The organism is Microbacterium sp. SLBN-111 (assembly GCF_049739645.1).
GTDB lineage: Bacteria > Actinomycetota > Actinomycetes > Actinomycetales > Microbacteriaceae > Microbacterium.
Genome location: NZ_JBMGQH010000001.1, coordinates 626,635 through 680,320, shown reverse-complemented (window position 1 = coordinate 680,320; position 53,686 = coordinate 626,635). Strand labels below are relative to the sequence as shown.

70 protein-coding genes (1 of these 70 cut by a window edge) are annotated in these 53,686 nt (G+C 69.1%); 52 read left to right on the top strand and 18 right to left on the bottom strand.

Annotation, left to right across the window (positions count from 1 at the left end; all coding sequences use genetic code 11):
* The first annotated feature begins 327 nt into the window (after positions 1-327).
* The 36 genes from RKD05_RS03295 (at position 328) to RKD05_RS03120 (ending at position 22,176) form a co-directional block, all read left to right on the top strand.
* Positions 328-1,479 (top strand): hypothetical protein, encoded by a 1,152-nt coding sequence (locus RKD05_RS03295; protein ID WP_424707989.1) that lies wholly within the window; start codon positions 328-330, stop codon positions 1,477-1,479.
* A 326-nt stretch (positions 1,480-1,805) separates the two neighbouring features.
* The gene (locus RKD05_RS03290) at positions 1,806-2,585 is read left to right on the top strand and encodes a helix-turn-helix domain-containing protein (protein ID WP_424707988.1); all 780 of its coding nucleotides are present in this window, start codon (positions 1,806-1,808) and stop codon (positions 2,583-2,585) included.
* 166 nt (positions 2,586-2,751) lie between these two features.
* Entirely contained in the window at positions 2,752-3,375 is a 624-nt protein-coding gene (locus RKD05_RS03285; RefSeq protein WP_424707987.1) for a hypothetical protein, read from the top strand.
* Between the two features lie 112 nt (positions 3,376-3,487).
* The gene (locus tag RKD05_RS03280) at positions 3,488-3,703 is read left to right on the top strand and encodes a hypothetical protein (RefSeq protein WP_022878262.1); all 216 of its coding nucleotides are present in this window, start codon (positions 3,488-3,490) and stop codon (positions 3,701-3,703) included.
* Between the two features lie 441 nt (positions 3,704-4,144).
* Complete coding sequence (gene rpsJ, locus RKD05_RS03275; protein ID WP_013584016.1) at positions 4,145-4,453, top strand: 30S ribosomal protein S10; 309 nt, start codon at positions 4,145-4,147, stop codon at positions 4,451-4,453.
* A gap of 8 nt (positions 4,454-4,461) precedes the next feature.
* Positions 4,462-5,121 (top strand): 50S ribosomal protein L3, encoded by a 660-nt coding sequence (gene rplC, locus RKD05_RS03270; RefSeq protein ID WP_022878261.1) that lies wholly within the window; start codon positions 4,462-4,464, stop codon positions 5,119-5,121.
* A 4-nt stretch (positions 5,122-5,125) separates the two neighbouring features.
* Positions 5,126-5,788 (top strand): 50S ribosomal protein L4, encoded by a 663-nt coding sequence (gene rplD / locus RKD05_RS03265; protein ID WP_022878260.1) that lies wholly within the window; start codon positions 5,126-5,128, stop codon positions 5,786-5,788.
* Positions 5,785-6,084, top strand: coding sequence for a 50S ribosomal protein L23 (rplW, locus tag RKD05_RS03260; RefSeq protein WP_022878259.1), 300 nt, complete (start codon positions 5,785-5,787; stop codon positions 6,082-6,084). Before rplD ends, rplW begins: the two co-directional genes overlap by 4 nt.
* A 24-nt stretch (positions 6,085-6,108) precedes the next feature.
* Positions 6,109-6,948: a 50S ribosomal protein L2 gene (gene rplB, locus RKD05_RS03255; protein WP_022878258.1), complete on the top strand. Its 840-nt coding sequence runs from the start codon at positions 6,109-6,111 to the stop codon at positions 6,946-6,948.
* A 12-nt stretch (positions 6,949-6,960) separates the two neighbouring features.
* Positions 6,961-7,242, top strand: coding sequence for a 30S ribosomal protein S19 (rpsS, locus tag RKD05_RS03250; RefSeq protein ID WP_022878257.1), 282 nt, complete (start codon positions 6,961-6,963; stop codon positions 7,240-7,242).
* 25 nt (positions 7,243-7,267) lie between these two features.
* Positions 7,268-7,666: a 50S ribosomal protein L22 gene (gene rplV / locus RKD05_RS03245; protein WP_063256604.1), complete on the top strand. Its 399-nt coding sequence runs from the start codon at positions 7,268-7,270 to the stop codon at positions 7,664-7,666.
* Positions 7,666-8,424: a 30S ribosomal protein S3 gene (gene rpsC / locus RKD05_RS03240; protein WP_058230882.1), complete on the top strand. Its 759-nt coding sequence runs from the start codon at positions 7,666-7,668 to the stop codon at positions 8,422-8,424. Before rplV ends, rpsC begins: the two co-directional genes overlap by 1 nt.
* Positions 8,424-8,843: a 50S ribosomal protein L16 gene (gene rplP, locus RKD05_RS03235; protein ID WP_022877836.1), complete on the top strand. Its 420-nt coding sequence runs from the start codon at positions 8,424-8,426 to the stop codon at positions 8,841-8,843. Before rpsC ends, rplP begins: the two co-directional genes overlap by 1 nt.
* A complete protein-coding gene (gene rpmC / locus RKD05_RS03230; protein ID WP_013584007.1) occupies positions 8,843-9,154 on the top strand; it encodes a 50S ribosomal protein L29 in 312 nt (103 codons plus the stop codon). The genes rplP and rpmC overlap by 1 nt, the downstream gene beginning before the upstream one ends.
* On the top strand, positions 9,154-9,486 hold the full coding sequence (gene rpsQ / locus RKD05_RS03225; RefSeq protein WP_022877835.1) for a 30S ribosomal protein S17: 333 nt from the start codon (positions 9,154-9,156) through the stop codon (positions 9,484-9,486). Before rpmC ends, rpsQ begins: the two co-directional genes overlap by 1 nt.
* 34 nt (positions 9,487-9,520) lie before the next feature.
* Entirely contained in the window at positions 9,521-9,889 is a 369-nt protein-coding gene (gene rplN / locus RKD05_RS03220; RefSeq protein ID WP_013584005.1) for a 50S ribosomal protein L14, read from the top strand.
* Positions 9,890-9,891: 2 nt separating this feature from the next.
* On the top strand, positions 9,892-10,251 hold the full coding sequence (rplX, locus tag RKD05_RS03215; protein ID WP_063256603.1) for a 50S ribosomal protein L24: 360 nt from the start codon (positions 9,892-9,894) through the stop codon (positions 10,249-10,251).
* A 2-nt stretch (positions 10,252-10,253) separates the two neighbouring features.
* On the top strand, positions 10,254-10,844 hold the full coding sequence (gene rplE, locus RKD05_RS03210; RefSeq protein WP_022877833.1) for a 50S ribosomal protein L5: 591 nt from the start codon (positions 10,254-10,256) through the stop codon (positions 10,842-10,844).
* Positions 10,845-10,944: 100 nt separating this feature from the next.
* Positions 10,945-11,343, top strand: a complete 399-nt coding sequence (gene rpsH, locus RKD05_RS03205; RefSeq protein ID WP_022877832.1) for a 30S ribosomal protein S8 — start codon at positions 10,945-10,947, stop codon at positions 11,341-11,343.
* Between the two features lie 6 nt (positions 11,344-11,349).
* Positions 11,350-11,886, top strand: a complete 537-nt coding sequence (rplF, locus tag RKD05_RS03200; protein ID WP_022877831.1) for a 50S ribosomal protein L6 — start codon at positions 11,350-11,352, stop codon at positions 11,884-11,886.
* A 2-nt stretch (positions 11,887-11,888) separates the two neighbouring features.
* A complete protein-coding gene (gene rplR, locus RKD05_RS03195; protein ID WP_022877830.1) occupies positions 11,889-12,248 on the top strand; it encodes a 50S ribosomal protein L18 in 360 nt (119 codons plus the stop codon).
* Complete coding sequence (rpsE, locus tag RKD05_RS03190; protein ID WP_022877829.1) at positions 12,245-12,925, top strand: 30S ribosomal protein S5; 681 nt, start codon at positions 12,245-12,247, stop codon at positions 12,923-12,925. The genes rplR and rpsE overlap by 4 nt, the downstream gene beginning before the upstream one ends.
* Complete coding sequence (gene rpmD, locus RKD05_RS03185) at positions 12,925-13,110, top strand: 50S ribosomal protein L30 (protein ID WP_013583998.1); 186 nt, start codon at positions 12,925-12,927, stop codon at positions 13,108-13,110. The genes rpsE and rpmD overlap by 1 nt, the downstream gene beginning before the upstream one ends.
* Entirely contained in the window at positions 13,110-13,646 is a 537-nt protein-coding gene (rplO, locus tag RKD05_RS03180) for a 50S ribosomal protein L15 (protein WP_022877828.1), read from the top strand. The genes rpmD and rplO overlap by 1 nt, the downstream gene beginning before the upstream one ends.
* A gap of 109 nt (positions 13,647-13,755) precedes the next feature.
* Positions 13,756-15,078, top strand: coding sequence for a preprotein translocase subunit SecY (secY, locus tag RKD05_RS03175; RefSeq protein WP_063256600.1), 1,323 nt, complete (start codon positions 13,756-13,758; stop codon positions 15,076-15,078).
* Complete coding sequence (locus RKD05_RS03170) at positions 15,075-15,665, top strand: adenylate kinase (protein ID WP_424707986.1); 591 nt, start codon at positions 15,075-15,077, stop codon at positions 15,663-15,665. Before secY ends, RKD05_RS03170 begins: the two co-directional genes overlap by 4 nt.
* 1 nt (position 15,666) lies before the next feature.
* Positions 15,667-16,509 (top strand): type I methionyl aminopeptidase, encoded by an 843-nt coding sequence (gene map / locus RKD05_RS03165; protein ID WP_424707984.1) that lies wholly within the window; start codon positions 15,667-15,669, stop codon positions 16,507-16,509.
* Positions 16,506-17,207: a DsbA family protein gene (locus tag RKD05_RS03160; RefSeq protein WP_424707983.1), complete on the top strand. Its 702-nt coding sequence runs from the start codon at positions 16,506-16,508 to the stop codon at positions 17,205-17,207. The genes map and RKD05_RS03160 overlap by 4 nt, the downstream gene beginning before the upstream one ends.
* A gap of 138 nt (positions 17,208-17,345) precedes the next feature.
* Positions 17,346-17,567: a translation initiation factor IF-1 gene (gene infA / locus RKD05_RS03155; RefSeq protein WP_013583992.1), complete on the top strand. Its 222-nt coding sequence runs from the start codon at positions 17,346-17,348 to the stop codon at positions 17,565-17,567.
* 63 nt (positions 17,568-17,630) lie between these two features.
* Entirely contained in the window at positions 17,631-17,747 is a 117-nt protein-coding gene (gene rpmJ, locus RKD05_RS03150; RefSeq protein ID WP_005050492.1) for a 50S ribosomal protein L36, read from the top strand.
* 155 nt (positions 17,748-17,902) lie between these two features.
* A complete protein-coding gene (gene rpsM / locus RKD05_RS03145) occupies positions 17,903-18,277 on the top strand; it encodes a 30S ribosomal protein S13 (protein ID WP_063256596.1) in 375 nt (124 codons plus the stop codon).
* 34 nt (positions 18,278-18,311) lie between these two features.
* Complete coding sequence (gene rpsK, locus RKD05_RS03140) at positions 18,312-18,710, top strand: 30S ribosomal protein S11 (protein ID WP_013583990.1); 399 nt, start codon at positions 18,312-18,314, stop codon at positions 18,708-18,710.
* A gap of 173 nt (positions 18,711-18,883) precedes the next feature.
* Entirely contained in the window at positions 18,884-19,873 is a 990-nt protein-coding gene (locus RKD05_RS03135) for a DNA-directed RNA polymerase subunit alpha (RefSeq protein WP_022879045.1), read from the top strand.
* A 42-nt stretch (positions 19,874-19,915) separates the two neighbouring features.
* Positions 19,916-20,491, top strand: a complete 576-nt coding sequence (gene rplQ, locus RKD05_RS03130; protein ID WP_424707981.1) for a 50S ribosomal protein L17 — start codon at positions 19,916-19,918, stop codon at positions 20,489-20,491.
* Positions 20,492-20,573: 82 nt separating this feature from the next.
* Positions 20,574-21,431: a tRNA pseudouridine(38-40) synthase TruA gene (truA, locus tag RKD05_RS03125; RefSeq protein ID WP_424707979.1), complete on the top strand. Its 858-nt coding sequence runs from the start codon at positions 20,574-20,576 to the stop codon at positions 21,429-21,431.
* 55 nt (positions 21,432-21,486) lie between these two features.
* Complete coding sequence (locus RKD05_RS03120; RefSeq protein WP_424707978.1) at positions 21,487-22,176, top strand: endonuclease/exonuclease/phosphatase family protein; 690 nt, start codon at positions 21,487-21,489, stop codon at positions 22,174-22,176.
* A 63-nt stretch (positions 22,177-22,239) separates the two neighbouring features.
* On the opposite strand, the gene RKD05_RS03115 is transcribed toward RKD05_RS03120, so the two are convergent.
* The 3 genes from RKD05_RS03115 to RKD05_RS03105 all read right to left on the bottom strand — a co-directional run bounded on the left by RKD05_RS03115 (position 22,240) and on the right by RKD05_RS03105 (position 25,102).
* The gene (locus RKD05_RS03115) at positions 22,240-22,794 is read right to left on the bottom strand and encodes a hypothetical protein (RefSeq protein ID WP_424707977.1); all 555 of its coding nucleotides are present in this window, start codon (positions 22,792-22,794) and stop codon (positions 22,240-22,242) included.
* A 195-nt stretch (positions 22,795-22,989) separates the two neighbouring features.
* Entirely contained in the window at positions 22,990-23,244 is a 255-nt protein-coding gene (locus tag RKD05_RS03110; RefSeq protein WP_424707976.1) for a hypothetical protein, read from the bottom strand.
* An 88-nt stretch (positions 23,245-23,332) separates the two neighbouring features.
* The gene (locus tag RKD05_RS03105) at positions 23,333-25,102 is read right to left on the bottom strand and encodes a DUF4012 domain-containing protein (RefSeq protein WP_424707975.1); all 1,770 of its coding nucleotides are present in this window, start codon (positions 25,100-25,102) and stop codon (positions 23,333-23,335) included.
* Between the two features lie 85 nt (positions 25,103-25,187).
* Here RKD05_RS03105 and RKD05_RS03100 point away from each other — a divergent pair, with 85 nt between their 5' ends.
* Positions 25,188-25,817, top strand: a complete 630-nt coding sequence (locus RKD05_RS03100) for a hypothetical protein (protein ID WP_424707974.1) — start codon at positions 25,188-25,190, stop codon at positions 25,815-25,817.
* Here the strand turns inward: RKD05_RS03100 and RKD05_RS03095 are convergent, their stop codons facing one another.
* Together RKD05_RS03095 and RKD05_RS03090 are read right to left on the bottom strand one after the other, a co-directional pair.
* Positions 25,818-26,936 carry a hypothetical protein gene (locus RKD05_RS03095; RefSeq protein WP_424707973.1) on the bottom strand — a complete coding sequence of 373 codons (1,119 nt, stop codon included), beginning with the start codon at positions 26,934-26,936 and terminating at the stop codon, positions 25,818-25,820. It lies immediately after the preceding gene.
* A complete protein-coding gene (locus tag RKD05_RS03090; protein ID WP_424707972.1) occupies positions 26,933-28,600 on the bottom strand; it encodes a sensor histidine kinase in 1,668 nt (555 codons plus the stop codon). The genes RKD05_RS03095 and RKD05_RS03090 overlap by 4 nt, the downstream gene beginning before the upstream one ends.
* Positions 28,601-28,778: 178 nt before the next feature.
* On the opposite strand from RKD05_RS03090, the gene RKD05_RS03085 reads away from it, so the two are divergent.
* Positions 28,779-29,582: a fructose 1,6-bisphosphatase gene (locus RKD05_RS03085; protein WP_424707970.1), complete on the top strand. Its 804-nt coding sequence runs from the start codon at positions 28,779-28,781 to the stop codon at positions 29,580-29,582.
* A gap of 18 nt (positions 29,583-29,600) precedes the next feature.
* Here RKD05_RS03085 and RKD05_RS03080 read toward each other — a convergent pair whose 3' ends face one another.
* Positions 29,601-30,680, bottom strand: a complete 1,080-nt coding sequence (locus tag RKD05_RS03080; RefSeq protein ID WP_424707969.1) for a hypothetical protein — start codon at positions 30,678-30,680, stop codon at positions 29,601-29,603.
* Between the two features lie 146 nt (positions 30,681-30,826).
* Between RKD05_RS03080 and RKD05_RS03075 the strand changes: the two genes are divergently transcribed.
* On the top strand, positions 30,827-32,302 hold the full coding sequence (locus tag RKD05_RS03075) for a glycosyltransferase family 2 protein (RefSeq protein ID WP_424707968.1): 1,476 nt from the start codon (positions 30,827-30,829) through the stop codon (positions 32,300-32,302).
* Positions 32,303-32,399: 97 nt separating this feature from the next.
* Here the strand turns inward: RKD05_RS03075 and RKD05_RS03070 are convergent, their stop codons facing one another.
* The gene (locus RKD05_RS03070; protein ID WP_424707967.1) at positions 32,400-33,398 is read right to left on the bottom strand and encodes a response regulator; all 999 of its coding nucleotides are present in this window, start codon (positions 33,396-33,398) and stop codon (positions 32,400-32,402) included.
* Positions 33,399-33,535: 137 nt separating this feature from the next.
* On the bottom strand, positions 33,536-34,558 hold the full coding sequence (locus RKD05_RS03065; protein WP_424707966.1) for a glycoside hydrolase family 6 protein: 1,023 nt from the start codon (positions 34,556-34,558) through the stop codon (positions 33,536-33,538).
* Between the two features lie 139 nt (positions 34,559-34,697).
* Between RKD05_RS03065 and RKD05_RS03060 the strand changes: the two genes are divergently transcribed.
* Entirely contained in the window at positions 34,698-35,018 is a 321-nt protein-coding gene (locus RKD05_RS03060) for a hypothetical protein (protein ID WP_022880497.1), read from the top strand.
* A gap of 6 nt (positions 35,019-35,024) precedes the next feature.
* Here the strand turns inward: RKD05_RS03060 and RKD05_RS03055 are convergent, their stop codons facing one another.
* Positions 35,025-35,480: a MarR family winged helix-turn-helix transcriptional regulator gene (locus RKD05_RS03055; RefSeq protein ID WP_424707965.1), complete on the bottom strand. Its 456-nt coding sequence runs from the start codon at positions 35,478-35,480 to the stop codon at positions 35,025-35,027.
* A 201-nt stretch (positions 35,481-35,681) separates the two neighbouring features.
* Between RKD05_RS03055 and RKD05_RS03050 the strand changes: the two genes are divergently transcribed.
* Positions 35,682-36,011: a hypothetical protein gene (locus RKD05_RS03050; protein WP_424707964.1), complete on the top strand. Its 330-nt coding sequence runs from the start codon at positions 35,682-35,684 to the stop codon at positions 36,009-36,011.
* A gap of 37 nt (positions 36,012-36,048) precedes the next feature.
* Here the strand turns inward: RKD05_RS03050 and RKD05_RS03045 are convergent, their stop codons facing one another.
* Complete coding sequence (locus tag RKD05_RS03045) at positions 36,049-36,342, bottom strand: hypothetical protein (RefSeq protein WP_424707962.1); 294 nt, start codon at positions 36,340-36,342, stop codon at positions 36,049-36,051.
* A gap of 170 nt (positions 36,343-36,512) precedes the next feature.
* Here RKD05_RS03045 and RKD05_RS03040 point away from each other — a divergent pair, with 170 nt between their 5' ends.
* The 4 genes from RKD05_RS03040 (at position 36,513) to RKD05_RS03025 (ending at position 38,578) form a co-directional block, all read left to right on the top strand.
* Positions 36,513-36,890: a DoxX family protein gene (locus RKD05_RS03040; RefSeq protein ID WP_424707961.1), complete on the top strand. Its 378-nt coding sequence runs from the start codon at positions 36,513-36,515 to the stop codon at positions 36,888-36,890.
* Positions 36,891-36,897: 7 nt separating this feature from the next.
* A complete protein-coding gene (locus RKD05_RS03035; protein ID WP_424707959.1) occupies positions 36,898-37,431 on the top strand; it encodes a 2'-5' RNA ligase family protein in 534 nt (177 codons plus the stop codon).
* Positions 37,425-37,802, top strand: a complete 378-nt coding sequence (locus RKD05_RS03030) for a PPOX class F420-dependent oxidoreductase (protein ID WP_424707957.1) — start codon at positions 37,425-37,427, stop codon at positions 37,800-37,802. The genes RKD05_RS03035 and RKD05_RS03030 overlap by 7 nt, the downstream gene beginning before the upstream one ends.
* Before the next feature lie 284 nt (positions 37,803-38,086).
* Entirely contained in the window at positions 38,087-38,578 is a 492-nt protein-coding gene (locus RKD05_RS03025) for an FBP domain-containing protein (protein WP_424707955.1), read from the top strand.
* Between the two features lie 62 nt (positions 38,579-38,640).
* Here the strand turns inward: RKD05_RS03025 and RKD05_RS03020 are convergent, their stop codons facing one another.
* A complete protein-coding gene (locus RKD05_RS03020; protein ID WP_424707954.1) occupies positions 38,641-39,459 on the bottom strand; it encodes an endo alpha-1,4 polygalactosaminidase in 819 nt (272 codons plus the stop codon).
* Positions 39,460-39,498: 39 nt separating this feature from the next.
* Here RKD05_RS03020 and RKD05_RS03015 point away from each other — a divergent pair, with 39 nt between their 5' ends.
* From RKD05_RS03015 to RKD05_RS03000, 4 genes are all read left to right on the top strand, one after another.
* The gene (locus RKD05_RS03015; protein ID WP_424707953.1) at positions 39,499-40,488 is read left to right on the top strand and encodes a hypothetical protein; all 990 of its coding nucleotides are present in this window, start codon (positions 39,499-39,501) and stop codon (positions 40,486-40,488) included.
* 74 nt (positions 40,489-40,562) lie between these two features.
* Positions 40,563-41,849, top strand: a complete 1,287-nt coding sequence (locus RKD05_RS03010; protein WP_424707952.1) for a glycosyltransferase — start codon at positions 40,563-40,565, stop codon at positions 41,847-41,849.
* Positions 41,842-43,968, top strand: coding sequence for a right-handed parallel beta-helix repeat-containing protein (locus tag RKD05_RS03005; protein ID WP_424707951.1), 2,127 nt, complete (start codon positions 41,842-41,844; stop codon positions 43,966-43,968). The genes RKD05_RS03010 and RKD05_RS03005 overlap by 8 nt, the downstream gene beginning before the upstream one ends.
* The gene (locus RKD05_RS03000) at positions 43,965-44,933 is read left to right on the top strand and encodes a helix-turn-helix domain-containing protein (protein WP_424707950.1); all 969 of its coding nucleotides are present in this window, start codon (positions 43,965-43,967) and stop codon (positions 44,931-44,933) included. Before RKD05_RS03005 ends, RKD05_RS03000 begins: the two co-directional genes overlap by 4 nt.
* Before the next feature lie 28 nt (positions 44,934-44,961).
* Here RKD05_RS03000 and RKD05_RS02995 read toward each other — a convergent pair whose 3' ends face one another.
* Positions 44,962-45,927, bottom strand: a complete 966-nt coding sequence (locus RKD05_RS02995; protein ID WP_424707948.1) for an LLM class F420-dependent oxidoreductase — start codon at positions 45,925-45,927, stop codon at positions 44,962-44,964.
* A 102-nt stretch (positions 45,928-46,029) separates the two neighbouring features.
* Entirely contained in the window at positions 46,030-47,043 is a 1,014-nt protein-coding gene (locus tag RKD05_RS02990) for a TerC family protein (RefSeq protein WP_424707946.1), read from the bottom strand.
* A gap of 277 nt (positions 47,044-47,320) precedes the next feature.
* Between RKD05_RS02990 and RKD05_RS02985 the strand changes: the two genes are divergently transcribed.
* Both RKD05_RS02985 and RKD05_RS02980 read left to right on the top strand, forming a co-directional pair.
* On the top strand, positions 47,321-47,506 hold the full coding sequence (locus RKD05_RS02985; RefSeq protein ID WP_424707945.1) for a hypothetical protein: 186 nt from the start codon (positions 47,321-47,323) through the stop codon (positions 47,504-47,506).
* Between the two features lie 237 nt (positions 47,507-47,743).
* On the top strand, positions 47,744-48,442 hold the full coding sequence (locus RKD05_RS02980; protein ID WP_424707943.1) for an esterase/lipase family protein: 699 nt from the start codon (positions 47,744-47,746) through the stop codon (positions 48,440-48,442).
* Between the two features lie 45 nt (positions 48,443-48,487).
* Here the strand turns inward: RKD05_RS02980 and RKD05_RS02975 are convergent, their stop codons facing one another.
* Together RKD05_RS02975 and RKD05_RS02970 are read right to left on the bottom strand one after the other, a co-directional pair.
* Entirely contained in the window at positions 48,488-50,338 is a 1,851-nt protein-coding gene (locus tag RKD05_RS02975) for a DUF2207 family protein (RefSeq protein WP_424707941.1), read from the bottom strand.
* Positions 50,339-50,418: 80 nt separating this feature from the next.
* On the bottom strand, positions 50,419-50,979 hold the full coding sequence (locus tag RKD05_RS02970) for a MarR family winged helix-turn-helix transcriptional regulator (protein ID WP_424707939.1): 561 nt from the start codon (positions 50,977-50,979) through the stop codon (positions 50,419-50,421).
* A gap of 91 nt (positions 50,980-51,070) precedes the next feature.
* Here RKD05_RS02970 and RKD05_RS02965 point away from each other — a divergent pair, with 91 nt between their 5' ends.
* Positions 51,071-51,457, top strand: coding sequence for a hypothetical protein (locus RKD05_RS02965; protein WP_424707938.1), 387 nt, complete (start codon positions 51,071-51,073; stop codon positions 51,455-51,457).
* A gap of 81 nt (positions 51,458-51,538) precedes the next feature.
* On the opposite strand, the gene RKD05_RS02960 is transcribed toward RKD05_RS02965, so the two are convergent.
* The 3 genes in view from RKD05_RS02960 to RKD05_RS02950 are tightly spaced (at most 35 nt apart) and all read right to left on the bottom strand, a layout consistent with a single transcriptional unit that may run on beyond the window.
* Entirely contained in the window at positions 51,539-51,787 is a 249-nt protein-coding gene (locus tag RKD05_RS02960; RefSeq protein WP_424707936.1) for a hypothetical protein, read from the bottom strand.
* A gap of 29 nt (positions 51,788-51,816) precedes the next feature.
* The gene (locus RKD05_RS02955) at positions 51,817-52,752 is read right to left on the bottom strand and encodes an aldo/keto reductase (protein ID WP_424707935.1); all 936 of its coding nucleotides are present in this window, start codon (positions 52,750-52,752) and stop codon (positions 51,817-51,819) included.
* Between the two features lie 35 nt (positions 52,753-52,787).
* A protein-coding gene (locus tag RKD05_RS02950) for a cell division initiation protein (protein WP_424707933.1) crosses the window boundary here: on the bottom strand, positions 52,788-53,686 show its 3' portion. 415 nt of this gene lie beyond the right edge of the window; the window shows 899 of its 1,314 coding nt (coding positions 416-1,314); its start codon lies beyond the right edge, outside the window; it ends in the stop codon at positions 52,788-52,790.

Sequence of the window (53,686 nt, the reverse complement as noted above, 5' to 3'; positions counted from 1 at the left end):
GGTCCGTTCGTTTAATCGAAAAGCAGGTCACGGCAGACGACCGTTGGATCCAGTGCGAAGTAGTCTGCCTCTGTGGTCACGCGGATGATCCTGCGGCCTCGCGCCTAAGCCTACGACATACCCCGAATACCGCCGCATCCGGCGATGGAGGTGACGATGTACGACCTGAGCTCTCTCTTCCCCCCGCGGGAGCGATCGGCCGATCGTGCGCGTTCGCGGGGTGCCGCCGGTGCGGCACTCGGCGCGATGGTGGGAAGTGGGGGGGAGTCGGTGCCGCGGCCTCGTAGGCCGTCCGTGGAGGCCCTCACAGCGCGGGTGGGGCCGCCGATGCAGCGCGAGACGAGGGACGCTTCCGCGGATCTTTCGCGGTTGGTGGGGAGCGAAGCCACGGTGGCCAGCACCAAGGGTGCCGACCTCTCGGCATCGTTGGCCCGAAAGGTGGGCGGCGCGGACCACGTCGACGAGCGGGGATGGCGCGCGCCGGACGCGGCGCAACCGGCGCGCCGGCCTCGTTCTTTCGCGCGCCATGCCGTCCGTTCCGTCAACGCGGTCAATATCGCCGTCGCCGTCATCGCGATTGCGACTCTCGCCGGCAGCGCAGCCGTGGCCGTGACTCAACGGGTCACCTCCGATCCGGCAGCCGAGGCCATGGTCAGCCTTCGAGAGCGGGAGGCCGAGCTCCAGAACGACAGCCAGGTACTGGCCACCGCCGTCGGCCTGTACAAGGCTTCCCTCTCGGATGCCGCAGCCCTCGCCGACGCGGCAGGCGGCGTGCTGGGCGAACTCGTCGGCATCGTCGATCAATCCGGGCGTGCCCCGGCGGAGAGCGCTCGCTCGTCGCTCACCGCAGCGATTGCCTCGGCCCCGTCGATCGCGGTACCGGACTATGAACGGTTGGCCATTCGCAACGGGTCCGTGGTGGACATCGCTGCGGCCATCGACAAAGTCCAGGCAGTGAAGAAGGACATCGCCGAGGCGGTCTCCGAGGCGCGCGGTGCCCGATCGAAGGTCGTCGCTGCGCTCGACTCGCTCCAGGGAGCGCTGCGCGGTATGGATGCGTCCATAGCGGCGGCGGCCGCGGAGGCGACGCGTTCCCACACGGCGGCGGCGGACGGCTTCCGATCCGCGGTCACGGACGCTGCGGCCCGAGTGCGCGAGGCACATCAGGGCGGCCGAGACGGTGTGGCCGAGATGTCCGACTTCGCTGCCGCGGTGACGGCGCTCCGCGCCGAGGACCAAAGAGTCCTGGAACAGCGGCGATCGGGGGCGGGGAACCCCGAAGTGCGGGTCCCCTCCGTGCCCCGCGGGTCGACTCGGAACACGACGACCGAGACCCCGCCGGCCGCCGACCCGAACGCTACGCCCAACCCGGGAGGGAGTTCCTCGAATCCAGGTGGAGAAACACCCAGCCCGGACCCCACCACTTCCCCGGCCCCCGATCCCACGCCCGACCCGAGCGTGCCGCTGCCCTCCCCGTGACCTCACGGCGTCGCTGCCACCATCTCCGGGGCCGCGAGGTCGTCCGGGTTCCGCCGGGGAGCATCTCCTCCGCTGATCGCGGCTGCCGACCGCCCCCGGAGGGACTCCGGCTCGGCGCCTCCTTGTCGTCGGCGAGCGCGCCCGCGGCGACGCGGGTGATTCGCGGGGTGAAGCGCGTCCGCACCGCCTGAGGATGCGCTTGCATGAGCGGACGTCGGTACCCGAAGCCGACGCCGCGGCCCGTGCCCCCGAACACGCCGCCGTGATCTCCGTGATGCGTGGAGTCAGTGATCTTGTCGTCACCGTACGGGTATTCGACGTCCGCGATGCCCTTTGGAAGTGTCCGGGTGCGCGCCTACAGCGACCCGCGGGCCAGCGTGCCCGTCTTCGACGCGCGCGATGGCGAGGCCTGGATGGTCATTTCGCTCGACCGGCCTCCATCCGCTCAGGGCGGTGTGCACGAGCAGCGCACCTGCGTCGCGCTGGTGGCGACGGATCCCGATGCTCTGCCGTCCCTGCTGCCGACACGGTCCTTCTTGACGTTGTCGTTCCCCGCCGCGGTGTTTCAGGGGATCGGGCTCGACGCGGTCGGGGCTCTCGCCGTCGACGTCGGGTCCGCACTCTTCTGGCCGTTCCTCACCTTCGCGTGGGTCTGCGCCACCGCGGAACGTCGGCAGACGGGCTTGACGCTTTATTACACGGAGCGTCTGCTCCAAGAGATGGTCGTCGGGGTCGTGGTCGCGTCGTTGCGTGGTGAACAGGCCCGAATCGTGACCGAGGACTATTCGGCGGCTCTGTCGATCATCGCGGCGCGGGTCGGTGATCCCGGGCTGACCCCCGCGGCCATTGCGGCGGAACTCAACACCTCGCTGCGTTCTCTCCAGCGTCAGTTCGCCTCGCGGGGCACCACTTTGGACCGCAGCATCCGCGCCGCGCGCGTCGGGCACGCCCGATCGCTCCTCGAGGACCCCGTCTACGACTCGTTGACCATCGAGCGAGTCGCGCACGCGTGCGGCCTCGCCAACGGGTCGAGCCTGGCCCGGGCCTTCGCCGCCGAGGGACTGCCGTCGCCGGCGGTCGTCCGCGCGACGGCGCGTCGCCACTGACCCGGGGTGATCGCGGGTTCCATTTGTCCGCGACAGTTTCCATACGCGGCGCGACAGATCCGGATGTTCTTCGCTGATTCACCTGTCGAATTCGGAAACATCACCCCTAGTTGGCACTCGACCTACCCGAACTCGTCGGATGCCCCACAGAACCCTAGGGAGTTTCATGGTCATCGAAAGTACTCCGTCGGCCCCTGAGGGGGTCGGCCGCCGCGCTGTCCTCAAGTCGGCCGCATGGGCGACCCCGGTCATCGCGCTGGCCGTCGCCGCGCCGCTGGCGTCGGCCAGCCCGGGCACCGCCCGCACCAATGCCTTCGTCGGCAGCAACATCGCCGCCGACCAATCCGCCGGCACGGCATCCGGCTCGCTGACCGGTTCCGGCGGCAGTATCACCAACGTGTCCGGCACGTGGGACTCGGGTGCGTTCACCGGCGTGTACCGTCTCCGTGGTCCGTGGACGTCGGCGACGCTCACGAAGCCGGACGGATCCAGCTTCGTCCTGGGCGAAACGATCAGCTACGCGGGAACCCCCTGGGTCGTCACCGCGCTGAACATCTCGGACGACGACGGGGAGTGGTTCGTCCAGTTCGAGGCGCCCTCCATCTCGGTCAGCTCGGACACCACGGTCCTGCTGCCGGGGGCCATCTACTCAGGTACCTTCGTTCCGGGCTCGAGCGGCCCGGGACGTCCGACCAAGTCGAACCCCATCCAGGCGTCCGTCGCCTTCGGGGCGGAGCACGTCAACGGTGGCGCACTGGTCGGGTCGTCGTCGAACTTCCCGGCGGGATGAGCGGACCTCGTTCCGCCGCCGACGCGGCGTCAACGCCTATTGCCGCGTCGATGCCATAGGCACAATGGGCTCATCGGCGGTGAACCGCTCCGCCGCGACGAGGGGAGACGACATGGGTGTCGACGACATCATCAACAAGGGCAAGCAGCTTCTCGAGGAGAACCGCGACAAGATCGAAGAGGCGCTGAAGAGCGAGCAGGCCGAGGAGGTCAGCGACAAGATCCTCGACGGTGCCGCCGACGCGATCAAGAAGGTCGTCCCGGCGGAGCACCACGCCAAGGTCGACGAGGTGCGCGCGAACGTCGACAAGAACATCGGCAACGCCTGACCGTTCCTCTCATCGCACGGCGCCGTCCCCGGGAATCGGGGACGGCGCCGTCGCGTTGACGAGCGGGCGCTGAGGATATGCCGCACGCGACACGCCCGGGTTTGCGACACGCCCGAGTGCCCCGTAGACTATCCAGGTTCCACATTCCGGCGTGCGCTCGGCGCGCGCCACGATCACTGCCAGGGCAGTGCACAGGCGGCGCGTGAGCGCAGGGTCCTGGGCCGCGGGCAGCAGAACACACACCGAAACCCCTTCCTCCTTCACGGGAGCCGCACGCGTGCGTGCGAGGGGCGGGCCGGATGCCACTGGCATCCGGTTTGACAGCTGAACAGCGGTGCAGCATCTCTCGCGCGAGCGAGGGGAAGTGCCAGGGCGCGAGAGCGCCACCGTGCGTCCGATGCCCTTGGTCGGGTAAGACGCGAGAAAGAGAGTGAGCAGACAATGGCGGGACAGAAGATCCGCATTCGCCTGAAGTCGTACGACCACGCCGGACTGGACTCGTCCGCGCGCAAGATCGTCGACACCGTGACCCGTGCCGGCGCCACCGTGGTGGGCCCGGTCCCCCTGCCGACCGAGAAGAACGTCGTGTGCGTCATCCGGTCGCCCCACAAGTACAAGGACAGCCGCGAGCACTTCGAGATGCGCACCCACAAGCGCCTCATCGACATCATCGACCCGACGCCCAAGGCCGTCGACTCGCTGATGCGCCTCGACCTCCCGGCCGATGTCAACATCGAGATCAAGCTCTGAGGTTCGACATGGCTGACATCAACTCCAAGATCTCCAAGGGCCTCCTCGGCACCAAGCTCGGCATGACCCAGGTATGGGACGAGAACGGCAAGCTCGTTCCCGTCACCGTCATCGAGGTCGCCCCGAACGTCGTGACCCAGCTCCGCTCGGTCGAGAAGGACGGCTACAACGCCGTTCAGATCGGCTACGGCCAGATCGACCCCCGCAAGGTGAACAAGCCCCTGACGGCCCACTTCGAGGCCGCGGGCGTCACGCCGCGTCGTCACCTCACCGAGGTCCGCACCGCGGATGCCGCTGACTACTCGCTCGGTCAGGAGCTCACCGTGGACGGCCTGTTCGAGGCCGGCCAGCTGGTCGACGTCGTCGGCACCAGCAAGGGCAAGGGCACCGCCGGTGTCATGAAGCGTCACAACTTCAAGGGTGTCTCCGCTTCGCACGGTGCACACCGCAACCACCGCAAGCCCGGTTCGATCGGCGCCTCGTCGACCCCGAGCCGCGTCTTCAAGGGCATGCGCATGGCCGGCCGTATGGGTGGCGAGCGCGTGACCGTCCTCAACCTCACGGTGCACGCCGTCGACGCCGAGAAGGGTCTGCTGCTCGTCAAGGGCGCCGTCCCCGGTGCGCGTGGCCGCATCGTCTACGTCCGCAACGCAGTGAAGGGTGCCTGATCTCATGGCTGACTCGACTCTCGCGCTCGACGTTCGCAAGTCCGACGGCAAGAAGGCCGGCTCCGTGGAGCTGCCCGCCGCGATCTTCGACGTCAAGACGAACATCCCGCTGATCCACCAGGTCGTCGTCGCCCAGCGCGCCGCCGCCCGTCAGGGCACGCACTCGACCAAGCGTCGTGGCGAGGTCTCCGGTGCCGGTCGCAAGCCCTTCAAGCAGAAGGGCACGGGTAACGCCCGTCAGGGCTCGATCCGCGCGCCGCACATGACCGGTGGTGGCATCGTCCACGGCCCGAAGCCGCGTGACTACGGCCAGCGCACCCCCAAGAAGATGATCGCCGCGGCCCTCCTGGGTGCGCTGAGCGACCGCGCTCGTGGCGAGCGTCTCCACGTCGTGGAGTCCTTCGGCATCGAGGGTGCCCCGTCGACCAAGGCCGCTGCCGCGGTCCTGACCGCATTCGGCGCCGTCAAGAACGTCCTTGTGGTCATCGACCGCGACGACGAGCTGACGGTCAAGAGCGTGCGCAACCTCGCGTACGTGCACGTGCTGCCCTTCGGCCAGCTCAACGCCTACGACGTGCTCGTCTCCGACGACATCGTCTTCACCAAGGCCGCCTACGACGCGTTCGTCGCGTCGAAGTCCGGCGCCACCGAGGAGGTCTCGGCATGACCGCCGTCAACAAGGACCCGCGCGACATCATCCTGAAGCCGGTCGTCTCGGAGAAGAGCTACTCGCTCATCGACGAGGGCAAGTACACGTTCCTGGTGGACCCCCGTGCCTCCAAGACCGAGATCAAGCTCGCGATCGAGAAGATCTTCGGCGTCAAGGTGGCCTCGGTCAACACGATCAACCGCGTGGGCAAGGCCCGTCGCACCCGCTTCGGCATCGGCAAGCGCAAGGACACCAAGCGCGCGATCGTCAGCCTCAAGTCGGGCACCATCGACATCTTCACGGCAGTCGGCTGACGGTCGGGATAGAGGACAAGAACAATGGCTATTCGCAAGTACAAGCCCACGACGCCCGGTCGCCGCGGCTCGTCGGTGGCCGACTTCGCCGAGATCACGCGATCGACGCCCGAGAAGTCGCTGCTGCGCCCGCTGTCGAAGACCGGTGGCCGCAACAACCAGGGCCGCATCACGACGCGTCACATCGGTGGCGGTCACAAGCGCCAGTACCGTCTGATCGACTTCCGTCGTAACGACAAGGACGGCATCGACGCCAAGGTCGCTCACATCGAGTACGACCCCAACCGCACCGCGCGCATCGCGCTCCTGCACTACAAGGACGGCGAGAAGCGTTACATCCTCGCCCCCAACAAGCTGCAGCAGGGCGACATCGTCGAGTCCGGTGCCGGCGCCGACATCAAGCCCGGCAACAACCTGCCGCTGCGCAACATCCCCACCGGTACCGTGATCCACGCGATCGAGCTGCGTCCCGGCGGCGGTGCGAAGATGGCCCGCTCGGCCGGCGCCTCGGTGCGTCTGGTCGCGAAGGACGGTCCCTACGCGCAGCTGCGTCTGCCCTCGGGCGAGATCCGCAACGTCGACGTGCGCTGCCGCGCCACGATCGGCGAGGTCGGCAACGCCGAGCAGTCGAACATCAACTGGGGCAAGGCCGGACGCAAGCGCTGGAAGGGTGTCCGTCCCACCGTCCGTGGTGTCGCCATGAACCCGGTCGACCACCCGCACGGTGGTGGTGAGGGCAAGACGTCCGGTGGTCGTCACCCCGTTTCGCCGTGGGGCAAGGCCGAGGGCCGCACCCGCCACGCGAACAAGGAAAGCGACAAGCTGATCGTCCGCCGTCGCACCGCCGGCAAGAAGCGTAAGTAGGAGTAGAGGAAGATGCCTCGCAGCCTTAAGAAGGGCCCCTTCGTCGACGAGCACCTGCTTCGCAAGGTCGTCTCGCAGAACGAAGCCGGCACCAAGAACGTCATCAAGACCTGGTCGCGCCGTTCGATGATCATCCCCGCCATGCTGGGACACACCATCGCCGTGCACGACGGTCGCAAGCACATCCCCGTGTTCGTGACCGAGACCATGGTCGGCCACAAGCTGGGCGAGTTCTCGCCCACCCGCACCTTCCGCGGCCACGTGAAGGACGACAAGAAGGGCCGCCGCCGCTGACGCGGGGGCGTAAGAGGAGAGAGAAATGGTGGAGTCCATCGCACGCGTGCGACACATCCGCGTGACCCCTCAGAAGGCTCGTCGTGTCGTCGCTCTCATCAAGGGAAAGCAGGCCGAAGAGGCCCTCGCGATCCTGAAGTTCGCGCCGCAGAGCGCGAGCGAGCCGATCTACAAGCTCGTCGCCTCGGCGATCGCGAACGCTCGCGTCACCGCCGACAAGACGAACGAGTACCTGGATGACGCCGACCTGTACGTGAAGAACGCGTACGTCGACGAGGGCACGACGCTCAAGCGTTTCCAGCCCCGCGCACAGGGTCGCGCCTTCCAGATCAAGAAGCGCACGAGCCACATCACGGTCGTGCTCGCGACGCCGGAAGACGCTGCTGCGGCCCCGGCTCGCGCCAACAAGAAGGCGAGCAAGTAATGGGACAGAAGGTCAACCCGTACGGCTTCCGCCTCGGCATCACCACCGACCACGTGTCGCGGTGGTTCTCCGACTCGACGAAGCCCGGACAGCGCTACGCCGACTACCTCGCCGAGGACATCAAGATCCGTCGCCTGCTGACCACCTCGCTCGACCGCGCGGGCGTCAGCAACATCGAGATCGAGCGCACGCGTGACCGCGTCCGCGTCGACATCCACACCGCCCGCCCGGGCATCGTGATCGGTCGCCGCGGCGCCGAGGCCGAGCGCATCCGCGCCGACCTCGAGAAGCTCACCGGCAAGCAGATCCAGCTGAACATCCTCGAGGTCAAGAACCCCGAGGCCGACGCTCAGCTCGTCGCGCAGGGCGTCGCCGAGCAGCTCTCCGCCCGTGTGGCCTTCCGCCGCGCGATGCGCAAGGGTCTGCAGGGTGCGCAGCGCGCCGGCGCCAAGGGTGTCCGCATCCAGGTGTCGGGCCGTCTCGGCGGCGCCGAGATGAGCCGCTCGGAGTTCTACCGCGAAGGCCGTGTGCCCCTGCACACCCTCCGCGCGAACATCGACTACGGCTTCTACGAGGCGAAGACGACCTTCGGTCGCATCGGCGTGAAGGTCTGGATCTACAAGGGCGACCTCACCAACAAGGAGCTCGCTCGCGAGCAGGCCAACGCGCCGAAGTCGCGCGGTCGTGACGACCGCGGTGGCGACCGTCGTCGTGGCCCGCGCAATGAGGCCCCCGTGGCAGAAGGAGCGTCGGCGTAATGCTCATCCCCCGCAAGGTCAAGTACCGCAAGCAGCACCACCCCGGCCGCTCGGGCCAGGCCACCGGTGGCACCCAGGTGTCGTTCGGTGAGTTCGGCATCCAGGCGCTCACCCCCGCTTACGTGACCAACCGTCAGATCGAGTCCGCTCGTATCGCGATGACGCGTCACATCAAGCGTGGCGGAAAGGTGTGGATCAACATCTACCCCGACCGTCCCCTCACCAAGAAGCCGGCCGAAACCCGCATGGGTTCCGGTAAGGGTTCCCCCGAGTGGTGGGTCGCGAACGTCAAGCCGGGCCGTGTCCTCTTCGAGGTCGCGGGCGTGAACGAGCAGCTCGCTCGCGAGGCGCTCACCCGAGCAATCCACAAGCTGCCGCTCAAGGCACGCATCATCAAGCGCGAGGAGGGCGACGCGTAATGGCGATCGGCACCAAGCAGCTCGCCCCGAGCGAGCTCGACACGTTCGAAGACCAGCGCCTCGTCGAGGAGCTGCGCAAGGCCAAGGAAGAGCTGTTCAACCTGCGCTTCCAGTCGGCCACCGGCCAGCTCGAGAGCCACGGCCGCATCCGTGCGGTCAAGCGCGACATCGCGCGGCTGTACACGGTGATCCGCGAGCGCGAGCTCGGCATCCGCGCCACGCCGGCCCCGGTCGAGGCGACGAAGGCGAAGAAGAGCAAGGCGAAGAAGGCGGATGCCGCTGACGACGCCGCGAAGGAAGAGGCGGAGTAATGGCTACCGCGAAGAAGGCAGAGGCCGAGGCGCAGGTCGCCGGCCACGAGCACGCCGCCAATGACGTGCGCGACGAGAACGCCCGCGGTTACCGCAAGGCGCGTCGCGGCTACGTCGTCAGCGACAAGATGGACAAGACGATCGTCGTCGAGGTTGAGGACCGCGTGAAGCACCCGCTCTACGGCAAGGTCATCCGTCGCACGTCGAAGGTCAAGGCCCACGACGAGACGAACTCGGCCGGCATCGGCGACCTGGTCGTCATCAACGAGACCCGCCCGCTCAGCGCCACCAAGCGCTGGCGTCTGGTCGAGATCCTCGAGAAGGCCAAGTAAGCCTCGCGGCTGCTTGGAACCCAAGGAGTAACAAGTGATTCAGAACGAATCCCGGCTGAAGGTCGCCGACAACACCGGCGCCAAGGAGCTGCTGACCATTCGCGTGCTCGGCGGCTCGAACCGCCGCTACGCGGGCCTGGGCGACGTCATCGTCGCCACGGTCAAGGACGCGATCCCCGGTGGAAACGTCAAGAAGGGCGACGTGGTCAAGGCCGTCGTCGTCCGCGTGGTCAAGCAGACCCGTCGTCCCGACGGCTCGTACATCAAGTTCGACGAGAACGCCGCCGTGATCCTGAAGAACGACGGGGAGCCCCGCGGCACCCGCATCTTCGGACCGGTCGGTCGTGAGCTTCGCGACAAGAAGTTCATGAAGATCGTCTCGCTCGCCCCGGAGGTCATCTGATCATGGCGAAGATCAAGAAGGGCGACCTGGTTCAGGTCATCTCGGGCGCCAAGCCCGAGCGCGGCGGAGATCGTGGCAAGCAGGGTAAGGTCCTCGAGGTCCTCACCGAGCAGAACCGCGTCATCGTCGAGGGCGTGAACTACGTCACCAAGCACAACCGCGTCGGCCAGTCCCAGCGCGGCACCAAGACCGGTGGCATCGAGACCTTCGAGGCCCCGATCCACATCTCGAACGTCGCGCTCGTCGACCCCTCGACCAAGAAGCCGACCCGTGTCGGTCACCGCGTCGAGGAGCAGGTGAAGGACGGCGTGAAGCGCACCGTCCGCGTGCGCTACGCGAAGAAGTCAGGCAAGGACCTCTGAATATGAGCACCGACACTGCCGCGGTGGCTGGCAAGATCCAGCCCCGCCTGAAGCAGAAGTACAACACCGAGATCAAGAAGGCCCTGCAGGAAGAGTTCGGCTACGCGAACGTCATGCAGATCCCCGGCCTGGTCAAGGTCGTCGTGAACACCGGTGTCGGCGAGGCAGCTCGCGACAGCAAGGTGATCGATGGCGCGGTCGACGACCTCACCAAGATCACCGGTCAGAAGCCCATCGTCACCAAGGCCCGCAAGTCCATCGCGCAGTTCAAGCTGCGCGAGGGCCAGGCCATCGGTGCGCACGTCACCCTCCGCGGCGACCGTGCGTGGGAGTTCCTCGACCGCCTCGTCAACCTCGCACTGCCCCGTATCCGCGACTTCCGCGGTCTCTCGGCCCAGCAGTTCGACGGCAACGGCAACTACACCTTCGGTCTCCAGGAGCAGTCCGTGTTCCACGAGATCGATCAGGACCGCATCGACCGCGTGCGTGGTTTTGACATCACCATCGTCACCACCGCCAAGACCGATGACGAGGGTCGCTCGCTGCTCCGCCAGCTCGGCTTCCCGTTCCAGTCGGCGGACGCTCAGGCCTGAGCATCCGCCGACCCGGGCCCCCGGCATCCCGGGGGCCTCTCATCGAAGGTCGGCTGTCGTGTAACGGCAGTCGAAACCTCATGATCGAAAGAAGCAACACATGACGATGACAGACCCGGTCGCAGACATGCTGACCCGTCTGCGCAACGCGAACTCGGCGCACCACGACTCCGTGTCGCTGCCGAGCTCCAAGCTCAAGACGCACATCGCCGAAATCCTCAAGCAGGAGGGTTACATCGCCGAGTGGTCCGTTTCGGACGCCCGCGTCGGCCAGACCCTCACCCTGACGCTGAAGTACGGCCCGAACCGCGAGCGGTCGATCGCCGGCATCAAGCGCGTCTCGAAGCCCGGCCTCCGCGTGTACGCGAAGTCCACCGAGGTCCCCACGGTCCTCGGCGGTCTGGGCGTCGCCATCCTGTCCACCTCCTCCGGTCTCCTCACCGACCGTCAGGCCGAGCAGAAGGGCGTCGGCGGGGAAGTCCTCGCCTACGTGTGGTGATCTGACATGTCGCGTATCGGACGTCTTCCCATCGACATCCCCGCCGGAGTCACCGTCACGGTGAACGGCCGGGAGGTCGCCGTCAAGGGCCCCAAGGGCGAGCTCACGCTCTCTGTGGCATCCCCTCTCGAGGTGTCGGTCGAGGAGAACCAGGTTCTCGTCACCCGCCCCGACGACGAGCGTGAGTCGCGGTCGCTCCACGGCCTGACCCGCACGCTGATCAACAACAACATCATCGGTGTCACCCAGGGCTACTCCAAGGGCCTCGAGGTCGTCGGCACGGGTTACCGCGTGGCCCAGAAGGGCAGCTCGGTCGAGTTCGCTCTCGGCTTCTCGCACCCCGTCCTGATCGACCCGCCCGCGGGCATCACCCTCACGGTCGAAGGCAACAACAAGCTGACCGTGAGCGGCATCGACAAGCAGGCCGTCGGCGAGGCCGCCGCCAACATCCGCAAGATCCGCAAGCCCGAGCCCTACAAGGGCAAGGGTGTGCGGTACGCGGGCGAGGTTGTGCGCCGCAAGGCCGGAAAGAGTGGTAAGTAGCCATGGCTATCAAGACAAAGTCCGCCGCCCGCGCGCGTCGCCACGCTCGTCTGCGCAAGAAGGTCGTGGGTACGGAGCTCCGTCCCCGTCTCGTGGTGACGCGTTCGGCCCGCCACGTCTTCGTCCAGCTGGTCGACGACAGCAAGGGTCACACCGTGGCCTCGGCCTCGACCCTCGAGGTCGACCTGCGTTCGTTCGACGGTGACAAGACCGCCAAGGCCCGCAAGGTCGGCGAACTCGTCGCCGAGCGCGCCAAGGCCGCCGGCTTCTCGGACGTCGTGTTCGACCGCGGCGGCAACCGTTACGCCGGTCGTGTCGCCGCGATCGCCGAAGGCGCCCGCGAAGGAGGGCTGAACCTGTGAGTGACAACAAGGAGACCGAAGTGACCGAGCAGACTGCACCGACTGAGGGTGCGGCTGGGTCCCAGGCACCCGCCGAGCGTGAGCGCGAGCCCCGCCGCGGTGGTCGCGAGCGCAACGCCAACCAGCGTGACCGTGGGTCGCGCGACCGCAACGAGAGCCAGTTCCTCGAGCGCGTCGTGACGATCAACCGCGTCTCGAAGGTCGTCAAGGGTGGTCGTCGCTTCAGCTTCACGGCGCTCGTCGTCGTGGGCGATGGCAACGGCGTCGTGGGCGTCGGTTACGGCAAGGCCCGCGAAGTCCCCCTCGCCATCTCGAAGGGTGTCGAGGAAGCGAAGCGCAACTTCTTCCGCGTTCCGCGCTCCGGCTCGACCATTCCCCACCCCGTCCAGGGTGAGGCTGCCGCCGGTGTGGTGCTCCTGCGCCCCGCCGCCGCCGGTACCGGTGTTATCGCCGGTGGTCCCGTCCGCGCCGTCCTCGAGTGCGCCGGCATCCACGACGTCCTCTCGAAGTCGCTCGGTTCGTCGAACACGATCAACATCGTGCACGCGACCGTCGAGGCTCTGAAGTCGCTCGAGGAGCCCCGCGCCGTGGCCGCCCGCCGCGGTCTGGAGTTCGACCAGGTCGCCCCGGCCCGCCTCGTGCGCGCCGAGGCCGCCGCTCAGAAGGTAGGTGCCTGATGGCCGAGCGTCTGAAGGTCACGCAGATCAAGTCCAAGGTGAGCGAGAAGCAGAACCAGCGTGACACGCTGCGCTCGCTCGGTCTGAAGCGGATCGGCGACTCGGTCGTCCGTCCCGACGACGCGCAGACGCGCGGCTACGTCAAGACCGTCGCCCACCTCGTCAAGGTTGAGGAGATCGACTAATGGCTGACAAGAAGGACGAGACCGCCACGGTCGACGCCCCGAAGAAGGCTCCGGCCCGTAAGACGGCCGCCAAGAAGGATGCCGCTCCCGCGGCGCGCCCCGGCGTGCTCAAGGTCCACCACCTCCGTCCCGTCCCGGGCGCTCACACCGCGAAGACCCGTGTCGGTCGCGGTGAGGGCTCGAAGGGTAAGACGGCCGGTCGCGGTACCAAGGGAACCAAGGCCCGCTACCAGGTCAAGGTCGGCTTTGAGGGTGGGCAGATGCCGCTGCACATGCGCACCCCGAAGCTCCGCGGCTTCAAGAACCCGTTCCGGGTCGAGTACCAGGTCGTGAACCTGGACAAGCTCGCCGAGCTCTACCCCCAGGGTGGCGACGTGACCGTCGTCGACCTGGTGGCCAAGGGCGCCGTGCGCAAGAACGAGAAGGTCAAGGTGCTCGGCACCGGCGACATCTCGGTCGCGCTCAACGTGACGGTCGACAAGGTCTCCGGCTCCGCCGAGCAGAAGATCGTCGCCGCCGGCGGCTCGATCAACTGACGTATCACCCGGGGAGGGGCCGGCGGCCGTGTGGCCGTCGGCCCCTTCTGGGTTAGTCTGATTCCGAGTGCGCCTCGCCGCGCGCCGAGATCGTTCTGGAGGAATCCCCTTGTTCAGCGCCATCGCGCGGGTTTTTCGCACGCCCGACCTGAGGCGGAAGATCGCCTTCACGCTGGGCATCATCGCCATCTACCGGCTGGGTGCCCACGTGCCGACGCCTTTCGTCGACTTCCCGAACGTCCAGAGCTGTCTCGCGTCGTCGGGAAGCACTGAGGGGCTGCTCTCGCTGGTCAACCTCTTCTCGGGCGGCGCGCTCCTCCAGCTGTCGATCTTCGCGCTGGGCGTCATGCCGTACATCACGGCGACGATCATCGTGCAGCTCCTGCGCGTGGTCATCCCGCACTTCGAGACGCTGTACAAAGAGGGCCAGGCCGGCCAGGCAAAGCTCACGCAGTACACGCGCTACCTCACGATCGCGCTCGCGCTGCTGCAGTCCACGACCCTCGTGACCGTCGCCCGGTCGGGTCAGCTGCTCGGCACGGGCGGTGCGCCGGAGTGCCAGCAGCTGCTCACCAACGACATCTGGTGGGCCCAGCTGCTCATGATCATCACCATGACCGCCGGCACCGGCCTGGTCATGTGGTTCGCCGAGCTCGTCACCGAGCGCGGTGTCGGCAACGGCATGTCGATCCTCATCTTCACCTCGGTCGCCGCGACGTTCCCGGCCGCGATGTTCGCGATCCTGAACACCCGCGGCGTGGAGGTCTTCCTCCTGGTCCTCGCGGTCGGCATCGTCGTCGTCGCGCTCGTCGTGTTCGTCGAGCAGTCGCAGCGTCGTATCCCGGTGCAGTACGCCAAGCGCATGGTGGGGCGTCGCACGTACGGCGGCACCAACACGTACATCCCGATCAAGGTCAACATGGCCGGTGTCGTGCCGGTGATCTTCGCGTCGTCGCTGCTGTACATCCCTGCGCTCATCGCGCAGTTCAACCAGCCGCAGGCGGGTCAGGAACCGGCTGCGTGGGTGACCTGGATCTCGCAGTACCTGACGCGCGGTGACCACCCGCTCTACATGCTGGTGTACTTCCTCCTGATCGTCGGCTTCACGTACTTCTACGTCGCGATCACGTTCAACCCGGTCGACGTCGCCGACAACATGAAGAAGTACGGCGGCTTCATCCCCGGCATCCGGGCGGGACGTCCGACCGCCGAGTACCTCGACTACGTGCTCACGCGCATCACTCTCCCCGGATCCATCTACCTCGGCCTCATCGCTCTGCTGCCGCTCGTGGCGCTGGCGACGGTCGGTGCCAACCAGAACTTCCCGTTCGGCGGCGCGTCGATCCTCATCATCGTCGGCGTCGGCCTCGAGACGGTGAAGCAGATCGACGCGCAACTCCAGCAGCGTCACTACGAGGGGCTTCTGCGATGACCGCACGTCTTCTGATCGTTGGACCCCAGGGCTCGGGCAAGGGGACGCAGGGCGTCCGGGTCGGTGCCGCTCTCGGAATCCCGGTGGTCTCCACCGGCGACGTGTTCCGCTCGAACGTCGCCGAGGGGACCGAGCTCGGCCTCCAGGTGAAGTCGATCATCGACGCCGGGAGCCTCGTTCCCGACGAACTGACGAGCGCCGTCGTGCGCGACCGCCTGTCGCAGGCCGACGCCGCGGAGGGTTTCCTGCTCGACGGCTATCCGCGCAACCTCTCGCAGGTCCTGCACCTCGACGAGTTCCTCGAGGGCCGTGGCGAGCAGCTGGATGCCGTCATCGCGCTGGTCGTGCCGCGCGAGGAGTCGCTGTCGCGTCTCACGGCGCGCGCCGCGGAGCAGGGTCGCGCCGACGACACCGAGGAGGCGATCGCGACGCGCCTCGGCATCTACGAGCGCGAGACGGCGCCCATCCTCGACGTGTACGGCACGCGGGGCATCGTCGACGAGATCGACGGCGTCGGCGACCTCGACGAGATCACCGCGCGGATCTTCGCCGCACTCGAGGCGCGCGGCCTGCGTCCGGCGCGCTGACGTGGTCCTGCGCTCCTCGATCTACAAGAAGCCCGCGCAGCTGCGGGCGATGGTGGAACCCGGCTTGATCACGGCGGCCGCTCTGGATGCCGTGCGTGCCCTGATCGCACCCGGGATCACGACGCTCGAGCTCGACGCCGCGGCATCCCGTGTCATCACCGAGCGGGGCGCGAAGTCGAACTTCCAGATGGTTCGCGGTTACCGCCACACGATCTGCGCCTCGGTGAACGAGGAGGTCGTGCACGGCATCCCGAACGATCGGCCGCTCCGAGCGGGCGATCTGCTGTCGATCGACGCCGGTGCAGAGCTCCGCGGCTGGAACGGCGACTCCGCCTTCACGATCGTCGTACCCGGTGACGCGCCGGAGGAACTGGTCGCTCCCCGCCGACGGCTGTCCGAAGTGACGGAGGGATCGCTCTGGGCGGGAATCGCCGCTCTGAGTCGCGCCTCCTACCTGGGCGAGGTGAGTGCCGCGATCGAGGCCTACATCGAGGACAACGCGCCTGCCGGCGGCTATGGCATCCTGCGCGACTACGTCGGTCACGGGATCGGCCGCAAGATGCACGAGGCACCCAGCGTGTTCAACTACCGCGTGCCTGAGCGCGGCGCGGAAGTGCGCCCGGGGCTGGCCGTCGCGATCGAGCCGATGGTCGTCATCGGTGACCAGGAGACCCAGGTCGAGGACGACGGGTGGACCGTCACCACCGTGGACGGTACCGAGGGCTCCCACTGGGAACATAGCGTCGCCGTGCACGATGGGGGTGTCTGGGTCCTCACCGCTCCCGACGGCGGTGCGGAGAAGCTGGCACCCTTCGGAGTGGTGCCGAAGGAGATCGACGCATGATGATGGCCGCTGCGCGGAAGTCCACCAACTGGTTCGCGATCGGGGTGACCGCGGCCGCCGTCGTGATCGTCCTCATCATCGGCGGGGTCGTCTGGTTCGCCAACAGCCAAGCGACGTCGACGGGTACGGTCCCGCAGTCCTCCGCCGTGAACGGTGACACGGGTGCGATCGCCGTGGGGTCCGGGAGCAACACGGTCGACACCTACATCGACTTCATGTGCCCGATCTGCAACTCGTTCGAGCAGTCCTACGGTCCGACGCTGCAGCAGCTGGTCGACGACGGCGAGATCACGCTCAACATCCACCCGATCTCGATCCTGGACGCGCAGTCGCAGGGGACGCAGTACTCCACCCGCGCGGCGAACGCGGCGTACTGCGTGGCGGTCGACGACCCCGCGAACATCCCCGCCTTCGTGAAGGCGATGTACGCGCAGCAGCCGAAGGAAGGCACCGCCGGCCTCGACGACGCCACCCTGGCCTCGATCGCGAAGGATGCCGGAGCCTCGGATGCCGTGACCTCGTGCATCACCGGCGGCACGTACACGAAGTACGTCACCGCGTTGACGAAGAAGACGCCGTCGCAGACCGGTTCCGGTATCGCGACGCCGACGATCGCGATCAACGGCAAGGTCCTGGTCAACCAGACCGACCTGACGGGTGACCCGCAGAAGGACATCGTCGGTCGACTCAACGGCTGAACCGCTGCGGCGAGTTGCCGCATCGCGTTCTACCACGTATGCTTGATCTTTGGTGCGTTGCGCCTTCATTGGCGTGTCGTAGCACCGAATCCCCATCCACCGCAGACCGGCCGGTCTGCAATGAGCGTGAGCGAGTTTATGGCGAAGAAAGACGGTGTCATCGAGATCGAGGGCACGGTGTCGGAAGCACTGCCCAATGCGATGTTCCGTGTCGAACTGACCAACGGTCACAAGGTGCTCGCCACCATCTCCGGCAAGATGCGGCAGAACTACATCCGCATCATCCCCGAGGACCGCGTCGTCGTCGAGCTGAGCCCCTACGACCTCACGCGCGGTCGTATCGTCTACCGCTACCGCTGAGTCCGGCCGAGAAGTAACGATCCGCCCCGGCGGAGTCGAAGACAGCGAACAGGAAACACCCCCATGAAGGTCAACCCCTCCGTCAAGCCCATCTGCGACCACTGCAAGGTGATCCGTCGCCACGGGCGCGTCATGGTGATCTGCAAGAGCAACCCGCGTCACAAGCAGCGCCAGGGCTGAGTACGCGCGGACACGGTCCGCACGAGCTCGACGAACGACTTCCAACTGAACACACAACGGCAGGATCAGAAACCCGCGATGCGGGAGACACCTCGGGGCGGAGGCCCGGGCACCGATCCTGCTCCACACCTCCACGACACTCTGAGGAGAGCCGCATGGCACGTCTCGCCGGCGTCGACATCCCGCGCGACAAGCGCGTGGTGATCGCACTTACCTACATCTACGGCGTGGGCCGTACCCGCTCCACCGAGATCCTCACCGCGACCGGCATCAGCCCGGACGTCCGCGTCAAGGACCTCACCGACGACCAGCTGGTCGCGCTCCGCGACCACATCGAGGGCACCTACAAGGTGGAGGGTGACCTCCGTCGCGAGGTGGCCGCCGACATCCGCCGCAAGGTCGAGATCGGTTCCTACGAGGGCCTGCGCCACCGCCGCGGCCTCCCGGTGCGCGGTCAGCGCACGAAGACGAACGCGCGTACCCGCAAGGGCCCCAAGCGCACCGTCGCCGGCAAGAAGAAGGCGCGCTAGGCCTCCGCCGGCGCAGGATCCAGGAGAACCGCACATGGCACAGGCCAAGTCCGCCGCGCGCAAGCCGCGCCGCAAGGAGAAGAAGAACATCGCCGTGGGTCAGGCCCACATCAAGTCGACGTTCAACAACACCATCGTTTCGATCACCGACCCCTCCGGGGCCGTCATCAGCTGGGCCTCGTCCGGCGGCGTCGGCTTCAAGGGCTCGCGCAAGTCGACGCCCTACGCCGCAGGCATGGCCGCGGAGTCCGCTGCCCGCCAGGCGCAGGAGCACGGCGTGAAGAAGGTCGACGTCTTCGTGAAGGGCCCCGGCTCGGGTCGCGAGACCGCGATCCGTTCGCTCACGGCCGCCGGCCTCGAGGTCGGCTCGATCCAGGACGTGACGCCGCAGGCCCACAACGGCTGCCGTCCGCCGAAGCGCCGCCGCGTCTGACGCATCGTTCCCGGGGAGTGCTCGTCACTCCCCGGGAACGTTCGCGCTCCCGCGCACCCACAGACATCCGGATGCCACCGGCCGTTCGGTCATCGGCATCTTGCGAGTACAACTCAACACCTCACCCCATTACACGTGTCATATAGCGGGCACGTGATCGAAAGGAACACATAGTGCTCATCGCACAGCGTCCCACTCTGACCGAGGAGAAGATCGGGGAGTTCCGCAGCCGTTTCGTCATCGAGCCGCTCGAGCCCGGCTTCGGTTACACGATCGGCAACGCGCTGCGTCGCAGCCTCCTGTCGTCGATCCCCGGCGCGGCCGTCACGAGCATCCGCATCGATGGCGTCCTCCACGAGTTCAGCACCATCCCGGGCGTGAAGGAAGACGTCACCGAGATCATCCTGAACATCAAGCAGCTCGTGGTCTCGAGCGAGCGCGACGAGCCCATCACGGCCTACCTGCGCAAGACGGGTGCCGGCGAGGTCACGGCGGCGGACATCTCCGCTCCCGCGGGCGTCGAGGTGCACAACCCCGAGCTGGTCATCGCCACGCTGAACGACACCGCGAAGTTCGAGCTCGAGCTCACGATCGAGCGCGGCCGCGGCTACGTGTCGGCGACCCAGAACCGCAACGAGTACGCCGAGGCGGGCCAGATCCCGATCGACTCGATCTACTCGCCCGTGCTCAAGGTCAGCTACCGCGTCGACGCGACCCGTGCCGGTGAGCGCACCGACTTCGACAAGCTCGTCCTCGACGTCGAGTCGAAGCCGTCGATCGCCCCGCGCGACGCCGTCGCCTCGGCCGGCCGTACGCTCACCGAGCTGTTCGGTCTCGCGCGCGAGCTGAACGTCGAGGCCGAGGGCATCGAGATCGGCCCGGCGCCGGTCGAGACCGTCCTCTCGAACGAGCTGTCGATGCCGATCGAAGACCTCGACCTGTCGGTGCGCTCGTACAACTGCCTCAAGCGCGAGGGCATCAACACCGTTTCGGAGCTGGTCGCCCTCTCCGAGACCCAGCTGATGAACATCCGCAACTTCGGTCAGAAGTCGGTCGACGAGGTGCGCGACAAGCTCACCTCCCTCGGCCTGTCGCTCAAGGACTCGGTGCCCGGTTTCGACGGCGCCCAGTTCTTCGGCGGCTACGACGACGAGACCGTCTGACCCGTCGGACCCGACCGAACCTTCCTACTGGAGTAACACGACATGCCCAAGCCCACGAAGGGACCCCGCCTCGGCGGCGGCCCGGCCCACGAGCGCCTGCTTCTCGCGAACCTCGCGGCGGCCCTGTACACCCACAAGTCGATCAAGACGACCGAGACCAAGGCCAAGCGCCTTCGTCCGCTCGCCGAGCGCCTGATCACGTTCGCGAAGCGGGGTGACCTCCACGCCCGTCGCCGCGTCCTGTCGGTGATCGGTGACAAGGAGGTCGTGCACACCCTCTTCACCGAGATCGCTCCGCTGGTCGCTGACCGTGACGGCGGCTACACCCGCATCACGAAGGTCGGCAACCGCAAGGGTGACAACGCCCCCATGGCCGTGATCGAGCTCGTCCTCGAGCCCGTCACGAAGAAGCCGTCCGCGTCGAAGGCTGCTGCCGCCCCGGCCGCCGCCCCCGTCGCCGAAGAGGCTCCCGCGGAGGAGGCTCCCGTCGAGGAGACCACCGCCGACGAGACCCCCGCCGCCGATGAGGCCGCCGACGCCGGCGCCGAGTCCCAGGAGGAGGGCGCCGCCGCCGAGGCTGCCGCCGCGGACGCGGTCGAGGACGACGCCAAGGCGTAATCCCGCCCCTCTCGTACCGAGGCCCTCTCCCACCCGGGAGAGGGCCTCCGTCGTTCGCGGACGGTGCGAATAGGGTAGACGGGTGCGCATCCGTCTCGACATCGCCTACGACGGCACGCACTTCCGCGGGTGGGCCCGTCAGCCGGGTCTCCGCACCGTGCAGGGCGTGCTCGAGGATGCCCTCGCCCGCATCCTCGGCGCGGATCCGCGCCTGGTCGTGGCCGGGCGCACGGACGCCGGAGTGCACGCCTCGGGACAGGTGGCTCACGTCGACCTCGACGAGGAGCAGGAGGCCCGTCTCCCGCGACGTCGGCGCGACGGCGACGAGGCGGACGCCGTGGCCGCGCTCGCGGGCCGGATCCGCGGTGTCCTGGGCGCTTATCCCGATGTGACCGTGACCCGCACCACCGCCGCCCCGGACGGCTTCGATGCGCGCTTCTCCGCGGTGTGGCGACGGTACTCCTACCGGATCGCCGATCTCGCGACGGGCTACGATCCGCTCGACCGCGCGAGGACGACGTCCGTGAAGGCGCATCTCGACGTCGAGGCGATGGATGCCGCGGCCCGCAGCCTCATCGGTCTCCACGATTTCGCGGCGTACTGCAAGGCGCGGGAGGAGGCGACGACGATCCGGACGCTGCTGGAGTACGACTGGCACCGCGCTGCCGACGGTGCCGTGGTCGCGAACGTCCGCGCCGATGCGTTCTGCCACAGCATGGTGCGGGCGCTCGTGGGAGCGTGCGTGGCGGTCGGTGAGGGTCGGCTGGAGGCCGACCGCGTCCTCGCGATCCGGGATGCCGCTGCGCGCACGCCCGACACGAAGGTCCTGGCTGCGCGTGGTCTCGTTCTCGCCGAGGTCGGATATCCCGCGGACGACCTGTTGGCCGCTCGCGCGGAACAGACCCGCAATCGCCGCGACGCGGACGAGATCGGTTCCTGAGCGTTCCGCAACCCTCAGGCCCCGCAAGGGTGCACCGTCCTAGGCTGGCATGGCCATGAAGGTCATCTCGTACAACCTGCGCAAGCATCGCGCGGCGGGGGAGCTCGCCGCTCTCGTCGACGCGCATGCCGTCGACGTTCTCTGTCTGCAGGAGTGCGACACCCGTGACATCCCGGCGGAGATCGCGGGGCTACGGCTGGCGGAGGCCACCCAACGAAACCGACTCGGCCTAGCCGTGTACTACCGCGAGAACACGTTCCGGGCGGTGGAGGTGCGAGCGATCGCACTGAAGAAGTCGCTCCACGACTACGTTCTGAAGCCCGCAGAGGAGCGGATGCTCGGCGTCCGACTGCGCGACATCGACGACGGGCACGAAATCATCGTCGCCTCGTTCCACGCCGCACCCCTCACGGCTCTGAACTCGCTCCGACGTCACCAGATCCGCACCGCGCTCGCGGAACTGCAGAATCTCGGGCCCGGCCTCCCGGCGCTCATGGTCGGTGACTACAACTACCCCGTCTTCAAGGAGAACCTGGGGCAGGCCGTCCGTGACCAGGGCTACGAATTGACCCTGAGCGACTCCCGCACCTACACGCGGTATCGCTTCTTCCGGGGGCACTACGACTTCGCGACGTCGATCGGGTTCGACATCGCGCACATCCGAACCCTCCCGCAGGGACTCAGCGATCACCTGCCGATCCTCATCACGGCGACGGCGACGATGCAGCCCGCCGGCACGGCCTGAATCCTCCCGAACGACGCAGCGGGGGCCGTCCGAAGACGACCCCCGCTGCGGGTGGGGTGGATGTCAGGCCGCGGTGCGGCGGCGGCGGACGGTCGCGCCGATTCCGACTGCTGCTCCCGCGACGACGAGAGCACCGCCGGCCAGCCAGAGGCCGAGAGTGTTGTCGGCGTCGATGCCCGTGACGGCGAGACCGGCCTTCGAGCCGGAGGCGCTGTTGGGGGCGACGACGGTGATCTGCGAGTGCAGCACGACACCGCTCGTGGCACCGGTGAAGGTGAGATTGTAGGTGCCGATGCCGTTCGTGGGGAACGTGATCGGCACGTTGAGCTTGCCCTGCACGGCCTGTGTCGTCAGCGAGGAGTTGGTCTCGATCGCGGCCTTGACGAAGGCCAGCTTGGCGCCGCCGGCGCTCTCGCCCGAGATCGAGATCTGGATGCTCTCGGAGGTCGCGAACGGTGCGAGGTCGGTGGTGAACGTGCTGGTGCTGCCCGCGGTGATCGTGCTGGGAGTGGCGACGACGACGGCGGGGTCGGTGTACGCGTGGGCGGCCGTGGGGGCCATCAACGCGGCGGCCGCCAGCGAGAGCGCTGCGGCGGCACGGAGGATCGTGTTCTTCATGGTGGGCCCCATCTCGGTGGCGGGTGTGTCCGGGTAGCTGATAGCGAGCGAGCCTTCGGGGACACCGCTCGTGCAGCCAGTTTCCCGACGTCCGCGCGCACAACACCCGCCGACCGGCGGCCTTTCACGCCGGGGCAGGGCGGAAATCACCCGTGCGCCGTGCCCGGCGGACACGGACCAGACGTCGAGGCCGTGTCAGACGTCGAGGTCGTGCCGGTGGCGACGGACGGTGGCGCCGACGGCGACCGCACCTCCGATGAGGGCGAGCGTGCCCCCGCCGATCCAGAATCCCAGGGCGGGCGCGACGCCGCCCGTCGTGCTCACCGCGGCGTGCGCGGGTGCATCCTCCGGCGAGTCCGCCGTCGATGCGACGGCGCCGACCGGAACGGCGAACACGGCGCCCACGACGATCGCGGCGGTCGCGAGAGAACGGACGATCGTTGCCTTCATGTGCACCCTCACGTGTCGAGGACAGAAGTCCGAGCACGGCACGTGCCACGGGCCAGCGGTGCGCCCCCAGCGCGATCCGCCTCTTCGACTATCCCTCATCCGCGCACGGGGCGCCATCGACGGGGATTTCGGTTGCGTAAAGCGTGGGTGTCGAGACCACTTCCAGGCCGACGGTCGGCGGCGTCGCGATCCGCAGATCCAGCGTCGCGGACTCACCGGGGGCGAGCAGCACCGACCACTTCAGCACCTCCCTTCCGCGATCGTCTCCGGCCACGAATCCCGGCGGTGCACCGCTGCCCGAGGCGTGACGGCTCTCGACGCGGGCATCCGGCGGGAGGGCGACGTAGACACCGGTGAGTGTTCGGCCGACGGGCACGCCGTACGCGCCGCCGCCCGTGACGTATCCGGGCAGCGTCGCCGGGTCCGGGGCGTCGTTGCGCAGCGTGACGCGGAGGCCGGCCGTGCCATCGGCACACCACGTCGCCGCCGCGCCGGTCCGCATGTAGTAGTCCATCTTGGAGCCCGTGCCGTCGTTCAGATAGACCCCGAGGGAGGTGCGCCGACCATCGCTGTCCGGGAGCGAACCCTGCAGGCTCGTTCCGTCGAGCACGGACTGCTCGTCCGGGGCGGCGTTCCAGACGAGCAATCGGCGTTCGCTGCCGACCCGGGCGAGTGCCTTCACGAGAGCGCCGGTGTCGGCACGTCCCTCGGCGAGGGCGTCGAAGACCGCCGCGGTGGCGGACTGGAAGAAGGCATCCTGGTCCTTCGGGTCGGGGTAGCGACGGTAGACCTCGTCGAGGAGGAGGGGAACGGCATCCGTGCTCGTCAGGACGTCGCCCGTGGGGAGGGTCACCGGACCGGTCGCTTCCAGCAGCGAAGAGAGGGCGACGGCATCGACCGCGATCACGCCGTCGACCTCCGTCCCCGTCTGGCGTCGCCACATCTCGCGCGCGAGGGGTGCGCCGACGGCGAAGTCGGGCACCTGCGTCACGTCCTGGATGTACTGCGCGGGGCGATCGTCGAAGAGGGGCCGGAGACCGTCCGGAAGCGCCGCGACGGGCTCGCCGCCGGCCTCGCGGAAGTCGGCCGACGAGGCCTGTGCGCTGAGGGAGAGGCGCCCGTGGTCGGTGTCGATCTGCGCCACGGCGCCGACGACGCCGCCCAGCGAACGCCACTCGGCATTGTTCTGGAACACCACGAGATACGATCTCGGTTGCTCGGACCCCAACATGGTCGTCAGGAGCTGGGTGGTGCGATGCAGCGCATCGGCGGCGTCGTACGCCTGCCCGAGGATCTCGCGTGCACGGGTGAACTGGTCCGCGACGAACGGGAGCGCGTCGCCGACGTCCACGGACGACATCTCTGCCATGGCATCCGCGAGGCTCACCCGGGCTGCGCGGGCGGTCGGCTCCCACGAGGCCAGCAGCTCCACGTCGTAGCCGCCGTCCGGCGTCCGCAGGGAACCCGAGGACAGGGCGGATGCCACGTCGCCGAGGCCGGTGAGGGCGCCGAGGGCGCGGTCGCCCGCGGCGGCCGCACCCGCCATCGCCGTCAGCTGCGGGCCGATCCACGGCACGGCTCCCGCCGCGGACCACACGGGGTCGTCCGTGAGCACGTGCGCCGCCGCGAGGTCGTCGGCGCTCGCGCCGAGTGAGCCGGTCCATCCCATGGGGTCGTCTCCGGCCGTGGTGACCGCACTCAGGGCAGCACGTGCGGCCGAGAGGTGCCGGTAGGCCATCGCCCCGCGCACGGCGATCCAGGCGACTGCGCCGAGCCCCAGGATCAGCACGATCGCGGTGAGGGTGACCAGCACCCGTTCGGCGGGGCCGACGGAACGGCGCGAGAAGCGAGGCGTCACGCGAGCACCCTAGGCCGTCGTCCCCGCCTGCGCCGCCACCGCCCGGTCGGACGCCTAGACTCGACAGAACATCACAGGAGGATTCATGGGGGATCGGGTGCGACGCGGTCGGGCCGCGCTCACTGCGTCCGGCGCGGTCACGATGGTTCTCGGACTCGCCGCGTGCGGAGCGCCACCGTGGGCCCAGGGCGGGGGAGAGCCGACCCCGTCGCCCACCACCCCGTCGGCATCGGCCGTGCCGGTTCCCACTCCCGTCTCCAACGACCTGTCCAGCGGGTCGACGCAGAAGAAGGTCACCGCCGGTGCCATCGCCGCGACCGTGAACTACTGGTCGACGCTGTCGATGGACCGTTGGACGGCGTCAGCCCTCAAGCCCGTCAGCATCTCGATGGTCACGACCGTCACGCCCGACGACGGGCAGAAGGTGTATCTGCAGCGCGCGACCATGACGGCGGTGCCGGGCAATGCGACGCAGTCGTTCGCCCCGCTCGCGCCGCAGGTCGATCAGAGCAACCCGCCGGGGTACCTGGTTCTGTCGCCGTACAGCTACTCCCAGACCTTCAACGTCGGAGAGGTCCCCGCTGAGGCGACCTTCGTGACGCTGCAGTTCACCTACGAGTTCCTCCTGCAGACCACGCCGACGTCGAGCGAGTTCGCCAAGCAGACCGCGAGCGACACCCTCACCGTCGCGATCGCGCCGTCCCCGGGCGGCTGATCACGCGCGGACGCGTTCCCACCGGTCTCCACCGAGACCGGTGGCGGTGAGTGCGGCGGCATCGGCTCGGCGCACCAGCTCCGCGAGGTCGTAGTCCCCCGACTCCGCCGGAACCCATCCGACGCTCGCCGACAGCTGGACTTCGGTCCACTCCTCGGCATCCATCTCGGTCACCCGGCGAAGAAGCGTGCGCACGTGTTCGCGCAGCACGGGACCGGGGCGGCACACCACCGCGACCATTCGTCCGCGGGCCGGACGGCCGAGGTCGGCCTCGGCGGGGAGGGAGAAGGCGACGAGGGTCTCGAAGGCCGCGACCGCGCGGTTCCAGTTGTTCTCGCCGATCGTACTGCGGATCTGGTCCGGGTCGTCGAGGTGGATGGCGAGCACAGCCCACGAGGTCTCCTGGAGTCGTCGGGCCCGTGCGAGGCGATCGGCGGCCGTGACGGAGAACTGCGGCCACGAACTCGCTGCGCGCGTTCCGACGGGGGACACCGACGTGAAGTACAGGACGCTGACCGTCGCGCACACGAGGTAGATCAGCATGGCGAGGCCGTTGAGGATCCGGGGGAGCTGCAGGTCCTGCGCGTTCGACGGGAGTGCGAGGCCGGCCACGACGATCGCGACGCCCAGGGCGACGAACCCGCTCGAGACAACCGTCAGAGGCAGGGCGAGTCGTTCCAGCCGGTCGGCGGCATGGCGCACCTCGGCGACCGTCAACCCCGCGAAGACCGCGGCGCCGAGGAACGCTACGCGGAACGTCATCCCGTACACCTGGGGCTGGACGGCGAGGACGAAGGCGAGAGCCGTCGCCGCCGACTGCAGCACGGCGATCCAGGGCAGGGCGGGGACGTTCCGGCGGGCGCGGAAGCCCGACCAGATGAGCGCGGGAGCGCCGAGCATGAGACCGAGGCCGGCCCGTCGGATCGCCTCGTCGTCCATGACCGAACCCGCCACCGAGATCCAGGTGCTCGTCATCGCCAGGACGAAGGCGAGAGACCACAGGAGGGCAGCCCTCGACGGGCGGTGGAGGAAACCCAGACCGATCACCATGACGGTGGCGAGCGTGGCCACGGTGGCCTGGGCCAGGCCCAGGTTGGCGAGTGTCTCCTGCGGTGTCATCCTTCGGTGGCCCCCGCCCGCGAGGGCAGCCGAACGGTGACCGTGGTGCCGGTCCCGACCTCGCTCTCGAGTTCGAGGGAGCCGCCCTGCTCCTCGATGATGCTGCGCACGATCCCCATCCCGAGCCCGGTGCCGGGCGTCGCGCTCTCTCGGGCGGCGCGGGCACGGAAGTACGGATCGAAGATCCGCGGCAGGTCTTCGGGATGGATGCCGATCCCGCTGTCGGCGAAGGACAGTTCGACGTGGTCGTCGAAGACCGTCCCCGTGATGTGGACGCTCCCGCCGCCCGGGGTGTATTTGATGGCGTTGCTGAGGATGTTGTCGAACGCCTGCCGCAGCCGGAATCCGTCCCCGACCACCTCCGCGGAGGCGGGGAGGTCGTCGCTCACGCCGACGCGGCGGGCGGCCGCGGCGGGACGGAACGATTCGAGGGATGAGGCGATGATGCGGCTGGCATCCGTCGTCGTCGCCGTCTTCTCCTCGCGGAAGACGCCCCGCGAGTTGGCGAGGATCTCCGAGATCAGGGTCTGCATGCGCTCGCCGGCACCCGCGATGACCTCGAGTTGTTCGCGCACCTTGGGTGTGAGGTCCGGTGCGTCCAGCGCCAGGTCGGCGTGCCCGATGATCGCGGTGAGCGGGTTGCGCAGCTCGTGGGAGACCGTCGCAGCCAGGCGCTCGCGAGCCCGCTCGGCCTCGATCAGCGCGGTGATGTCATGCACGATCAGCAGCGTGCTCTCGGGCTCGTCGGACGACACGAGGCGCCGCGTGGAGGCGGAGAGCGCGTGCCAGTCGCCCTGCGCGTCGAAGAGCCATACGCGTTCGTCCTCGAACTGCTCGCCGCGCGCCGCCCGCGCGAACGGACGGTCGGCCTCGGGCAGCGGCTCGCCCCGGAGCGTCGCATACTCGACGGCCCCGCCCGGACGCGAGGGCTCGTCGCGCTCGATCCCGTAGAGGTTGACGTACGTGTCGTTCAGGGCGAGGACCTCGCCATCGGCCGAGAGACGGGCGATCCCCGTGTCGAGACCGTTGAGCATCTGCGACACGCGACGCTCCTGTCCGGTCACGCGCTGTAGCGTTCCCTGGAGCCTGTTCGCCTGCCGTCGGAGCAGTTGTTTGAACGCGCGCGTCTGGCGCGAGGACAAATATGCCGTGATGGCTATGAACGTCAACGAGAGCAGCACGACGATCAATCGAAGGGCCGTCACCGGTCCGGTGCCGTTCGCCGAGGCATCCGCGACGATGATCACGCCGACGGTCGCCAGGGCCGCGATCATCATGCTGAGGACGAAATGGGTGGCGATCCAGGTGATGGGGAAGACCCAGAAGAATCCGAACCGGAGGTCGGTGCCGAAGCTCAGCAGCCCGATCCCGACGATGTCGCCGAACGGAATGAGTGCCACCGCGTTGCGGGGCAGCCGGTGCCAGGGGACCATGATCGCGACGGCGGTCAGGGCGATGACGACGCCCACTCCGGTGGAGAACGTCCACACGGCGAAGAGGGACGGCTCGAGCGCCTGGACGAGGAGCACCGTGATCACGACGCTCGCGCCGAGGACGAGCTGCAGCAGCCAGACGGAGCGAGTGCGGCTGCTCGGTCCGCCGGTGTCGTCGCCGTCCGCGGCGACGGGTGATGTCGCCGACGGGACGCTCCTCACGGCTGCCATGTGATCGAGTGTATAGACGATGGTGTAGTCTTCTGCGCGCCATCCTGTCTCTGCTCGCCCTTTCGCGTCCTACCCGTCGCGTCGTCCGGTCAGACTCCCCCTGAGGCCTGCATCCCGCAGCGTGATGGTCGTTCATCGACCTCTGCGCGCCCGCGCCCTCAGACTCTGGAGAGACCCCGTGAGCAGCTCCTCTCACCGCCGTATCGTGCGCGCCCTTGCGCTCGCCGCCGTCGTCGCCCTCGGTGGGCCGATCACCCTCAGCGGGTGCACGCAGGTTGTCGACGCCTTCAACGCCATCCAGGCCCAGACCTCCGGAGGCGGCCAATCGGTGGTCGTGGCGACCCCCGCCCCGCAGGCGACGTCGACGGCCATGCCGTTCGACTCGCGCTTCACGTACGACGGCTCGGTCTCGCTCTCGACGGAGGTGGCCGACGGTCTGGAACTGCGCCTCGACGTGTGGGCGGACGATCCGAAGCGCACGATGGAATGGACGACGTCGAACGAGAAGCAGTTCGGCTTCGCGCTCAACGTGCACGACAACCGCGTCGACGAGAAGGCGGTCCTCGCGCAGAAGCGCCGCGTCTACATCTCGTCGGTCTCCATCACTTCGCAGACGGCGCAGTCCAGCGGACAGGTGTCGAGCCCGTTCCAGTTCAGCGCCGACCCGCGCACCCTCGTGCCGTCGGACACGCTGCGCTCGGACCGCGGCCTGCTGCTCAACAGCTTCCAGGGCGGGCTGCTCGTGCCGTCGACCTCGATCCGTCAGCTGCCCAACGACACCTACGGCATCACGCTCGAATTCGCGCTGAACATCTCCGTCGAGGGCACGGCCAACTCGGACACCTCGTTCACCCAGCAGACGGTGTACCAGTACCTGCCGATCGCCATCTTCGCGTCGGACGGCTCCGCCGCGGCGAGTCAGCCCGCCGCCTCGACCTCGAGCAATGGCCGCGCACCCGGGTGGGGTCAGACGAGCAAGTGACCGTGAGCGCGCCGGGGCTCAGCCGTGGGGGATCACGCCCGAGCCCGGGCGCAGTCGCCGACTCTCCATGAGCAGCGATAGGTCGTGCACGTCCGAGACGATGTGGTGCTCGAACACGAGGTCGGGCGTGTCGGTGTAGTCGATCAGCGGCATGTGTCCCGCGAACGCCCGGCGCACCTGCGCCTCGGCCTCGGTACGCGGGACCGAGGAGTCCCGGAGGACGAACACCGTGTCCCGCGCCGGGACGCCGGCGAAGGCGTCCGGGAGAGCTTCGTGCGCCGCGTCGACGAGGACCGTGATCATCTCGTCCGCGCGCTCGCTGCGGTGGGCCGCCCGAATGAGATCGATCTCGGGGATGCGGACGATGAGGACGTTGATGTTCCCCTGCGCGCGGAGCATGTCGCCCGCGGTCCGGCGGAGGTTCCGGCGGTCGTGCGCGCGCGTACCCGGCGCCGGGTCGTCGTCCAGCTCGCGTCCCAGCCGCACGGAGCCGTATCCCATGGCCACGATGGCCAACGCACTGAGGATGGTCGTGATCTGCGTCGACGCGGTGTGCTCCCACAGCGTCGACGACATTCCGGCGGTCACTCCCAGTGCGACCCGGTAGAGGTTGTAGGCGCCGAAGACGCTCAGGGTGAGCATCAGGACGCTCGCCCCGGACAGTTCGCTGAGCGGCCGTCGTGCGAATTCGGCGGCGGCGAGGGCCGCGAAGATCGCAAGACCGGCGGTCTTGATCAGCGTGGCCTCGTCGAGCGGCACGACGAAGGTCACGGCGAGCATCAGGATGCCGGCGGCGCCGGTGGTCACGGCGCCGATGGCGCGGCGCGAATTGAGGCGCCGCGCTCCCGCCCACGCGAGACCGACGGTGACGACGTTCGTCGCGTTTCCGACGGCCGCGGAGACGGTGCCCCCTCCCGACGCCTCGATCACGTTGGCGAGCGAGCACGCGAGGGCGGCCAGCGCGGCGACGCCCATGTACCGGACGAGCTCGGCGCGGGGACCGCCGCGGTCGTCGCCGTGGCGGCCATGCGCCAGGAAAAGTGCGGCGCCCGCCACGGAAGCTGCAGCGATAGCGGCGAGGAGGTCGAGAACGACCATCGTCGGAACTCTCCCTGCGCCGGGCCCCGGGGGAATCTTGAGGAAACCTTGCGGGGACGGTGGTCATGTGCGGCGGTGGCCTTGCGGTGAACCTACCAGAGTGGGACCCGGCTGAACCGCCGCCCCACCGACAGGAAGACACCGCCATGACCGATGCGCGAAGCTTCGCTCCCCAGAGCCGGGCGCTCACCTACCCCGCGGGGGCAGCGGCCGGTCCGGTCGTCGAGGAGCACGCGTTCCCCGACGACTTCGCGTCGGTGCTCGAGCACGCGACGGTGCACCGGTCGACGATCGGGTGCATCATCCCCGCGTACAACGAGGAGGAGTCGATCGCTCAGGTGATCGAGGCGCTCCTCGGGCAGACGCGCGTTCCGGATGTCATCCATGTCGTCGTCAACAACACCTCGGATGCCACGGTCAAGATCGCCTCCGAATACAGCGGTCCTCACGAGATCACGACCGACCTCGGCGAGCAGTTCACCGAGGTCTTCGTGCACGACATCGGCAAGAACCCCGACAAGAAGGTCGGCGCCCTGAACTACGGCTACTCGCTCGTCGAGGGCTACGACTACCTGCTGGGCGTCGACGGCGACACCATCGCCGACAGCAAGGCCGTGGAGTACCTCGAGACCGAGGCCGTCTCGGACTCCCGGATCGGCGGCATCTCGGCCATTTACACGATCGACGACAAGCCGATCAAGGGGATGATCGCCCGCTTCCTCACGGCCGGCCAGCGCACGCAGTTCGCCGCGTTCAACCTGCAGAACCTGCTGCGCGGGCGCAACATGGCCGTGCTCGGCGGTCAGTTCTCGATCTTCTCGACCAACGCCCTGCGCGAAGCGATGAAGCAGAACCACCAGGTCACCCCGTGGGTCAAGGACTCCGAGGTGGAGGACTCGTTGCTGTCGCTGCAGATCAAGAGCGCCGGCTACCTCACGAAGATCAGCCCCTACGCCCGCGCCAACGTCGGCGGCATGACCACCCTCTCGGGCTACGACGCGCAGCAGGTCAAGTGGACCTACGGTGCGATCGAGCTCATGTGGCCCGGTCAGCGCGGAGACACGAAGGGGCAGCCCTTCCACCCGAACCTGCGCCTGCGGTGGTTCGAGAACTTCGGCATGCTGACCAACCTCTTCGTCCGCGTGGCGTTCCTCACGCTGCTCGCCGGATCGCTGTCGATCCACGCCTTCGTCTTCTCGCCCCTGTGGCTGATCCCGCCGGTCGTGGCGATGCTGCTCAACCTGCGCATCGCGCGCACGATGGCCGCGGTGAACCGCACCGACGTGCTGTTCGCGGTGCTGTTCTTCCCCGCCGAGATCTTCATGTGGATCCGCATCAGCCACTTCGTGCGCTCATGGACCCGCTTCCTCTCGCGGAAGAAGGTCGACAACTGGGCGATGCAGGCCAAGGCCGAGCGCGGCGGCGGCCTCGGTCACTGGGCGCCGATGGTCGTCCTCATCGGGGTCGCGATCGCCCTCGCCGTCATCTGGGTGCTGGTCGGTCCGGTCGTCCAGTCCTCGATCCTCTGGATCGGCTGGCCCATCGTCGGCGTCGTCACCGTCCTCCAGACGCTCCTCATGTTCTCCAAGCTCGTCCGTCGTCACCACGGATACAAGGTCTGATCGCGACCCGAACGCATCAGAAGAAACGGATGCCTCGGCCCTGGGGAGGGTCGAGGCATCCGTGATGTCCGGGGGCGTTCGCGACGGAACGAGCGGGTCACGGGGCGGTCATCGTCTCCGACGTCAATCGGTAGCCGACGCCGCGCACGGTCTCGATGTAGCGCGGGTTGGCGGGGTTGTCGCCGAGCTTGCGGCGGAGGTTCGTCATGTGCGCCTCGATCGCGCGCTTGTCGGCCTCGCCCACGAAGTAGCTCGTGACGTACGACTCGCCACGGAGGACGAGCGTGAGGTCGGCCTTGCTCCGCACGCGTCGCTTCGACTCCATGAGCGTCGCGAGCAGGTCGAACTCGGTACGGGTGAGCTCGAGCTCGTACCCGTCGACCAGCACGACGCGGCTGTCGGGGTCGAGCCGAAGGTCGCGGTGCACGACCCACGTGCCCCCCGTCGGGGTCAGATCCCCGTGCGCCTGCGGAACGATGTCCGCTCCGGGGCGGGGCGCCAGGTCGTTGCCCGGGACGGTGGTCCAGGGCGCGGGGCCCTGCGACGACGGAACGACCACCGGAGTGCTCGGCGCCGGGGGTGCGGCAACGGGGGCCTGCTCGTACTGCGGCGCGGCGGGTGCCACCTGCGGGACGGATTCGACGGGGGGTCGGGCCTGCGGGAAAGAAGGCCCGACGGAGTCCTGGCGCGGCGCCGTCACGGCCGGCGCGCCCGCGCGCGGGCGACGCAGGAGTGCCTCGATGCGCGCGCGCAACTCGCGGGGACGGAACGGCTTGACGACGTACTCGTCCGCGCCGGCACCGAGTCCCAGCACGACATCGGCCTCTTCCTCGAGACCGGTGAGCATGATGATGTACGTGTCGCTCTGCTGGCGGATGCGGCGAGCGGCCTCGAAGCCGTCGATACCGGGCATGTTCACGTCGAGAGTCGTGATGAGGGGCTGGTAGGCGATGACCGCACGCACGCCGTCGATGCCGTTGCCCACGGACACGGTGGAGAAACCGGCCGATTCAAGAACCTCGACGAGGAGATGCCGGATATCCGGGTCGTCCTCGACGATCACGGCCGTCTTCAGCAACTCTGTGCTGTCGCTCATCCCACCACTCTTCCGGCTTCGCACGTTCGCGTGCCCGCACTCTCCCCCGAGGTACGGCGGTCTCCACTGCGACCGAGCGCCATCTTTACATATTTCGGGGGGTTAAAGGTTTACGCGCGTCCCGGACCCGGCGGCGGTCAGCGGCTCTCACGGGTCAACTCGACCGCGGCATCCGGCCACCACGTTCCGGCGGCGGGTCCGCCGTTGCACTCGCCGTCGCTCTCGCCCGGGGGTTTGATCCACAGTGTCGTGTCCACGACGTCGTCGCCGTAGGCGCCGCTGGGTGCCCCGACGAGGCGGTCGGCGGGGTTGCACCACTGCGATCCGGCCGGTCCGGCGCCGTTACGGGACGTGTCGATGATCGCGTGCGTGCCACCCAGGAGGTCGGACAGCTGATGGGCGTAGGCGAACTCGTTCGCCGTGTCCTGATAGTTCGAGACATTCAGCGCGACGCCGCGGACGTCGCCGAGGAGTCCCGTGGAGCGCAACAGGTCGGCCATCTCGTTCGCGGGATGCCAGGCCGAATGGCCGCCGTCGAGGTAGATCCACGTGTCGACCCCGCGGATGTTCTCCACGGCGGTGCGGAGGTATCCGGAGCGGTCCTGCAGAGAACCGCACGACGGGGCGAGCGCGATGCTGTCGGGTTCGAGCACCACGATCTTGCGCACGTCGGAGGCGTTCCGCAGCGCATCGCCGATGCGGGACGTCCACTCCCGGTAGGCGTCGGGGTCCAGACCACCGGCGGAGTGGTTGCCGCAGTCGCGGTCGGGGAGACCGTAGACGGCGATCGACATCGTGGCATCCTGAGCGCGGGCTTCGGATGCCAGGTGGGCCACGCGGTCCCACACCTCGCCGACGGGATCGATCTCCGGCGTGAGCCAATAAGTGGTGGGCTGTGCGGCGAGCCACGTCGCTGCGTCCGCCTCGGGGGAGCCCGGCTGCTCCTGTGCCGCAGCCTTGGCGGCCTTCGATTCGTCCGGGGTCACGATGCGTGTGTCGACGGCAGGCGGTCTCGCCGACAGGGTCTGGAAGAGATTCGTCACGAGCGAGCCCACCACGGCGATTCCGGCGAGGAGCGCGACGACGACCACGACGGCCCCGCCCACCAGGACCGGCCGCGGAATCCGACGCCAGCGGCCCGGGCGGTGCGCTCTCCCCACCCCAGGGACTCTAGTCGAGGCCGCGGGGAGGAAGGATCGGGTGGCCGCCTGACCCCGTTCCGCGTAGATTCTGGACGGGATCCGAAAAGTGTCCGTGCGTCAACGGTGGTTAACTGCGCTGAGCGGATACCCTTTATCCGTGGGAAAACTGGTTTACAACGCGCTCGGTCAGTCGTTCGACATCGAAGACCGGACGCTCGCCCACCTGCGACTGGTGTTCATGAACAAGCTGCGTCGCGGCGAGCCCTTCATGTTCCACTTCCCGGTCGGCGACGGCAGCGGGACCCGAAGCCTGTGGATCCACCCGTCGATCCCCCTCGTGTTTCACTTCTACGGCAGCAGGCCGCCGCACGTGAACCGTCGATGGGTCGACGAACTCATGCACGAGGCGAGTTCGCCGAACGGACTCACGGTCGTGGCGGAGCCGGATCCCGATGCCGTGGAGCAGGCCACGGCGTGAGGCCCGTCAGCGGCACTCGGCGTCGACGACCTCTCGCACGCGGTCGAGGAAGTCGGCCAGCTGACTCGCCGCGCCATCCGGAAGATCGAGAGCGAACTCGCGGATGCGTGCCGTGACGGGGTCGATCGCGTCGGCATCCGTACTCCGGTCGAAGGGCACGACGAACTTGCTCCGGCGGTCCGCGGGATTGGCGACGAATCCGATCAGGCCACCGGCGGCCAGGCGGTCCAGCATGCCGGTCACCGATGCGGTCGAGACCGCCAGCGCCTGCGCGATCTCCGTGGGCGTCACCGTACCGCCCTCGTCCGTCCGTTCGAGGATCAGGCGCATCGCCGCGCGGGCGTTCTCGCTCGGGCCGCAGTCGGTCTGTCGCCGCCGTGCCAGCCGGGCCTCGGCCAGCCGCAGTCGTTCGACGGCGCGGGCGGCGACCGTGGAGGGGTCGTCTTCGGTCACGATCGTCATGGCTCTCCTGTAAGGGTCCGGCCGCCCGATGCGACAGTCTAGTTAGGCAAACGAGATTCCAGTGGCGCGATACATCTGACGACGACCCCGGTGAGGCGAAAGAAACTTGGCGGTCCACCGATATATCGCCGGAATTCACTTTGTGATAGTTAGGCAACCTAGTAAAATATTGAGTGCCGAAACCTCCGGAAGGAGACGCTCATGGGCCTACTGTTCTACGGCTCTTCCGAGCGCCCGATCCGGATCCCGGATCGCGTGCTCGCCCACGTGAAGGTCGTGATCGCGACGAAGCTCCGCCGCGGCGAGAGCTTCACCATGTCGTGGCGTCACCCCGAGGGCGAAGAGGGCGGCCGCAGCACGATCTGGATCCAACCGTCGATCCCGCTGCGGTTCGTGTTCGGCTCCGTGGAGCCGGAGATGCTCGACCCGGGGCTGCTCCAGACCTATGCCAACTCGGCGAACTCGTCGAGCGGTCTCACGATCGATGTGGACGTTCCGGCGACTGCCGAAGCGACGGCGCGTCGCGCCTGAATCGGGGACGCGCGGCGCGCGGCCGGAACGTCGCACGTCAGAACCGACCCGCCGCGTGGCGATGCGCGATGAGCGACATCCACTGCATGCCCGGACACGGTGGGGCCGATCGACCGCGCATGCGCTCCCACGCCTCCACGTAGATGCCCTCGAGAAGGGCAGCGGCCCGGTCGGCATCCCGTGTCAGCGTGAGGAGCACGGCGTACACGCGCGGGGACGTGGCGTCGTAGAAGTCGACGAACGCGTCGCAGTCGCCGGTCGCCGCACGGATGAGAAGCGCGTCCAGATCGGCTTCGCCGAGGGCAGCGCGCGGGCTGTCGGTGAGCGTCATGGGCACCTCCTCCGTCGACGTTTCCTCAGTCAACCGCGCCATGCGTGACGCGTCCGGGGGTTGCGCTTCGCGGGCGGTTCGCGTAGCGGCCCTTGCCTCGGGTCAACGGTCTCCCGCGGCGGTCCGTCAAGCCCGGGTCCTGCGGCCCTCCGGCGCTCTAGCCTGACGGCATGAGAACGCTCGTCCGTTGGGCTCTGGCCCTGGCAATGACCTTCGCCGGTGTGGCTCACCTGACGTTCGCCCGCCGTGATTTCCAGGCGCAAGTACCGGATGCCGTCGCCCGGTACGGTCCGCTCGACCGCGACGCGGTGGTCGTGGCATCCGGGGTCGTCGAGATCGCCTTCGGGATCGCGCTCGTGGCGCTGCCGAAGGAACGACGGCGGGTCGGCGCGGCTCTGGCGGCCTTCTACGTGGCGATCTTCCCGGGCAACGTGGACCAGTGGCGCAAGAAGCGCTCCGCCTTCGGCCTGGACACCGATCGCCGCCGCTTCACCCGCCTGTTCTTCCAACCCCTGCTGGTGGCCGCGGCGTGGTGGTCGACGCGCTGACGCGCCGATGACCTCCGTCGTCAGCCTCGAGCTGGTGCTCGACGAGGCCGCGGACGCCGAGATCCGACGCGAGTGGACGCTGCTCGACGACGCCGGTCTGCCGAGCCAGGCGCAGCACACCGGCGCGAGCAACCGGCCCCACATCACTCTGCTCGTCCGCGCCTCCCTCGGGGATCTCGCGACGGAACCGCTCGAGGATCGCCTGCCGCTCGACCTCGACCTCGGCGCGCCCCTGCTGTTCGGCACCGGTCGCACCCGCGTGCTGGCGCGTTCCGTCGTCCCCCGCGCGGATCTCCTGGCCCTCCACGCGGCCGTTCACGTGCTCGCCGGCCCGGGAGACGACGTTCCGCACACGGTGCCGGGGGAGTGGACACCGCACGTGACCCTGGCGCGGCGCCTTCCGCTCGACCGCGTGGGGGAGGCGCTGGCGGCCGTACCCGGGAGCCCGGTCGTCGCCCGGGTCGTCGGCATCCGACGATGGGATGCCGGCATCCGGACGGTCTCGCACGTCGCCGGTCGTGGGACGCTGGAACCGTGCTGACCGACGACGCCCTCGCTTTCCTCTCCGAATACCACCTGGCCACGCTCTCGACCATCGGACGTTCGGGGCGCGTGCACGCCGTTCCCGTGGGGTTCACGTACGAGGACGGCGTGGCGCGGGTCATCGGGTCGCGCGGCACCCAGAAGTTCGTCAATGCCGAGCGGTCCGGCCGCGCGTCCCTCTGCTCCGTCGACGGCGCGCGCTGGATCAGCCTCGAGGGGCCGGCGCGCGTCACGGACGAGCCTGCTGCGGTCGCGCATGCCGTCGATCTGTACGCCGCTCGCTATCGCCAGCCGCGCGTGAACCCCGAGCGCGTCGTTCTCGAGATCGCGGTCGAGCGAGTGCTCGGATCGGCGCCGTTCCGTTCCTGAGCGGCGTACGCTCGACGCATGTCCTCTTTCCGCTCCGCTATGCCCCTCGGGCGTGAGGAGGTCGTCGGTGCGCGCAGCGCCGACGGCAGAGGCGCGAACGGACCCGTGGTCCTCGCCGCCTGAGCGGCGACGTCGCGCGACCCTTCGGTCGCGCGCCCACGCACACCCGCGCGACGTCCGTCGGCGCGGGATCATCCGTTCGCCCGCGCATCGCCGCGGGTGCCCCCCCCCCCCCCCCCCCCCCCCCCCCGACCGGATCGTTCCGGTCCACCGATGGGACCCTCATGATCGCCCTCACCGAATCCACCCTCCGAAACAGTTTCGTCAACGTCTCCCTGCGCGAGCGCAAGGCGATCGTCGCGCCCGCCGACCTCGCGGACCGCGACTGGGACCGCCTCGACTACCTCGGCTGGCGCGACCCCAAGTCGCCGTTCCTCGGCTTCGTCGTCGCCGAGATCGATTCCGTCCCGTTCGGACTCCAGCTGCGGCAGGCCGAACAACCCACCCGCTCGCGTCCGCAGTGCTCGTGGTGCTCCGACGTCACGCTGCCCAACGACGTCGTGTTCTTCTCGGCTCGACGGACGGGGCGTGCGGGCAAAGCCGGCAACTCCGTCGGCACCCTCCTGTGCGCCGGGTTCGAATGCTCGAAGAACGTCCGCCGACTCGATCCGCCGGCGTACCTCGGCCACGATGCCGCGGCGGCGCGCGATCGTCGGATCGAGTCCCTGCGTGCGCATGTGGACGGGTTCTTCCGCGACCTCATGAGCGAGGACTGAGCGGCGAGGCCCCGGGGCCGGCGGCTCCGGGGCCCGACGGTCGCTCCAGCGGGTGCCGCGGGCTAGGGCTCGGGACAGGTCGCGAAGACGTACTCGGCGGAGCCGGGTGCCGAGAGTCGGCGGTCACGGAGCACCGTGGTGGCGGGGGTGGTCTCGTCGGCGCACATGTCCGCGAACGAGCGGGGCAGCTGATCGCTGTACTCGATGTCGATCACCCGCGACCCGTAGACGTCCGTGTAGGTGCCGCACTCGTCGAAGGCCGCGCACTCCTCGGCGACGGCGAAGTCGAAGCCCGCGGCATCCCGCAGCTCGCGCGCGAACTCCGCCGCGTTCTTCTGGCCGGCGGCGAGGCCCGCCTCGTGCGCCGTCGTCACGAGCGCCGCCGCGACGGCGGCATTGTCCTCGAGCGTGAGCGCGCCGTCGGTGCGGGTGAACGTGTCCAGGTTGTCGAACTCGACCGCACGGAACCCGGATGCCGCGCACCCGCGGATCCACGGAGCGACGTGCTCCACCACCCGATCCCGCTTCTCCGCGGTGGACGTGTCGACGAGACGCTCGTCGGGCCAGTCGGGGTCGATGACCGGTCGCCCGTCGCGTTCGAGCAGGGTGCCCTCCGGCCACTCCGCGCTCTCGCCGGGCTGCGTCTGGAAGGCGTTGACGTAGCAGACCGAGTACACGCCGTCGGCCGGATCGGCGGTGCGGTCGCGGACGACGAGGCCCACACCCTCCGCCGGGGCATATGGCTCACCGAGCTGATAGTCGACGCGGGCACCGACCGGGAAGGCGACCGATCCGTCGGGCGGTGTCGACTCCGCCGGCGCGCACGCGGTGAGGGCCAGGACGAGCGCGGTGACGCCGGCGAGGAGGAGGGCGCGCGGCATGCGACCACCCTACGGGCGTCGCCTGGGATACTCGACGCGATGAACCGCACCATCGCCGCCGTGATCGCGCTCGCCGCCGCTGTGGCCGCACTCGCGGGCTGCGCCCCCGAACCCGAGGCGCAGCCCGCCGCCACGGTCGTTCCCTGTGCGCCCGGCGCCGTCCCCGTGGGGGAGGGGGCCGAATCGCTGCAGGCCGCCCTGGACGCGGCGGTTCCGGGAACCGTGCTGCAGCTCTCGGCCACGGTGTACCGGGGGCGCTTCCACGCGGCCGTGGCCGCGACCGCGGAGGCGCCCATCATCGTGTGCGGCTCGGCAGGAACGGTGCTCGACGGCGGCGACGTCGCGGACGGGTACACGTTGCATCTGGAGGGCGCGGCCTACTGGGACATCCGCGACCTCGAGGTGCGCGGGGGTCAGAAGGGGGTGGTTCTGGATGCCACGACCCACTCGACTCTGAGCGGAATGACGATCTCCGACGTCGGCCAGGAGGGTCTGCACCTGCGCGCCGGGAGCACCGACAACACCGTCCGCTCGGTGACGATCGAACGCACCGGCCGGACGGATCCCGAGTTCGGCGAGGGCGTGTACGTCGGATCCGCCGAGTCGAACTGGTGCCGGTACACCGACTGCGGCCCCGACCGCAGCGACCGCAACACCTTCACGAATCTCGTCGTGCGCGATACGACGGCGGAGGCGCTCGACGTCAAGGAGGGCACGACCGGCGGGGTCGTGCGCGACTCGTCCCTGTCCGTCGGCTCCGCGTCGGTCGTCGACAGCGGCGTGGACCTCAAGGGGTCGGAGTGGCGGCTCGAGGGCAACACCGTCGCAGGACCGGTGGATGCCGTCAGTATCCACGTCATCCTCGCCCCGTGGGGGACCGCGAACGTCGTGGCGGGGAACGACCTGCGGCCGGGGGCGGGCGGCGTCGGGGTCGCCGTCGTCGGCCCGGCCCGTGGACAGGGCAACGTCGTCGGCTGCGACAACAGCGTCCCGTCGGGCGTGTCCCTCACGGACGTTGCGTGCGCGTAACACGGACGCGGTAATCTTCACTGTCTCCCCGGGCCGCAATTCGGCGTATCCGCCGAACGTCACGGGGAGAACACGTGGGCCACGGGTCTTTCGGAGAGCAGCTGATGTGGCTGCTGCCGTTCGGGTATCTCGGCATCGTCTCGTGGGGTTTCTGGATCGTCCGCAAACTGCTGGCCGCGACGTCGCGCCCGGTCCGCAACGACTTCCGGACCACGACCACCGTCGTCGTCCCGTCCTTCCACGAAGACCCCGACGTACTCCTGCGATGCCTGCAGACGTGGGTGCGGCAGGGGCCGTCGCGCATCATCATCGTCCTCGACGTCGCCGACGTCGAGGCGCAGCAGCGGATCGAGGCCCTGCAGATCCCGACCGTCGAGGTCGTGATGTTCCGACACCGGGGCAAGCGTTCTGCGCTGGGTGTCGGCATCCGCATGGTGGACACCGAACTGATCGTGTTCATCGACTCCGACACCGCGTGGGAGGACGGCATGCTCGACGCCGTCCAGATGCCCTTCATCGATCCGGCGGTCGGCGCGGTCAGCACGCGGCAGAACGTCTACCTCCCGAAGTCGAGCGTGTGGCGCCGGGTCGCGGACTGGATCATCGACCTCCGCTGCACGGACTATGCCCCCGCGATGGGGCGGTTCGGCGGCGTGATCTGCGCGTCGGGCCGCACCGCCGCCTACCGCACCTCGGCGATCCAGCCCCGTGTCGAGGACCTGGAGCACGAGATCTTCCTCGGCAAGGAATGCGTGGCGGGGGACGACGGGCGGATGACGTGGCTCGTGCTCTCGCAGGGGTTCCGCGTCACGCACCAGGACAGTGCTCGCGCGTTGTCGATGTTCCCGGGCACGTTCCGGGCGTTCGTCAAGCAGCGCGTGCGCTGGAGTCGCAACTCCTACCGGTGCTACCTCACCGCGATCCGCCACGGCTGGATCTTCAAGGTGCCGCTGATCTCGCAGATCACGATGATGCAGATCCTGCTGACGCCGTTCACGATGTTCGTCGCTCTCGCGTACGTCATCCTGGCCGTGCGCACGGAGCACCCGACGATCGGGCTGATCCTCGCGATCGTGTGGATATTCGTCGGTCGTGGCATCCGCGGGATGTCCCACCTGTGGCGGCGTCCGGAAGACATCGTCCTGCTGCCGCTCGTGACGCTCGTCATCATCTTCGTCTCGCTCCCGATCAAGGTGTATGCGCTGTTCACCATGAACAAGCAGGGCTGGCTCACGCGTTCGGCCGACACCCAGGGCGGTGAAGGGCAGACCGAGGCGAGCCTGGGCGGCGAGGGACAGTCCGCCGCGAGCGTCGGTCTGGGCGCGCCCGCCCCGTCGGCGACGGAGCCGGTGCGTGGCTGACGACGGCGCGCTGACCGCGGTGGAGCGCGGCGATACGCATCCGGCGATCCGCGGGGTGGCTCGCGTGATCATGGTGATCGCCGTGATCGTGCTCGTGGTCGGCGTCGTGCTCGTGGGAAACTTCGTCCATACGGGGACGTTCCTGCCGTGGTTCCGCGCCGACGCCCCGAGTGGGCCCGTCGTGGGGGAGGCCCCGAGCCCGGGTGCCACTGACGCCCCGGCCGCTCCGAAGACCCCGGCCGAGCTGGTCGCGGCGGAGGACGCGCGGCTGACGGCGGTGGCGGCGCTGGCGCCGGGCGACCCGGCGCTCGTGGACAAGTGGAACACCGTCGTTCTGGCGCCGAAGGGTGGGCAACCCACGACATACGGTCTCGCCGATCTCGGCGCCCTGGGTGCGGTGCGACTCGACGACGAGCGGACCGTCACGGTCGTGCGGAACATCGTCGTGCGCCGGGGAGCGATCCTGGACATCACCGCCTTCGGAACGATGCGCATGGAGAGTTCGCCGAAGGGAACGACGAGCATCGTCGGGTGGGGAGGAATCATCCACCTCCTGGGCACAGAGACCGACCCGCTCGTCATCACGTCCTGGGACGACGCCACGGCGGCGCCGGATACCGACGAGACGGACGGACGGGCGTACCTCCGCGCACGCGACGGCGTGCTGATGGTGGGGCACGCGGAGGTGCGCGACCTGGGCTTCTGGAGCGGACGCACCGGAGGTCTCGCCGTCACCGGAACCGGCGACGACCGTGCCTCGGCGGGAATCGTCTCGACCAAGATCACGGGCCTGCATTACGGGGTGTTCTTCTCCGACACGACCCAGGCGGGAATCCAGGACAGCACGATCGAGAACTCGACGCTCACCGGTATGGAGGTCACCAACGGGGCCTCGGACACCACCGTCGAACGGACGACGATCACCGGGTCCGGCGGCGACGGGATCTCCGTCTCTCGTCAGTCCCCGGGCACGAAGATCACGGACAGCACGGTCTCCGGCTCCACCGGGTGGGGCATCCGGGTCGACGGATCCGCCCTCGCGGACGGCCCCACCTCGGGTGGTTACGGGCTCAGCCCGACGAAGGGGTTCACACTCACCGGCTCGCACGTGCGGGACAACCGCGAAGGCGGGGTACGGGTGATCTCCACCGATACGACGGAGATCCGGGGTACCGAGGTGGCGGAGACCCGCAGCGCCGTGCTCGTCGAGGGCCCGTCGACGGGGCTCGTGGTGGCGGACGCCGATCTCGCGTCGTCCGACCTTCGCGCGCTGGACGTTTCCGGCAAGATCACGGATGCCACGGTGTCGGACTCCCGTCTCTCCGGTCGCCGTATCGCGGTGGAGCTCACCGGCGCCGCCGTGATCATCCGCGACAACGACGTGCGCGTGGCATCCGGGTTCGGAATCGAACTGGCCGAGGACGCCCGTGCCGACATCACGGGGAACACCTTCCACGGCGTCGGGCAGGACGTCGTCGCGATGTGGTCGGGCTCGCGCACGATGCAGGCGAACAACGTCCAGACCGACTGGACCTTCCAATGGGCGTGGGTCGGCTGGATGAACGACCACCCGATGATGTGGATGTGGGCGCTCGTGCTGCTGATCCCCGCCATCGGCGTGCCGGTGCTCTGGCGTCGTCGGCGCGAGCACCAGAAGCTCCGCAAACTCCTGCACGAAGCGCTCCTGCGGCACGGCGAGGAGCAGAAGGCGGCGTACGCGGGGCGTTCGCCGATTCCGACGTGGGCGCCGCCGACGGCATCCCAGCGGGTCGCCGTGCCCGAGCCGGTCGCGACGCCGGGACCCGGCGTCGCGTGGGAGACCCCGACCGTGGTGCCCTCGGGAGTCGGCTCGCGCGGACCCGTCGTCCGGCCGTCCTCCGCTCCGGCCGCGGGACCGCATCCCGCGACCCAGCGACCTCGCTCGTTCGCGGACCTGCGCACGGGCCCGCTCGAGGGTCGCACGTTCGCGTCCCTGCAGCAGTTCGCCGTGGCCGCGGTTCTCGAGGGCGGATATTCCGTGCCGACCATCGCGCGCCTGTTCCGCATCCAGCAGTGGCGACTGCAACAGTGGGTCGAGGAGGCAGCGCGAAACCCGGTCGGTGGAGGAGGTCGGCGGTGACCGAGGAGCAGGAGGACGATCGTCTGAACGCGGTTCTGCACACGCTCGGGGAGCGGGTGCGGGCGATGCGTCTAGCCCGCGGCATGTCCCTCACGGCGCTGTCCTTCGAGGCCGAGCTGTCCGAGCAACGCCTCCGCTCGATCGAGGCCGGTCGCACGGCCGTTCCCCTGGCCGTGCTCGTCGCGCTCGCCGATGTCTTCGAGGTCGGGGTATCCGATCTGTTCGGCGACGCGGTCGCCGCGCCGCCCACGTCCGACGCGATCGATGCGCCGAGCGCGAGTCCGCACGTGGTGCCGAGTCCCGTGATCTGGGGTGGCGAACTTCCTCCCGCTCCGTGGATGACGTCGGCGCCGTCCCCGGCGGCCGATTCCGCCGTCGTGGAGACACCGATCGCGAGCCCGCCCGTCGCGCCGCCCGCCGTCGTCCGGCCGGCGATGGCCCCGGCCGCGCCCGTCGGCGGCCCGGCCGAGCCGTTCCCCGCTTCTCCGGCTCCGCCCGTCGCGGTCTCCGCGCCGGTGCCCGCGGTCGAGCGGTTCCCGGCCACGGGGTTCTCCCCGCACATCGCCTCGGGGACGGAGGTGCTCCCGCCGGCACCGTGGCAGACGGCGCACGCGGGACACCCCGCCGCCCCGCCAGCCGCGCCGGCGGACTCCGCCCCGCCCGTTGCCCCTCCGCACGCCCCGTCCGTCGCGCCGCGGGTGCACCAGCGCGCCGCCGAGCGGGGGATGCAGAACGCTTCCGCCTACGTGTTCGTGGCTCCCGGCGCCGGCTCCGCCACGGTGCCGCGCACGTTCGCGGACCTGCGCACAGGACCCCTGGCCGGGCGCAACTTCCGCTCGTTGCAGGAGTTCGCTGTGGCATCCGTGGTCGAGGGGAACCATTCGATCGCCGACGTCGCCCGCGTCTTCCGAGTGCCGGTGTGGCGGCTCGAGCAATGGGTGCGCGAGACCGGTCACGCGGTCTGAGCAGGACCGCGCGACCGGATGCCGCGCGTCAGAGGGCGCGGAGCTTCTCGAGCAGCGGTGCGGCGATCTCGTCGACGAAGCGCTGCTGCTGCTCGTCGCCGACCTGGACGATCGCGATGTCGGTGAAGCCGGCGTCGAGGAACGGGCGGACGCTCTCGGCCAGCTCGTCGAGGTCCGGCCCGCACGCGATGGAGTCCGCGACGTCCTCGGGGCGCACGAACTGCGAGGCCCCCGCGAACCCCGCGGGCGTCGGGAGGTCGGAGTTCACCGCCCACCCGCCGGCGAACCACCGGAACTGATCGTGGGCGCGGGCGATCGCGGCATCCTTGTCGGGGTCCCAGCTGATCGGAATCTGGCCGATCTTGCGCGAGTCGCCCTCGTGGTGCTCGTCCCACCCGCGGAGGAGGTCGGCTTCGGGCTCCGTGGTGATCAGGTGGTCACCGAGCGGGGCGAACCGCTCGATCGAGTGTTCGCCCGAGACCGCGACGCCGATCGGCACACCGCCCTCGGGGGCGTCCCAGACGCGGGCCGAGTCGACGCGGAAGTACTCTCCGTCGTACGTCACGAGCTCGCCGGTGTGCAGCGCCCGGATGATCTCGATCGCCTCGACGAGCATGTCCTGGCGCGCGAGCACGGCCGGCCATCCCTCGCCGACGACGTGCTCGTTGAGGTTCTCGCCCGAGCCGAGGCCGAGGGTGAAGCGTCCGTCCGACAGCAGTTGGAGCGTCGCGGCCTTCTGGGCCACGACCGCGGGGTGGTACCGGATCGTCGGGCACGTGACGTACGTCATCAGCTCGACGTCGGTGGTCGCCTGCGCGACGGCGCCGAGCACCGTCCACGCGTAGGGAGCGTGACCCTGCGAGGTCAGCCAGGGGGAGTAGTGGTCGCTCGAGACGAGGAAGTCGTAGCCGGCGCGCTCCGCGCCGACCGCGTACTGCACGAGTTCCCGGGGGCCGCTCTGCTCGGTCATGAGGGTGTATCCGAAACGAGTCATGCCGTCACGGTAGGTCGACCCGGCGCGCCCGCCCGCGGGGTTGCGCTCCGCCGACGGATCGGCAACGGGCCCACGGCCGGCGCCGTGGACCCGTTGCCGGACTCAGTGCCCGGGGGCGTCGACGGCCTTCTCGCCCTCGATCCGCTCCTTCTCGGCATCCCTCCGCGTCTTGGCGAGGCTCGCGATGGTCGCCACCGCGACGGTCGCGGCGATGAACAGCAGCGAGAGCCAGATCGGGATCTCGGGGACCCACAGCAGCGGCTCACCGCCGTTGATGAACGGCAGCTCGTTGACGTGCAGCGCGTGGAAGACGAGCTTCACGCCGATGAACGCCAGGATGACGGCCAGACCCTGCGACAGGTAGACGAGGCGCTCGAGCAGGCCACCGATCAGGAAGTACAGCTGGCGCAAGCCCATCAGGGCGAACGCGTTGGCGGTGAAGACGATGTACGCCTCGTTCGTCAGACCGTAGATCGCGGGGATCGAGTCGATCGCGAAGACGAGGTCGATGAAGCCGATCGCGACGATGACCAGGAGCATCGGGGTGACGAAACGCTTGCCGTTCTTCTGGACGGTGAGCTTGTCGCCGTTGTACTCCTCGCTGACCGGAAGGATGCGACGCACGAACCGCATGAAGCGTCCGTTGGCCGGGTCGCTCTCGCCGTGCGCGAAGGCCTGACGGTAGGCGAGGAAGAGGAGCAGCGCGCCGAAGATGTAGAAGATCCAGGAGAAGTTCTCGATCAGCGCCGCACCGACGGCGATGAACGCCCCGCGCATGACCAGCGCGATGACGATGCCGATCATCAGCACCTTCTGCTGGTACTTCTTGGGCACCGCGAAGCCGGTCATGATGATGAGGAACACGAAGAGGTTGTCGATCGACAGCGCCTTCTCGGTCAGGTAGCCGGCGAAGTACTCGCCACCGTACGTCCAGCCCGACACAACGCCGATGCCGACGCCGAACAGCAGGGCCAGACCGATGTAGAACGCCGACCAGCGGGCGGACTCGCCGACCGTGGGCTCGTGCGGCTTGCGGACGTGCGCGAAGAACTCGAACACGAAGAACGCGATCGTGACCGCGATCGTGATGATCCAGATGAGCGGGGTGACACCCACGCGGGCCTCCAAGGGTTTTGGTGTACGTCGAAACACCAAGGTCTCTTCCACTCGCGATGCGAGCCGACGCCCCGGGCTCACGATGTCGTGTGCCGTATTGACGGGATCGTCGCGTGGGAATACTCCCCTTGCTGACCTCGATGGTACGGCACGTCGACGGATCCTGCCCGAGCGATCGCTGGGAACCCTGGCATGCCCGTGCTCGGCCCGCAAGCCCCGGTCCGCGCGGACCGCTTCACCTCAGGCTGGCGGGAACCACACCGATCGAGGAGGACCCGTGGAAGATCACGAACCCACCCAGGACGCACCCGTGATGGACGGCGCCGACGAGGCCACGCCCGAGGACAAGAAGGCCGGTGCGCGCGAACAGCGCGACGCCGACGCCGCCGTCGGCACCGATGCCGCCGAGGAGGAGCTCGACGACGAACTGCGCAGCATCCGCGGGTACGGCGAAGACCGCTGAGGCGACGACCCCGTCCGGAGCCGATTGGGGGTACGGCTCGACGGACGGGGCGTCACTGCGCCTCCGAGGGCGCCTCCGCGCCGGCGATGCCGGGGCTGGATGCCACTGACGGTACTCGCCCGGGCCGCCATGACCCACGGCCTCTCAGCCGATCCCTAACCCCCACCGAACGATCTCCCGGAGAGCGCTCGCGCAACCCCCGATCCACTCCCGCAACCCGTGGCCGAGGATGAGGGCATGTCGATGGATGCCGTACCGGTGATGCCGCGTTGGCGGAGAGGCATCCGCGACCTCGTCTGGTGGGGACAGGACTACGTGTACGCCGTCGCGGCGCAGGTCCGAGCCGTGGGGCCGGGCCGCCCGGACGATCTCACGACCGGAACGCGGCGACCGGTCGTCCTCCTGCCCGGCATCTACGAGACCTGGCGGTTCCTCCAGCCGCTCGCGGACGCGCTGCACGCCCGCGGACACCCGATCCACGTGGTGACCGGCCTGGGGTCGAATCGCCGTCCGATCGCCGAGTCCGCACGCCAGGTCGCGGACCTGCTCGTCGACCGTGATCTGAGCGACGTCGTCCTCGTCGCGCACAGCAAGGGCGGATTGATCGGGAAGCACCTGCTCGCCTTCGATCCCGCGGGTGAGCGGGTGCGGGCGATGGTCGCGGTGGCCACGCCGTTCGGCGGATCCCGCTACAGCAGTCTCATGCCCACCCCGTCGCTGCGCGCCTTCCGATCCGGGGATGCCACGATGCGCGCGCTCGCCGCGGCCGCCGACGTCAACACGCGGATCGTGTCCGTCTACGGTGCGTTCGACCCCCACATCCCCGAGGGCAGCGAGCTCGCGGGCGCCCGGAACGTCCGGCTCGACGGCGGCGGGCACTTCCGCGTCCTCGCGGACCCGCGGGTGATCGCCGAGGTCATCCGCGCGGCCGAGTGAGGGCGTCGCTGCGGCGGTCCCCAATGCCGAGCGGGCGGTGCCGGGTCAGCGGCCGCCACCCCCGCCCCCGCCCATTCCGCCGCCGGAGAAGCCGCCGCCGAACGAGCCGCCGGAGAAGCTCCCCGATCCGCTCACCTGGGGTGCCGGGCTGGTCCCGGTGTGCAGGGTGGACAGCGACGAGGCGAACGCCGCGCTCGAGAACCCGTTCGGCCCCGAGTACCAGGCGAGGTCCGCCCCCGTGTCGCGCGCCTGGGTCGCGAGGACGTCGGCCCATTCCTTCTCGACACCCCACACGACCGCCCAGGGGAGCAGCTTCTCGTGGAGGTGGAGCACCTGGACGGGGTCGTCGAGCCCGGCGGGCCGCCGCTCGGCACCCTCGGGACTCTGCAGAACCCGCATCCGGTCGGCCTCGGCCAGCGCCAGGTAGTCGCGCAGCCCGAGCAGGTAGTCGCGCGCCGGCGCACCGGCATCCGTCACTCGATCCGACCACCGGATCACCACGAAGGTCAGGATGCCGGCGACCGCCGTCACCGGGACGGCTGCGACCTGCCACCAGGCCGGCGTCGTGCCGACCGAGGTGATGAGGAGCGCGGCGAGGGCGAGGCCGAACGCGAGGACGGCGATCACGCCCGCGACGGCGGCCGTCCTCAAAACGGGACGCTGCATCCAGCCGCGGCGGCGCACTTCGGCGGCCGCGACCGGAAGGAGGTCGCGCAGTCGGTCGCCCGCGTCGCTGCCGGGGCTGTCGAGCGCGACCCGCTGGCCCGGCACCGGCGTGTCGCCGAACACGGCCGCGAGGACGCCCGCGCGCAGCGGTGTCGCGCCCGCCCCGCTCACGTACTCGAGAGCCAGTGCGTCGTCGGCCGCCGGGTCCTCGACCACGCGCAGGTGTCCGGCGACGGCGGCGTCGAGCACGGCGGCCGGCATCGCCGCCCCGGTGCGGCGGACGAGGTGCGCACCCTCCAGGACGTCAGTGTCGGTCGGCGGGGTGTACTCGACGACGATGATTCCGCGGCCTCGCGCGTCGCGGTTCCGACGGCGCGAGAACGCGGCTGCACCGATCGCGGCGGCGCTGACCCCCAGGGTGCCGATCGACAGGACCGACAGTGCGGGCGCGGCATCCACCGCGAATTGCTCCTCAGGAGTGCGCACCACTTCGCCGGGCACGAACGTCCCGCGGGTGAAGCCGACGGAGATCGTGACGTTCTCGCCGGGGCCGAGGTCGTACGACGCCGCGGTATAGGCGACCTCGCCCCCTGTCCCGACCTGCCGCGCGATGTCGCACCGGTCCGTCGAGTTCTGGGCGCCGCGGTAGCAGGACGCCGCGCCCTCGAGGGTCGTGTCGGCGAGCGCCCGGTCGACCGTCAGTTCCACGCTGACTCGCCCGAACGGCTGCTCCCACTCGGTCCCGTTGACGTCGCGATAGAACTCGTCGGCGTCGGTGTCGGCGAAGGACCGGATCGTGTCGCGCTGCGTGTAGGAGATGACGTAGGTCTGGATGCCGTGGACGTAGGAGTCGTCGCCCGTGAGAACGCGCACTTCGCGTCGGTCCGTCTCGATCTCGTACGGGATCGGGGCCCCGTCCGCCCCCGTGACCGAGACGATCTCCGTGTGCAACGGCACCCCGTCGTAGTCGTCCGGGATCGCCCGGATGATCCCGCGGTTCTGATCCTCGTCGGGGAACCGGGCCACGAGCGTCTCCGTGACGGCGAGCTCGGCGTGCCCGTCCGCGGCGCGGGAGAGGGCCATACGGGCGTCGAACGAGTCGAAGCGGAAGTCCTCGACATCCGCATGCGCGGGCGCGGGTCGGAGGAGCGAGAGTGCCAGCAGCCCCAGCAGCATCACAACGGCCAGCAGCGGGCGCATCGAGCGGACTCGGGTGGCGAGGACGTCCATGCCTCGACGCTATCGACAAGCTCCCGCAGACGACTCCGTCGTGGGGCGGATCGTGCGGATGCCGTGACCCGAGGCTGCGATCACGCCGCCGTGGGCGTCGTCGGCGTGGCGGTCGCGGGGCGCGTGGTGAGGCAGCACGGCTCGCGCGTGGCGGCGCAGACCCCGTCGACGGCGCAGCGCATACGGTCGAGGAACGCCGTGACGATGTCCGCCTCCGCGTCGCTCATCCCGCGCGTGGCGCGGATCATCCGCGCGTGCATGTCGCCGAGAGTGTCCCGTATCTCGTCCTCGGTCTGCTCGGTGCCGCGCACGAGGATCTTGCGGCGGTCGGTGGGGTGCCGTTCCCGCCGCACGTGTCCCGAGCGCTCCAGGCGATCGAGCAGGGCGGTGATGGATGCCGTCGACAGTCCCAGGTGGCGCGCGAGGTCGGCCGGTGTCGCATCGCTTCCGGAGCCCGCGGCCCGCGTGAGGAAACGGAGGACCCGCAGTTCGTTCTCGCCCATCGCCATCGAGTCCTGAGCCCGTCGGCGCATCGCCATCTCGGCCGAACGGTACGACCGGAGGGACTGCATGACGCGCGATCCTCGGCGGTCGTCGCTGTCGCTGCCGTACCAGTAGGGCGCGGGGGATGCGGATTCCATGAGCCTCTCCCGATTCAGCCTGATATCTCGCTTGCTTATTCGCTAGCCTACCTAGTAAGTTTGCGAACAAGCAAAGACGGAAGGGAACATCATGGCGAAGCTGTTCTACGGAACGACCCCCGAGCCCATCACGATCGACGATCGGATGCTGGCGCACGTCAAGGTGGTCGTAGCCACGAAGCTGCGCCGTGGCGAGAGCTTCACGCTCTCCTGGACGCACGGGGCCGACGAACCGGTGGGCCGCTCGACGATCTGGCTGCAGCCGTCCATCCCGCTGCGATTCGTCTTCGAATCCGAGCAGCCCGAGACCCTCGACCAGAATCTCCTGAAGCGGATGGCGAACGACGCCAACTCCTCCCGCGGGCTGAGCCTCGACATCGACATGGATCAGCAGGTCGCGGCCGACCGTCCCGCCACCGCCGGGCCGACGCAGGCCCGGCAGCGGACTGCGCCGCGCTCGCTGGTCCGCGCGGCATGAGCGCCGTTCGTTCGCGCGTCGATCAGCCGGCCGTGACCCACCCGGTTGTGTGGGACGTTCCGACCGAGCCGCTGACGATCATCACTCCGGCGATGGCGCCCGGTCTGGCGGGCTGACCCCGTCGGTACCCGGTCGCCCGACCGCGGACCGTGCCCCGGGCTCCCGCCGCGTGAACACGATCGCGGCGGCGAACAGCACGCCACCGATCACGGCGAACACCGCCTTCGGTCCGGTGGGACCGTCCGCCGGCAGAGCGAGCGTCGGGACGGCGACCACGATGGCGGACGCCGTGGCGGCGATCGCTCCCCACGGCCATCTTCTGCTCGGCATCCCGATTCCCCTCTCCTCGCCGACCCCGATCAGGGAACGACGTAGCCCGCGGCCCGCACGAGGGCGTACCACTCGGGCCTCGACAGCACGATATCCGCGCCGGCAGCGGCTTCGGTGATCCGATGGGGCGTCGTCGTCCCGAGGACGACCTGCATTCCCGCAGGATGCCGCGTGATCCAGGCCACCGCGATCGCGAGCGGCTCCACTCCGTACCGCGCGGCGAGTTCGTCGATGACGGCGTTGAGCTCCGCGTAGGCGGGGTCGCCGAGGAACACCCCGTCGCCCCGCGTGCCCTGCAGGGGAGACCACGCCTGCAGGGTGATGCCCGCCAAACGGCAGTACTCCACCAGCCCGCCGCCGTCCAGAACGGCCGACTGCGGAGTCCCTTCCATGTTCATCGCGAGGCCTTGGACGACCACGGGCGCGTGGGCGATCGAGAGCTGGACCTGGTTGGCGACGATGGGCTGGCGTACCGCCGTCCGAAGCAGGTCGATCTGCCGAGGGGTGTGGTTGGAGACGCCGAACGCCCGCACCTTGCCGGACGCCTCGAGCTCGTCGAACGCGCGGGCGACCTCTTCCGGCTCCACCAGGGCGTCGGGGCGGTGCAGCAGAAGGACGTCGACGTAGTCCGTCTGGAGCGCACGGAGCGACTCCTCCACGGATGCGACGATGTGCTCGTACGAGAAGTCGAAGTACGGCCCGTCCCGGACGATGCCCGCCTTGGTCTGGAGGCTGATCTCGGCGCGCTCCGCAGGGCTGAGCCGGAGCGCCTCCGCGAACCGCCGTTCCGCGGAGTGCAGTTCTCGCGCGTAGATATCGGCGTGATCGAAGAAATCGATCCCGGCGGATCGCGCGGCCGAGTAGAGCGCGCGGACGTCCTCGTCGCTCTTGCCGTCGATGCGCATCATTCCGGCGACGACGGCGGGTACAGCGGGACCCGAGGGGCCGAGGGGGACGGTTCTCATCGCTCCACGTTAGCCCGCGGAGGTCTCCCCGACCGTCACTCGGGCGGCGTCGTCTCGTCGTCGGAGTTCGTATCCGATCGATCGTCCGCTCCGGCGGACGTGCCCCGCGGCGCCGCCCTGAGGAGCTCGTTCATCTCCGCGAGGAAACTCCCGAGCTGCTGTTGCTGCCAGCGGAGGTCGCGCGTGCGGTCCTCCGCGTTGCGGAGGACCGTGGAGGCGTGGCCCGTGATCGCATCCGCAATGCGCTGCGCCTTCTCGCGGGCGTCGTCGAGGATCTCCCGCGCCTGGACCTGGGCGTGGGTGACGACCTGCTGCGCCTGGGCGCGTGCCAGTCGCTCGTGGTCATCGGCGCGAGCGCCGATGCGGCGGGCGTGTTCCAGAGCGGACTCCACCTGTTCGGTCGCGTCGGCGGTGATCCGCTCGGCGTGCGCCACGGCCTGGTTGTGCAGCACGAGGAACTCCTGCTGCGCGTCGTCCTGCCGCCGCGTCAACGATTCCTCGAACTCCAGGACGCGCGCGGTCATCTCCCGGACGTCGGTCTCCGCCTTGGCCCGGAGATCCGTGGTCTCCCGGGAGACGAGCGACCGGAGCGCCGCGGCGCCCTTCTCGGCCTCGGTGCGCACCGCGACAGCCTCGCGCTCGGCCTGTGCGACCTTCTCCGCAGCGTGCGCTCCCTCGCGCTCCAGGCGCGCGGCGTGCGCGGCGGCCTCGGTCTCGACGCGGAGGCGTACCTGCTCGGCATCGTGGTGCGCCTCCGTCCGGATCCGCTCCCGCTCGGCGACGGCGTCGTCGCGGATCTGTCCCGCTTCATCGCGCGCGGCGGCCAAGAGGCGCTCGGCCTGCGCGGCGGCGTTCTGGACGAGAACCCCCGCCTGCTCCTCGGCCACACGGAGGATCGCCTCGAACTGCTGGCGGGCCTGGGCGGGGTCGGAGC

Coding starts and splice junctions, on each gene's coding strand:
- RKD05_RS03295 (WP_424707989.1), top strand. CDS start 328: ATGCAGCGCGAGACGAGGGACGCTTCCGCGGATCTTTCGCGGTTGGTG.
- RKD05_RS03290 (WP_424707988.1), top strand. CDS start 1,806: ATGCCCTTTGGAAGTGTCCGGGTGCGCGCCTACAGCGACCCGCGGGCC.
- RKD05_RS03285 (WP_424707987.1), top strand. CDS start 2,752: ATGGTCATCGAAAGTACTCCGTCGGCCCCTGAGGGGGTCGGCCGCCGC.
- RKD05_RS03280 (WP_022878262.1), top strand. CDS start 3,488: ATGGGTGTCGACGACATCATCAACAAGGGCAAGCAGCTTCTCGAGGAG.
- rpsJ (WP_013584016.1), top strand. CDS start 4,145: ATGGCGGGACAGAAGATCCGCATTCGCCTGAAGTCGTACGACCACGCC.
- rplC (WP_022878261.1), top strand. CDS start 4,462: ATGGCTGACATCAACTCCAAGATCTCCAAGGGCCTCCTCGGCACCAAG.
- rplD (WP_022878260.1), top strand. CDS start 5,126: ATGGCTGACTCGACTCTCGCGCTCGACGTTCGCAAGTCCGACGGCAAG.
- rplW (WP_022878259.1), top strand. CDS start 5,785: ATGACCGCCGTCAACAAGGACCCGCGCGACATCATCCTGAAGCCGGTC.
- rplB (WP_022878258.1), top strand. CDS start 6,109: ATGGCTATTCGCAAGTACAAGCCCACGACGCCCGGTCGCCGCGGCTCG.
- rpsS (WP_022878257.1), top strand. CDS start 6,961: ATGCCTCGCAGCCTTAAGAAGGGCCCCTTCGTCGACGAGCACCTGCTT.
- rplV (WP_063256604.1), top strand. CDS start 7,268: ATGGTGGAGTCCATCGCACGCGTGCGACACATCCGCGTGACCCCTCAG.
- rpsC (WP_058230882.1), top strand. CDS start 7,666: ATGGGACAGAAGGTCAACCCGTACGGCTTCCGCCTCGGCATCACCACC.
- rplP (WP_022877836.1), top strand. CDS start 8,424: ATGCTCATCCCCCGCAAGGTCAAGTACCGCAAGCAGCACCACCCCGGC.
- rpmC (WP_013584007.1), top strand. CDS start 8,843: ATGGCGATCGGCACCAAGCAGCTCGCCCCGAGCGAGCTCGACACGTTC.
- rpsQ (WP_022877835.1), top strand. CDS start 9,154: ATGGCTACCGCGAAGAAGGCAGAGGCCGAGGCGCAGGTCGCCGGCCAC.
- rplX (WP_063256603.1), top strand. CDS start 9,892: ATGGCGAAGATCAAGAAGGGCGACCTGGTTCAGGTCATCTCGGGCGCC.
- rplE (WP_022877833.1), top strand. CDS start 10,254: ATGAGCACCGACACTGCCGCGGTGGCTGGCAAGATCCAGCCCCGCCTG.
- rpsH (WP_022877832.1), top strand. CDS start 10,945: ATGACGATGACAGACCCGGTCGCAGACATGCTGACCCGTCTGCGCAAC.
- rplF (WP_022877831.1), top strand. CDS start 11,350: ATGTCGCGTATCGGACGTCTTCCCATCGACATCCCCGCCGGAGTCACC.
- rplR (WP_022877830.1), top strand. CDS start 11,889: ATGGCTATCAAGACAAAGTCCGCCGCCCGCGCGCGTCGCCACGCTCGT.
- rpmD (WP_013583998.1), top strand. CDS start 12,925: ATGGCCGAGCGTCTGAAGGTCACGCAGATCAAGTCCAAGGTGAGCGAG.
- rplO (WP_022877828.1), top strand. CDS start 13,110: ATGGCTGACAAGAAGGACGAGACCGCCACGGTCGACGCCCCGAAGAAG.
- RKD05_RS03170 (WP_424707986.1), top strand. CDS start 15,075: ATGACCGCACGTCTTCTGATCGTTGGACCCCAGGGCTCGGGCAAGGGG.
- RKD05_RS03160 (WP_424707983.1), top strand. CDS start 16,506: ATGATGATGGCCGCTGCGCGGAAGTCCACCAACTGGTTCGCGATCGGG.
- infA (WP_013583992.1), top strand. CDS start 17,346: ATGGCGAAGAAAGACGGTGTCATCGAGATCGAGGGCACGGTGTCGGAA.
- rpmJ (WP_005050492.1), top strand. CDS start 17,631: ATGAAGGTCAACCCCTCCGTCAAGCCCATCTGCGACCACTGCAAGGTG.
- rpsM (WP_063256596.1), top strand. CDS start 17,903: ATGGCACGTCTCGCCGGCGTCGACATCCCGCGCGACAAGCGCGTGGTG.
- rpsK (WP_013583990.1), top strand. CDS start 18,312: ATGGCACAGGCCAAGTCCGCCGCGCGCAAGCCGCGCCGCAAGGAGAAG.
- rplQ (WP_424707981.1), top strand. CDS start 19,916: ATGCCCAAGCCCACGAAGGGACCCCGCCTCGGCGGCGGCCCGGCCCAC.
- RKD05_RS03120 (WP_424707978.1), top strand. CDS start 21,487: ATGAAGGTCATCTCGTACAACCTGCGCAAGCATCGCGCGGCGGGGGAG.
- RKD05_RS03115 (WP_424707977.1), bottom strand. CDS start 22,794: ATGAAGAACACGATCCTCCGTGCCGCCGCAGCGCTCTCGCTGGCGGCC.
- RKD05_RS03110 (WP_424707976.1), bottom strand. CDS start 23,244: ATGAAGGCAACGATCGTCCGTTCTCTCGCGACCGCCGCGATCGTCGTG.
- RKD05_RS03100 (WP_424707974.1), top strand. CDS start 25,188: ATGGGGGATCGGGTGCGACGCGGTCGGGCCGCGCTCACTGCGTCCGGC.
- RKD05_RS03095 (WP_424707973.1), bottom strand. CDS start 26,936: ATGACACCGCAGGAGACACTCGCCAACCTGGGCCTGGCCCAGGCCACC.
- RKD05_RS03090 (WP_424707972.1), bottom strand. CDS start 28,600: ATGGCAGCCGTGAGGAGCGTCCCGTCGGCGACATCACCCGTCGCCGCG.
- RKD05_RS03080 (WP_424707969.1), bottom strand. CDS start 30,680: ATGGTCGTTCTCGACCTCCTCGCCGCTATCGCTGCAGCTTCCGTGGCG.
- RKD05_RS03075 (WP_424707968.1), top strand. CDS start 30,827: ATGACCGATGCGCGAAGCTTCGCTCCCCAGAGCCGGGCGCTCACCTAC.
- RKD05_RS03070 (WP_424707967.1), bottom strand. CDS start 33,398: ATGAGCGACAGCACAGAGTTGCTGAAGACGGCCGTGATCGTCGAGGAC.
- RKD05_RS03055 (WP_424707965.1), bottom strand. CDS start 35,480: ATGACGATCGTGACCGAAGACGACCCCTCCACGGTCGCCGCCCGCGCC.
- RKD05_RS03050 (WP_424707964.1), top strand. CDS start 35,682: ATGGGCCTACTGTTCTACGGCTCTTCCGAGCGCCCGATCCGGATCCCG.
- RKD05_RS03045 (WP_424707962.1), bottom strand. CDS start 36,342: ATGACGCTCACCGACAGCCCGCGCGCTGCCCTCGGCGAAGCCGATCTG.
- RKD05_RS03040 (WP_424707961.1), top strand. CDS start 36,513: ATGAGAACGCTCGTCCGTTGGGCTCTGGCCCTGGCAATGACCTTCGCC.
- RKD05_RS03035 (WP_424707959.1), top strand. CDS start 36,898: ATGACCTCCGTCGTCAGCCTCGAGCTGGTGCTCGACGAGGCCGCGGAC.
- RKD05_RS03025 (WP_424707955.1), top strand. CDS start 38,087: ATGATCGCCCTCACCGAATCCACCCTCCGAAACAGTTTCGTCAACGTC.
- RKD05_RS03020 (WP_424707954.1), bottom strand. CDS start 39,459: ATGCCGCGCGCCCTCCTCCTCGCCGGCGTCACCGCGCTCGTCCTGGCC.
- RKD05_RS03015 (WP_424707953.1), top strand. CDS start 39,499: ATGAACCGCACCATCGCCGCCGTGATCGCGCTCGCCGCCGCTGTGGCC.
- RKD05_RS02995 (WP_424707948.1), bottom strand. CDS start 45,927: ATGACTCGTTTCGGATACACCCTCATGACCGAGCAGAGCGGCCCCCGG.
- RKD05_RS02980 (WP_424707943.1), top strand. CDS start 47,744: ATGTCGATGGATGCCGTACCGGTGATGCCGCGTTGGCGGAGAGGCATC.
- RKD05_RS02975 (WP_424707941.1), bottom strand. CDS start 50,338: ATGGACGTCCTCGCCACCCGAGTCCGCTCGATGCGCCCGCTGCTGGCC.
- RKD05_RS02970 (WP_424707939.1), bottom strand. CDS start 50,979: ATGGAATCCGCATCCCCCGCGCCCTACTGGTACGGCAGCGACAGCGAC.
- RKD05_RS02965 (WP_424707938.1), top strand. CDS start 51,071: ATGGCGAAGCTGTTCTACGGAACGACCCCCGAGCCCATCACGATCGAC.
- RKD05_RS02960 (WP_424707936.1), bottom strand. CDS start 51,787: ATGCCGAGCAGAAGATGGCCGTGGGGAGCGATCGCCGCCACGGCGTCC.
- RKD05_RS02955 (WP_424707935.1), bottom strand. CDS start 52,752: ATGAGAACCGTCCCCCTCGGCCCCTCGGGTCCCGCTGTACCCGCCGTC.